This is a genomic window from Stenotrophomonas sp. NPDC047960 (genome assembly GCF_043204395.1).
Taxonomy (GTDB): Bacteria; Pseudomonadota; Gammaproteobacteria; order Xanthomonadales; family Xanthomonadaceae; genus Stenotrophomonas.
On the sequence record NZ_JBIDBX010000006.1, the window covers coordinates 115,344 to 171,147 of the forward strand.

51 protein-coding genes (2 of these 51 only partly in view) are annotated in these 55,804 nt (G+C 67.7%); 35 read left to right on the forward strand and 16 right to left on the reverse strand.

Translation table 11 applies throughout. The features are described 5' to 3' along the window. From ACGFZ3_RS14130 to ACGFZ3_RS14165, 8 genes are all read left to right on the forward strand, one after another. On the forward strand, positions 1 to 268 hold the 3' end of the coding sequence (locus tag ACGFZ3_RS14130; RefSeq protein ID WP_392922303.1) for a DUF3261 domain-containing protein. The gene continues 284 nt to the left of window position 1, outside the view; 268 of the gene's 552 nt are visible here — the last part of the coding sequence; its start codon lies beyond the left edge, outside the window; its stop codon occupies positions 266 to 268. Further along, complete coding sequence (locus tag ACGFZ3_RS14135) at positions 265 to 1,452, forward strand: beta-ketoacyl-[acyl-carrier-protein] synthase family protein (protein WP_392922306.1); 1,188 nt, start codon at positions 265 to 267, stop codon at positions 1,450 to 1,452. The genes ACGFZ3_RS14130 and ACGFZ3_RS14135 overlap by 4 nt, the downstream gene beginning before the upstream one ends. After that, on the forward strand, positions 1,449 to 1,910 hold the full coding sequence (locus tag ACGFZ3_RS14140) for a hypothetical protein (protein ID WP_392922308.1): 462 nt from the start codon (positions 1,449 to 1,451) through the stop codon (positions 1,908 to 1,910). Before ACGFZ3_RS14135 ends, ACGFZ3_RS14140 begins: the two co-directional genes overlap by 4 nt. Continuing rightward, entirely contained in the window at positions 1,907 to 2,638 is a 732-nt protein-coding gene (fabG, locus tag ACGFZ3_RS14145; RefSeq protein ID WP_392922311.1) for a 3-oxoacyl-ACP reductase FabG, read from the forward strand. Before ACGFZ3_RS14140 ends, fabG begins: the two co-directional genes overlap by 4 nt. Then, complete coding sequence (locus ACGFZ3_RS14150; protein ID WP_392922314.1) at positions 2,638 to 3,879, forward strand: beta-ketoacyl-ACP synthase; 1,242 nt, start codon at positions 2,638 to 2,640, stop codon at positions 3,877 to 3,879. Before fabG ends, ACGFZ3_RS14150 begins: the two co-directional genes overlap by 1 nt. A 45-nt stretch (positions 3,880 to 3,924) precedes the next feature. Then, complete coding sequence (locus ACGFZ3_RS14155; protein ID WP_392922316.1) at positions 3,925 to 4,362, forward strand: excinuclease ATPase subunit; 438 nt, start codon at positions 3,925 to 3,927, stop codon at positions 4,360 to 4,362. A 199-nt stretch (positions 4,363 to 4,561) separates the two neighbouring features. Beyond that, entirely contained in the window at positions 4,562 to 4,828 is a 267-nt protein-coding gene (locus ACGFZ3_RS14160) for a YcgL domain-containing protein (RefSeq protein ID WP_392922319.1), read from the forward strand. Further along, positions 4,821 to 8,162, forward strand: coding sequence for an ankyrin repeat domain-containing protein (locus tag ACGFZ3_RS14165; protein WP_392922322.1), 3,342 nt, complete (start codon positions 4,821 to 4,823; stop codon positions 8,160 to 8,162). Before ACGFZ3_RS14160 ends, ACGFZ3_RS14165 begins: the two co-directional genes overlap by 8 nt. A 52-nt stretch (positions 8,163 to 8,214) precedes the next feature. Here ACGFZ3_RS14165 and ACGFZ3_RS14170 read toward each other — a convergent pair whose 3' ends face one another. Next, positions 8,215 to 10,017, reverse strand: a complete 1,803-nt coding sequence (locus tag ACGFZ3_RS14170) for a monovalent cation:proton antiporter-2 (CPA2) family protein (RefSeq protein ID WP_392922325.1) — start codon at positions 10,015 to 10,017, stop codon at positions 8,215 to 8,217. Between the two features lie 293 nt (positions 10,018 to 10,310). On the opposite strand from ACGFZ3_RS14170, the gene mgtE reads away from it, so the two are divergent. The 3 genes from mgtE to ACGFZ3_RS14185 all read left to right on the forward strand — a co-directional run bounded on the left by mgtE (position 10,311) and on the right by ACGFZ3_RS14185 (position 15,609). Next, a complete protein-coding gene (gene mgtE / locus ACGFZ3_RS14175) occupies positions 10,311 to 11,681 on the forward strand; it encodes a magnesium transporter (protein ID WP_392922328.1) in 1,371 nt (456 codons plus the stop codon). Positions 11,682 to 11,812: 131 nt separating this feature from the next. Continuing rightward, a complete protein-coding gene (locus ACGFZ3_RS14180) occupies positions 11,813 to 14,539 on the forward strand; it encodes a bifunctional acetate--CoA ligase family protein/GNAT family N-acetyltransferase (RefSeq protein WP_392922331.1) in 2,727 nt (908 codons plus the stop codon). A gap of 371 nt (positions 14,540 to 14,910) precedes the next feature. Further along, on the forward strand, positions 14,911 to 15,609 hold the full coding sequence (locus ACGFZ3_RS14185) for an alpha/beta fold hydrolase (protein ID WP_392922333.1): 699 nt from the start codon (positions 14,911 to 14,913) through the stop codon (positions 15,607 to 15,609). 12 nt (positions 15,610 to 15,621) lie between these two features. Here the strand turns inward: ACGFZ3_RS14185 and dkgB are convergent, their stop codons facing one another. Beyond that, positions 15,622 to 16,425, reverse strand: coding sequence for a 2,5-didehydrogluconate reductase DkgB (gene dkgB, locus ACGFZ3_RS14190; RefSeq protein ID WP_392922336.1), 804 nt, complete (start codon positions 16,423 to 16,425; stop codon positions 15,622 to 15,624). Between the two features lie 68 nt (positions 16,426 to 16,493). Next, entirely contained in the window at positions 16,494 to 17,708 is a 1,215-nt protein-coding gene (locus ACGFZ3_RS14195) for an MFS transporter (RefSeq protein ID WP_392922339.1), read from the reverse strand. A gap of 106 nt (positions 17,709 to 17,814) precedes the next feature. Between ACGFZ3_RS14195 and ACGFZ3_RS14200 the strand changes: the two genes are divergently transcribed. The 3 genes from ACGFZ3_RS14200 (at position 17,815) to ACGFZ3_RS14210 (ending at position 20,169) form a co-directional block, all read left to right on the forward strand. Further along, the gene (locus tag ACGFZ3_RS14200; protein WP_392922342.1) at positions 17,815 to 18,717 is read left to right on the forward strand and encodes a LysR substrate-binding domain-containing protein; all 903 of its coding nucleotides are present in this window, start codon (positions 17,815 to 17,817) and stop codon (positions 18,715 to 18,717) included. Between the two features lie 101 nt (positions 18,718 to 18,818). Then, complete coding sequence (locus tag ACGFZ3_RS14205) at positions 18,819 to 19,271, forward strand: Rrf2 family transcriptional regulator (RefSeq protein WP_392922345.1); 453 nt, start codon at positions 18,819 to 18,821, stop codon at positions 19,269 to 19,271. After that, on the forward strand, positions 19,261 to 20,169 hold the full coding sequence (locus tag ACGFZ3_RS14210) for an NAD(P)/FAD-dependent oxidoreductase (RefSeq protein ID WP_392922348.1): 909 nt from the start codon (positions 19,261 to 19,263) through the stop codon (positions 20,167 to 20,169). Before ACGFZ3_RS14205 ends, ACGFZ3_RS14210 begins: the two co-directional genes overlap by 11 nt. A gap of 51 nt (positions 20,170 to 20,220) precedes the next feature. Here the strand turns inward: ACGFZ3_RS14210 and ACGFZ3_RS14215 are convergent, their stop codons facing one another. Beyond that, positions 20,221 to 21,174, reverse strand: a complete 954-nt coding sequence (locus ACGFZ3_RS14215; RefSeq protein ID WP_392922351.1) for an aldo/keto reductase — start codon at positions 21,172 to 21,174, stop codon at positions 20,221 to 20,223. A gap of 173 nt (positions 21,175 to 21,347) precedes the next feature. On the opposite strand from ACGFZ3_RS14215, the gene ACGFZ3_RS14220 reads away from it, so the two are divergent. Together ACGFZ3_RS14220 and ACGFZ3_RS14225 are read left to right on the forward strand one after the other, a co-directional pair. Further along, positions 21,348 to 22,199, forward strand: a complete 852-nt coding sequence (locus ACGFZ3_RS14220) for a class I SAM-dependent methyltransferase (protein ID WP_392922354.1) — start codon at positions 21,348 to 21,350, stop codon at positions 22,197 to 22,199. Positions 22,200 to 22,300: 101 nt separating this feature from the next. Then, a complete protein-coding gene (locus ACGFZ3_RS14225) occupies positions 22,301 to 22,837 on the forward strand; it encodes a pseudouridine synthase (RefSeq protein WP_392922357.1) in 537 nt (178 codons plus the stop codon). Between the two features lie 60 nt (positions 22,838 to 22,897). Here ACGFZ3_RS14225 and ACGFZ3_RS14230 read toward each other — a convergent pair whose 3' ends face one another. Then, entirely contained in the window at positions 22,898 to 23,287 is a 390-nt protein-coding gene (locus ACGFZ3_RS14230) for a hypothetical protein (protein ID WP_392922360.1), read from the reverse strand. Between the two features lie 143 nt (positions 23,288 to 23,430). Further along, entirely contained in the window at positions 23,431 to 25,935 is a 2,505-nt protein-coding gene (hrpB, locus tag ACGFZ3_RS14235; RefSeq protein ID WP_392922362.1) for an ATP-dependent helicase HrpB, read from the reverse strand. Positions 25,936 to 26,016: 81 nt separating this feature from the next. On the opposite strand from hrpB, the gene ACGFZ3_RS14240 reads away from it, so the two are divergent. Continuing rightward, positions 26,017 to 26,832, forward strand: coding sequence for a TatD family hydrolase (locus tag ACGFZ3_RS14240; RefSeq protein ID WP_392922364.1), 816 nt, complete (start codon positions 26,017 to 26,019; stop codon positions 26,830 to 26,832). A gap of 133 nt (positions 26,833 to 26,965) precedes the next feature. Here ACGFZ3_RS14240 and ACGFZ3_RS14245 read toward each other — a convergent pair whose 3' ends face one another. From ACGFZ3_RS14245 to ACGFZ3_RS14260, 4 genes are all read right to left on the reverse strand, one after another. Then, a complete protein-coding gene (locus tag ACGFZ3_RS14245; protein ID WP_392922367.1) occupies positions 26,966 to 27,862 on the reverse strand; it encodes an epimerase in 897 nt (298 codons plus the stop codon). Positions 27,863 to 27,864: 2 nt separating this feature from the next. Then, on the reverse strand, positions 27,865 to 28,803 hold the full coding sequence (gene panE / locus ACGFZ3_RS14250; RefSeq protein ID WP_392922370.1) for a 2-dehydropantoate 2-reductase: 939 nt from the start codon (positions 28,801 to 28,803) through the stop codon (positions 27,865 to 27,867). Between the two features lie 253 nt (positions 28,804 to 29,056). Next, the gene (locus ACGFZ3_RS14255; RefSeq protein WP_068854422.1) at positions 29,057 to 29,857 is read right to left on the reverse strand and encodes an ABC transporter permease; all 801 of its coding nucleotides are present in this window, start codon (positions 29,855 to 29,857) and stop codon (positions 29,057 to 29,059) included. Next, positions 29,854 to 30,813, reverse strand: a complete 960-nt coding sequence (locus tag ACGFZ3_RS14260) for an ABC transporter ATP-binding protein (protein WP_392922374.1) — start codon at positions 30,811 to 30,813, stop codon at positions 29,854 to 29,856. Before ACGFZ3_RS14260 ends, ACGFZ3_RS14255 begins: the two co-directional genes overlap by 4 nt. A 105-nt stretch (positions 30,814 to 30,918) precedes the next feature. On the opposite strand from ACGFZ3_RS14260, the gene ACGFZ3_RS14265 reads away from it, so the two are divergent. The 5 genes from ACGFZ3_RS14265 to ACGFZ3_RS14285 all read left to right on the forward strand — a co-directional run bounded on the left by ACGFZ3_RS14265 (position 30,919) and on the right by ACGFZ3_RS14285 (position 34,759). Further along, positions 30,919 to 31,668 (forward strand): ferredoxin--NADP reductase, encoded by a 750-nt coding sequence (locus ACGFZ3_RS14265; RefSeq protein ID WP_392922378.1) that lies wholly within the window; start codon positions 30,919 to 30,921, stop codon positions 31,666 to 31,668. A gap of 82 nt (positions 31,669 to 31,750) precedes the next feature. Then, positions 31,751 to 32,944 carry an AAA family ATPase gene (locus ACGFZ3_RS14270; RefSeq protein ID WP_392922381.1) on the forward strand — a complete coding sequence of 398 codons (1,194 nt, stop codon included), beginning with the start codon at positions 31,751 to 31,753 and terminating at the stop codon, positions 32,942 to 32,944. A gap of 187 nt (positions 32,945 to 33,131) precedes the next feature. After that, on the forward strand, positions 33,132 to 33,536 hold the full coding sequence (locus ACGFZ3_RS14275) for a hypothetical protein (RefSeq protein WP_392922384.1): 405 nt from the start codon (positions 33,132 to 33,134) through the stop codon (positions 33,534 to 33,536). A gap of 642 nt (positions 33,537 to 34,178) precedes the next feature. Further along, on the forward strand, positions 34,179 to 34,532 hold the full coding sequence (locus tag ACGFZ3_RS14280; protein ID WP_392922387.1) for a SymE family type I addiction module toxin: 354 nt from the start codon (positions 34,179 to 34,181) through the stop codon (positions 34,530 to 34,532). Then, on the forward strand, positions 34,529 to 34,759 hold the full coding sequence (locus ACGFZ3_RS14285; protein WP_392922389.1) for a hypothetical protein: 231 nt from the start codon (positions 34,529 to 34,531) through the stop codon (positions 34,757 to 34,759). The genes ACGFZ3_RS14280 and ACGFZ3_RS14285 overlap by 4 nt, the downstream gene beginning before the upstream one ends. 19 nt (positions 34,760 to 34,778) lie before the next feature. Here ACGFZ3_RS14285 and ACGFZ3_RS14290 read toward each other — a convergent pair whose 3' ends face one another. Next, on the reverse strand, positions 34,779 to 36,227 hold the full coding sequence (locus tag ACGFZ3_RS14290; protein ID WP_392922392.1) for a serine hydrolase domain-containing protein: 1,449 nt from the start codon (positions 36,225 to 36,227) through the stop codon (positions 34,779 to 34,781). 130 nt (positions 36,228 to 36,357) lie between these two features. Here ACGFZ3_RS14290 and ACGFZ3_RS14295 point away from each other — a divergent pair, with 130 nt between their 5' ends. From ACGFZ3_RS14295 to ACGFZ3_RS14305, 3 genes are read left to right on the forward strand one after another with little or no spacing between them, the layout of a single operon-like run. Beyond that, positions 36,358 to 37,869 (forward strand): alpha/beta hydrolase, encoded by a 1,512-nt coding sequence (locus tag ACGFZ3_RS14295; RefSeq protein ID WP_392922394.1) that lies wholly within the window; start codon positions 36,358 to 36,360, stop codon positions 37,867 to 37,869. Then, complete coding sequence (locus ACGFZ3_RS14300; RefSeq protein ID WP_392922397.1) at positions 37,866 to 38,612, forward strand: ATP-binding cassette domain-containing protein; 747 nt, start codon at positions 37,866 to 37,868, stop codon at positions 38,610 to 38,612. Before ACGFZ3_RS14295 ends, ACGFZ3_RS14300 begins: the two co-directional genes overlap by 4 nt. After that, positions 38,609 to 39,793, forward strand: a complete 1,185-nt coding sequence (locus tag ACGFZ3_RS14305; protein WP_392922400.1) for an ABC transporter permease — start codon at positions 38,609 to 38,611, stop codon at positions 39,791 to 39,793. The genes ACGFZ3_RS14300 and ACGFZ3_RS14305 overlap by 4 nt, the downstream gene beginning before the upstream one ends. Before the next feature lie 163 nt (positions 39,794 to 39,956). Here the strand turns inward: ACGFZ3_RS14305 and ACGFZ3_RS14310 are convergent, their stop codons facing one another. After that, positions 39,957 to 40,973, reverse strand: a complete 1,017-nt coding sequence (locus ACGFZ3_RS14310) for an energy transducer TonB (RefSeq protein ID WP_392922403.1) — start codon at positions 40,971 to 40,973, stop codon at positions 39,957 to 39,959. Between the two features lie 157 nt (positions 40,974 to 41,130). Beyond that, positions 41,131 to 41,766: a TIGR00645 family protein gene (locus ACGFZ3_RS14315; protein WP_392922405.1), complete on the reverse strand. Its 636-nt coding sequence runs from the start codon at positions 41,764 to 41,766 to the stop codon at positions 41,131 to 41,133. Between the two features lie 107 nt (positions 41,767 to 41,873). Here ACGFZ3_RS14315 and ACGFZ3_RS14320 point away from each other — a divergent pair, with 107 nt between their 5' ends. The 3 genes from ACGFZ3_RS14320 (at position 41,874) to ACGFZ3_RS14330 (ending at position 46,813) form a co-directional block, all read left to right on the forward strand. Further along, a complete protein-coding gene (locus tag ACGFZ3_RS14320; RefSeq protein ID WP_392922407.1) occupies positions 41,874 to 42,563 on the forward strand; it encodes a glutathione S-transferase N-terminal domain-containing protein in 690 nt (229 codons plus the stop codon). A 110-nt stretch (positions 42,564 to 42,673) separates the two neighbouring features. Beyond that, on the forward strand, positions 42,674 to 44,902 hold the full coding sequence (locus tag ACGFZ3_RS14325) for a DPP IV N-terminal domain-containing protein (RefSeq protein ID WP_392922409.1): 2,229 nt from the start codon (positions 42,674 to 42,676) through the stop codon (positions 44,900 to 44,902). A gap of 105 nt (positions 44,903 to 45,007) precedes the next feature. Next, positions 45,008 to 46,813 carry a DUF885 domain-containing protein gene (locus ACGFZ3_RS14330; protein WP_392922412.1) on the forward strand — a complete coding sequence of 602 codons (1,806 nt, stop codon included), beginning with the start codon at positions 45,008 to 45,010 and terminating at the stop codon, positions 46,811 to 46,813. 114 nt (positions 46,814 to 46,927) lie between these two features. Here the strand turns inward: ACGFZ3_RS14330 and ACGFZ3_RS14335 are convergent, their stop codons facing one another. Next, positions 46,928 to 47,386 (reverse strand): hypothetical protein, encoded by a 459-nt coding sequence (locus ACGFZ3_RS14335; RefSeq protein WP_392922415.1) that lies wholly within the window; start codon positions 47,384 to 47,386, stop codon positions 46,928 to 46,930. Positions 47,387 to 47,585: 199 nt separating this feature from the next. On the opposite strand from ACGFZ3_RS14335, the gene ACGFZ3_RS14340 reads away from it, so the two are divergent. The 4 genes from ACGFZ3_RS14340 to ACGFZ3_RS14355 are packed head-to-tail and all read left to right on the forward strand — an operon-like array spanning position 47,586 to position 50,129. Continuing rightward, positions 47,586 to 47,834: a hypothetical protein gene (locus ACGFZ3_RS14340; RefSeq protein ID WP_392922418.1), complete on the forward strand. Its 249-nt coding sequence runs from the start codon at positions 47,586 to 47,588 to the stop codon at positions 47,832 to 47,834. Positions 47,835 to 47,894: 60 nt separating this feature from the next. Beyond that, a complete protein-coding gene (locus tag ACGFZ3_RS14345) occupies positions 47,895 to 48,812 on the forward strand; it encodes a bestrophin family protein (protein ID WP_392922421.1) in 918 nt (305 codons plus the stop codon). A 23-nt stretch (positions 48,813 to 48,835) separates the two neighbouring features. Next, on the forward strand, positions 48,836 to 49,825 hold the full coding sequence (hemB, locus tag ACGFZ3_RS14350) for a porphobilinogen synthase (RefSeq protein WP_392922423.1): 990 nt from the start codon (positions 48,836 to 48,838) through the stop codon (positions 49,823 to 49,825). 34 nt (positions 49,826 to 49,859) lie between these two features. Beyond that, complete coding sequence (locus ACGFZ3_RS14355; protein WP_392922426.1) at positions 49,860 to 50,129, forward strand: gas vesicle protein GvpG; 270 nt, start codon at positions 49,860 to 49,862, stop codon at positions 50,127 to 50,129. 134 nt (positions 50,130 to 50,263) lie between these two features. On the opposite strand, the gene ACGFZ3_RS14360 is transcribed toward ACGFZ3_RS14355, so the two are convergent. Beyond that, positions 50,264 to 51,130 carry a TolB family protein gene (locus ACGFZ3_RS14360; RefSeq protein ID WP_392922429.1) on the reverse strand — a complete coding sequence of 289 codons (867 nt, stop codon included), beginning with the start codon at positions 51,128 to 51,130 and terminating at the stop codon, positions 50,264 to 50,266. 54 nt (positions 51,131 to 51,184) lie between these two features. Here ACGFZ3_RS14360 and aroE point away from each other — a divergent pair, with 54 nt between their 5' ends. From aroE to dinG, 3 genes are all read left to right on the forward strand, one after another. After that, positions 51,185 to 52,027, forward strand: a complete 843-nt coding sequence (aroE, locus tag ACGFZ3_RS14365; protein ID WP_392922432.1) for a shikimate dehydrogenase — start codon at positions 51,185 to 51,187, stop codon at positions 52,025 to 52,027. Positions 52,028 to 52,029: 2 nt separating this feature from the next. Next, a complete protein-coding gene (locus tag ACGFZ3_RS14370; RefSeq protein WP_392922906.1) occupies positions 52,030 to 52,374 on the forward strand; it encodes a hypothetical protein in 345 nt (114 codons plus the stop codon). Positions 52,375 to 52,481: 107 nt separating this feature from the next. Next, on the forward strand, positions 52,482 to 54,584 hold the full coding sequence (gene dinG, locus ACGFZ3_RS14375) for an ATP-dependent DNA helicase DinG (protein WP_392922435.1): 2,103 nt from the start codon (positions 52,482 to 52,484) through the stop codon (positions 54,582 to 54,584). A 40-nt stretch (positions 54,585 to 54,624) separates the two neighbouring features. On the opposite strand, the gene ilvD is transcribed toward dinG, so the two are convergent. Continuing rightward, a protein-coding gene (gene ilvD, locus ACGFZ3_RS14380; protein WP_392922438.1) for a dihydroxy-acid dehydratase crosses the window boundary here: on the reverse strand, positions 54,625 to 55,804 show its 3' portion. The gene runs 653 nt beyond the window's last position; the window shows 1,180 of its 1,833 coding nt (coding positions 654-1,833); the start codon falls outside the window, past its right edge — the gene reads right to left on this strand; its stop codon occupies positions 54,625 to 54,627.

Below are 55,804 nucleotides of genomic sequence, written 5' to 3' on the forward strand. Positions count from 1 at the left end.
CCGCGCCCCGTGGCTGCCGCCGCAGGTGCGGGGCGAACGCGTGCTGGATGACCTTCAGTTCGCGCTGTGGCCGGCCGCTGCCATCCGGGCGAAGCTGCCGTCGGGCTGGCGCCTGGTCGAGGCCGACGGTGGCCGTCGCCTGGAGCAGGGTGGCAAGCCGTGGCTGCTGCTGGAACCGCTGGACGACGGCCGCCTGCGACTGCGCAACCTGGCCGAAGGCTATGAACTGGTGATCGAATCGTTGGACATGGGGCAGGTACCACAGTGAGCAGTACCGCGGTGTATCTCAATGAGCTGGGCGTGGTCTGCGCACTGGGCAGCGGGCGCGCGCAGGTGCGCGACAGGCTGTTCGACGACCAGCCCGGCGGCCTGCGCGACAACGACACCATGATCGCCGGACGCACCCTGGCGCTGGGCGAGGTGAGCGGGCCGCTGCCGGACCTGTCGGCGTTGCCGGTGGCGCTGCGCGGGCGCAACAACGCCCTGCTGGAAGCCGCGCTGCTGCAGATCCGCCCGGCGGTGGACGCGGCGATCGCGCGCCATGGCGCCGAGCGCGTCGCAGTGATCATCGGCACCAGTACGTCGGGCATCGGCGAATCCGAGGGCGCGTTGCGGCTGCAGGCCGCCGAAGGCCGCTGGCCGGAGGATTTCGATTATGCGCAGCAGGAAATGGGCACGTCCGCCCGCTTCGTGCGCGAGCGGATCGGCAGCCACGGCCCGGCCTGGACCATTTCCACCGCGTGCTCGTCCAGCGCCAAGGCGCTGATGTCGGCGGCACGGCTGCTCCGTTCGGGGGTGGTCGACGCGGTAGTAGCCGGTGGTGCCGATTCGCTGTGCCGCTTCACGGTGGCCGGCTTCTGCGCGCTCGAGTCGGTTTCCGCCGCGCGCTGCAACCCGTTCTCGCGTCATCGCAACGGCATCAACATCGGCGAAGGCGCCGCGTTGTTCCTGATGACCCGCGAGCCGGGTCCGGTCCGGCTGTCCGGCTGGGGCGAATCCTCCGACGCACACCACATGTCAGCGCCGGACCCGCAGGCGCGCGGCGCCATCGAGGCCATGCAGCAGGCGCTGGACCGCGCCGGCCTGGCCCCCGACCAGATCGATTACGTGAACCTGCACGGCACCGCTACCGGCCACAACGATGCGATGGAAAGCCTGGCGGTGGCCAGCGTGCTGGGCACGCGGGTGCCGGCCAGCTCGACCAAGCCGTTGACCGGCCACACCCTGGGTGCCTCGGGCGCCATCGAAGCGGCGCTGTGCTGGATGACCCTGGCCGACAATCCCGACCAGCGCCTGCCCACGCACTGGTGGGACGGGCAGGCTGACGAGACGCTGCCCGCGCTGGCCCTGGTGGCGCCCGCCACGCACGCAGCGCAGCCGCTGCAGCACGTGCTCAGCCATTCGTTCGCCTTCGGTGGCAGCAACGCCGTGCTTGCGCTGGCGCGGGCATGAACATGCAGCTGCCGACCGATATCGAAAGCGTGTTGCCGCATCGCGACAGCATGCGGCTGATCGACCGGGTGGTCGATTGGCAGCCCGAATCCATCGTGGTGGAAGTGGATGTTCCTGGCCACGGCCTGTTCAACCGCCCCGGCGGCGTGCCCGCCTGGGTGGGCGTGGAGTACATGGCGCAGGCGATTGCAGCCTGGGCCGGCTGCCGCGCACGCGCAGAAGGGCGCGAGCCCTCGATCGGTTTCCTGCTGGGCACGCGGCGCTATACCGCCTACCAGCCGGCCTTCACCCCGGGCAGCTGCCTGCGGGTAGAGGCACACTGCGAGCTGATGGGCGAAAATGGGCTTGGCATGTTCGCCTGCCGGATCCTGGCAGGTGAGGTTGAGTTGGCGGTCGCCAACGTATCGGTGTTCGAACCACGCGATGCGATGGCTTATCTGGAGAGTGGAGAGGCATGACAGGGAATATGACCGTGCTGGTGACCGGCGCCAGCCGGGGCATCGGCCGCGCCGTGGCGCTGCGGATCGCGCGCGATGGCTTCGACGTGGTGGTGCATTGCCGCAGCCGGATGGACGAAGCGCAGGCGGTGGTCGCCGACATCCAGGCGCTCGGCCGCCAGGCCCGGGTGCTGATGTTCGACGTGTCCGACCGCGAGGCCGCGCGCACTGCGCTGGAGGCCGATGTCGAGGCGCATGGCGCCTACTACGGCGTGGTCTGCAACGCCGGCATCGCCCGTGACGGCGCCTTCCCGGCGATGCCGGCCGAGGATTGGGACGCGGTGGTGCACACCAACCTGGACAGCTTCTACAACGTGCTGCACCCGCTGGTGATGCCGATGGTGCGGCGGCGCAAGCCGGGCCGCATCGTCACCCTGTCGTCGGTGTCCGGGCTGGTCGGCAACCGCGGCCAGACCAATTACAGCGCGGCCAAGGCCGGCATCATCGGCGCCACCAAGGCGCTGGCGCTGGAACTGGCCAGCCGCGCGATCACCGTGAACTGCGTGGCACCCGGCCTGATCGAGACGGAGATGGTCAACCAGGAAGTGCTCGACCACGCGCTCAAACTCATTCCCGCCGGGCGCATGGGCCAGCCGGACGAGGTCGCGCACGCGGTCTCGTTCCTGCTCTCCGAGTCGGCCGGCTACATCACCCGCCAGGTGATCTCGGTCAACGGAGGCATGGTCTGATGAGCCGCCCCGATCGTCGCGTCGTAGTGACCGGCGCCGCCGCCATCAGCCCGCTGGGGCATGACTGGCCGAGCATCCGCGCGCGCCTGCACGCGCGGGAAAACGCAGTGCGTTACATCCCCGGCTGGGAAATCTTCGACGGCCTCAATACCCGCCTGGCCGCACCGGCCGAAGACTACGAGCTGCCCTCGCACTACAACCGCAAGACCACCCGCAGCATGGGCAAGGTGGCGGTGATGTCCGTGCGCGCCACCGAACTGGCGCTGGAAGCGGCCGGCCTGCTGGGCCACCCGGTGCTGCGCAGCGGCCTGGCCGGCGTGGCCTACGGCTCGTCCTCGGGCAGCCACGAAGCCACGGCCGAATTCGGCCGCATGCTCCACGAACACACCACCGACGGCATCAGCGCCACCACCTACCTGAAGATGATGAGCCACACCTCGCCGGTGAACATCGGGGTGTTCTTCGGCTTGTCCGGTCGGGTCTACACCACCTCCAGCGCCTGCACCTCGGGCAGTCAGGGCGTGGGGTCAGGCTATGAGGCGATCCGCAGCGGCAAGCAGACGGTGATGGTCACCGGCGGTGCCGAACAGCTCGACGCCACTGCGGCAGCGGTGTTCGACACCCTGTTCGCCACCAGCGTGCGCAACGACGCGCCCAAGACCACCCCCAGCCCGTTCGACGCCCACCGCGACGGCCTGGTGCTGGGCGAGGGCGCCGGCACGCTGATCCTGGAAGACCTCGAACACGCGCAGGCGCGCGGTGCCACCATCCTGGCCGAAGTGGTCGGCTACGGCACCAACAGCGATGGCCAGCACGTTACCCAGCCAACCGCCGACACCATGGCCCAGGCCATGCGCCTGGCGCTGGAAGACGCCGGGCTGGAACCGCAGCAGATCGGCTACGTCAACGCGCACGGTACCGCCACTGAACATGGCGATATCGCCGAAACCCAGGCAACCGCCCAGGTGTTCGGCCCGGGCATGCCGATCAGCTCGCTGAAAAGCTATGTGGGTCACATGCTCGGCGCCTGCGGCGCCTTCGAAGCATGGGTGACCATCGAAATGATGCGTGAAGGCTGGTTCGCCCCGACCCTGAACCTGCACGAGGTCGACCCGCGCTGCGGCGCGCTCGACTTCATCCGTGGCGAGGGCCGCCAGATGCAGCCTGAGTACGTGATGAGCAACAATTTCGCCTTCGGCGGCATCAACACCTCGTTGATCTTCCGCCGCTGGCAGGACTGATTTTCCCTCGAGCAACACCCGCCTTACCAACAAGGAGATGTTTGAATGCGTCGTTTTGCCCTGATTGCCGCCACCGCTCTGCTTGCCGTCGCCAGCACCGCCAATGCCCGTGAAACCCGTGTCGAGCTGCCGCTGCACGCGCTGATCAACTCACCGGAAGCCAAGGCCGCCGGTATCGACGGCAGTGTCCGCTTCTTCCTGGCGGGCGAAAAGGTCAACGTCCAGCAGCGCCTCGGCGAAGACGTCACCAACAAGAAGACCAACGCCGCCAACAAGAGCGACGTCGTCGCCTGCAACTGGGTGGCCCTGTCGGCGCTGAAGGCGCTGCAGGACGGCGCCAAGTCGCGCGGTGCCAACGCCGTGGTCGATGTGGTGAGTTACTACAAGAAGAACGAGTTCAAGAGCACCACCAACTTCGAATGCTACGCGGGCGCCATCCTGGCCGGCGTTGCGCTGAAGGGCACGTACGCCAAGGTGAAATAACGCTGCGCGTTATTTCACCGGGGGGGCGGTCGCCGTGCACTCCACGGCGACCGCCGTACCTGAACACCGCCGCGACATTGATGAACCTGAATCTGCCGCGCGCCGGCAAACCGACGCCGCAGCCCCATCCCGGCTTTCGTAGTTGCCTGCTTTACTCCACAATCGGCGTATCTATTCCCAGGGCCAAGCCCCGCGGGCAATGCAAGCCTACGTCTACAAAAGCCAACGCAAGCAGGACACATACGTCTACCTCGCCGCCCGCGATGCCTTCGATGCCATCCCCGATGCGCTGAAGGCCACACTGGCGCCGTTCGCATTCGTGCTGGAAGTCGCCCTGACCCCCGGACGTCGCCTCGCCCTGGCTGACGCCGATCATGTGCGCGCCAACCTCAAAGAGCGCGGTTTCCATCTGCAGATGCCACCGCCGCCGGTCGCGCCTGTAAAGGTGCCGCGCCGCAATGACTGAGATTCCGCGCACCCGCGCTGCCGCCATCGCCTTCATCACGGGCGGCCTGCTGTCGCTGGCCGCAGTGCTGGGCGGGGTGCCGGCCGCGCTGGGTGCCGCACTGGCGCAGCCGGCGTTCGCGCTGGGCGTGTCGTGGTGGCGGCGCAGCCGCGCCGTGCCGGCGTTGCCCCGGTTGGGCCGGCAGGACCTGCCGGCGCTGCTCGCGCTGTGGTCAGTAGGCCCGGTCCTGCTGGCGCTGCTGGTGGCCTGGCCGCTGGCCGCGCTGCACGACAGCGGCAGCCTGGCCGCCGTACTCGGCCTGAGCGTGGCGGTCAGTGCCGCGCTGCTCGGCGTCTGGCGCACCTGGCCGTTGTGGAATGAGATCGAACGCAGCGACGGCAGTCTGGCGCGCCACTGGCGAGCGCTGGCCGGCCGCGATCTGAGCGCCTGGCGCGGTCTGGTCGTGGCCGCGCTGGTGGTGGCGATCTGCGCGCTGGTGGTGACGTCGGCCTGGCCGGGACTGGTGCCCGACGGCATGCGCTGGCCATACGCGCTGGCGGTGCTGCTCGGTTCGCCGCTGGCCCACCTGGCCCTGCAGCGGATCGCGCCGGCCGACGCGCTGGGCAGCCGCAGCGTGCCTGACCTGGACAGCGATACGTTTGCTGCCGCCGCACACCGCGACGATCCGACCTCACCGCTGGAACCGCTGGCCCAGCACGAACGCCTGCCCGCGCTGTACGAGGCCGCGCGCAGTGGCCGGGTCGACCGTGCCCTGCAGCTGCTGGCCGCCGGGGCGGACCCGCAGGGCCTGCCCGACCCGACCTGGCGCGACCAGCGCAGCCTGGTCGTACTGGCCGCGGTACTGCCCGACCTGCGCCTGCTGCGCGAGCTGATTGCCCGTGGCGTGGGCGTCAACACCCCGCACAAGGGCATGACCCCGCTGCTGGCGGCTACCCGCGACAGCTGGCACGGCCGCCCGGAAGCGGTGATGACCCTGCTGGCCAACGGGGCCGATTCGCGCGCGGTCGACAGCGATGGCAACACCCCGCTGCACCATGCCGCGCGCAGTTCCGACCCGGGCGTGGCCGCGCTGCTGCGCGACGCTGCGGCCGAAGTGGACGCGCTGAACAATGACGGCTGGTCGCCGTTGGCGGTGGCCTGCCAGGTCGGCAACTGGCGGCTGGCGCGGTTCCTGCTCGAGCGCGGTGCGCGCACCGAACCGGCCGATGGCACGCCTGTGCTGCTGGCCGCGGCCGGCACCGAAGAAGACGATCCGGCCGGTGTGCAGTTGCTGCTCAAGCACAAGGCGCGCGCCGATGCGCGCGACCGCCAGCGCCGCAGCGCCCTGCACGAAGCGGCCTTGGCGGGCCACGTGGACATCATCGATGTGCTGCTGGCTGCGGGGGCCAACCTCGAATCGCGCGATGCCCTGTCGCGCACGCCGTGGCTGGAAGCGGCGCGCGGTGGCCGCGCCGGCGTGGTCGAACACCTGCTGCCGCACAAGCCCGACCTGCACGCCGTCGATGTCGAAGGCCGCAACGCAGTACTGCTGGCGTGCATGGCCGACAACGTCTCGCCGATGCTGGTTCGCCGCCTGCTCGACCTGGGCATTGCTGCCGATGTCCCCGATCCGCAGGGCCGGCGCGCCGTGGATATCGCGGCCGCCGCCGGGCGCTGGGCGATCGTATCGCTGCTGGACCGCAACTACCCGCTGCCCACGGCAGTGAGCGATGGTCTGGCCAGCGCAGGCGAGGACGACAGTGGCGAAGGCAGCCCGGCCTTGCCGGACCGCCCGCCGCTGGACCTGCTGCGCGAAGCGCTGGGCTTCGGCAACGTGGATGGCATGGCCTCGCTGGCACGGCTGTGCAGCCCGGATGAACTGGGTGGCCTGCTGCACGACGGCGAACTGGCCCTGGACCCGCACGCGGTGGAATGGCTGCTGGCGCATGGCGCCGCGCCGGAAGTACTCGATGCCTGCGGCGATACTCCGATGTTCGCCCTGCTTGCGCGCGGCATCGACGCGGTGCCCGCACTGCAGGTGCTGCTGCGCCGGGGCCTGTCGCCGGCGGGTGCCGGCGGCCTGGCCCGCCTGCTCAGCGCCTGCGCCCAGCACGACCAGGCCGCGCGCGGGCTGGAACAGCTTGCATTGGAACTGCTGGAGCGCGGTGCCGATCCCTTCGCGCCGTCACCCGCTGGCGATCCGCCACTGTCGCTGGCCGTGCGCCTGGGCTGGCTGCGCCTGCAGCAGGCCCTGCTCACCCTTGGAGTGGACCGTGAAGCGCGCGACAGCCACGGCATGACCGCGCTGCACCTGGCAACCGCGCTGGCCCGCGAAGGCTCGTTGAAACTGCTGGTGCAGCAGGGCGCTTCGCCCGAAGCCCGCGCTGCCGACGGCCAGACTCCGCTGGGCGTGGCGCTGTCCATCGGCCGCCGCGACCTCGCCGATTGGCTGGATTGGCGTGTGTGGCAGTTGCCACGCCGTGCGCTGCGCGCCGCCGACCTTCCCGCTGCCGCGATGGCCGGCGATGCCGACGCCGTGCGCCGCCTGAACGACCTCGGCTTTGCCGTCGACGTGGTGGATGCGCAGGGCTGCACCGCGCTGCTGCGTGCCGCCGGTGGCGGTCACCTGGCGGTGGTCGATCTGCTGCTGGCGCGTGGCGCCAATCCGCAGCACGCCGCCGCCAGCGGTGCCACGCCCTTGTCGGCAGCGGTGAGCATGCGCCAGATCGACATCGTGTCGGCGTTGCTGGATGCAGGTGCAGAGCTGGAATACAAGCTGCCCGGGGGTGTGACCGTGCTGATGCTCGCGTCGGCACTGGGCCTGCCGGATATCGCCGCGCGCCTGCTGACCGCCGGTGCGGATGTGCATGCCAGCGATGCGCAGCAGCTGGGGCCGCTGCATTGTGCGGCCCTGTACGGATTTGGTGCGCGGGATCGCTCGCGCCTGCTGGCACTGCTTGACACCCTCCTGCTGGCCGGTGCCGAGCCGGACCAGGCCGCGGCCGGTTCGGTGACGCCGCTGCTGTTGCTGCTGGGCGCACGCGCCGAGCCGGGTACCGCCTGCGATGAGCAGATCGTGCTGGCCGCCGTCGAACGGCTGCTGGACGAAGATGTGTCGCTGGATGCACGCGATCCGCGTGGCTTCGGCCCGTTGCACCTGGCGGCCCTGCACGGGTTGCCGCTGCTGGTGCAGCGGCTGCTGCGTGCAGGCGCGGATCCGGACGTGCGTGATGCGCTGAACCGCAGCCCGCGCGAGATCGCGGTGATGCGCGGCTTCATCGACGTGGCCGGCGAATTCGAACCGCGCGTGCCAGGCGTTTCGTCGATGGCGCGGTTCCTGCGGGATAACGGTTGATTCCGGGGCGCACGACCAACGGTCGTGCGCTACCGCCGGAGTTGCTGCCGGGTCAATCGCGGTGTTCGGCGTCCGCCTTTCGGTCACTGCCGGCATCGGCTTCGAACAGGTGCATGAGGTCTGCCCTGGCGTCGCGCGAGGTCTGGATCACAGCCGCTTCGTCGTCGTAGACCAGGTACTGGTCACGCAACAGTTTTTCGTCGTGCTCGCGGAAACGCTGGACGTGCGCGCGCGCCGTATCGGGGGGAATGCCCAGGACGGTCAGTACCCGCTCGCTGAGGTCCAGGCTGGTGCCGAACACCTCGCGGAACGGCTCGGCCGACATGTCCATCAAGCGCCACGCATGCTGGCGGTTGCGTGCCCGGGCCAGCACCACCGCATTCGGGTACATGCGCCGGATCAGCCGCGTAGCACGCATGTTGACTTCCGGGTCGTCCAGCGTGATCACGAACACACGCACGTTCTCGCCACCGGCGGCACGAAGCATCTCGGGCCGCGTCGGGTCGCCGTAGTACAGCTTGTTACCGAAGCGGCGCAGGTCCGATACGGTGTCCGGGTTTGATTCAAGCGCCACGAACGGGATCTTCTGCGCCGTCAGCAGGCGTGCCACCACCTGGCCGAAGCGACCCATGCCGGCAATCATCACGGTGATCCCGTCGCCGTCGTTCTCGACCTTGTCAGCGGGCGGCGTGTCGCTGGCTGGCGAATGCTCGCTGCCCAGCAGGCGCAGCAATGCGATCATCAGCAGCGGTGTCAGTCCCATCGACAGCCCCACGATCGCCACCAGCCGGTCGTGGTTGGCACTGCCCAGCAGGCTCACGCGTTGTGCTTCGTTGAACACCACGAACGCGAACTCGCCGCCCAGCCACAGTACGCTGCCCAGCATCAGCGCATGCCGCGTACTCAGGCGCGCGACCTTGCCGATCCCGAACAGCAGGCTGAACTTCACCACCAGCAGCGCCACCACGCCAATGGCGATCAGCGCCGGCTCGGCCACCACGCGGTCCAGATCGATGCCCATGCCCACCGCGATGAAGAACAGCCCGAGCAGCAGGCCCTTGAACGGTTCGATCTGCGATTCCAGCTCGTGCCGGAACTCCGAATCAGAGAGCAGCACCCCGGCCAGGAACGCACCCAGGCTGGGGCTGAGCCCGGCTTCCTGCATGAACCACGCCGTGCCCAGCACCACCAGCAGCGCCATGGCCGTGAACACTTCCGGGCTGCGCGTGCGCGCGATGATGTTGAACAGCCGGCGCAGCACCGGCCGCCCGCACAGGATCACCACCGCCAGCGCGCCCAGCGCGATCGCCACGTCATCCCACTGCAGGGTCTGGTTCTTGGCCCCGCCCAGCAGCGGAATGGCGGCCAGCAGCGGAATGGCGATCAGGTCCTGGAACAGCAGGATGGCAAAGCCGAGCCGCCCGTAATCGCTGTTGATGCCCTTGTGTTCGGACAGCAGCTGCAGGCCCACGGCCGTGGACGACAGCGCCAACGCGATGCCCACAATCAGCGCCGCCTTCCACTGGAAGTGGTCCAGCATCAGCAGGCTGCCCAGCACCAGCGCGCTCAGCGCCACCTGCGCGGTGCCCGCGCCGAACACCGACCGCCGCATCACCTTCAGGCGCGTGGGCGACAGCTCCAGGCCGATCACGAACAGCAGCATCACCACGCCGATCTCGGCCGCGCCGAGGATCCGGTCCGCATCCTGCACGAAGCCCAGCCCATCCGGGCCCAGTACCACGCCGGCGGCAAGGTAGCCCAGCACCGCGCCCAGCCCGAGCTTCTTGAACACCGGTACCGCGATCACCGCAGCCAGCAGCAGCACCAGGGCCAGTTCCAGCGCACCGCTATGCATGGGGAATCCTGCGTGTCGAAGCGTCGGCCCGTCGCCGGCGCCTCATTATGCGGCCGCGGGCGGAGAAGGGGTTGACCCCGCCTGCCTACGGGTCCAGACTCCGCCGGCGCCGTTCCGGTAGCGTCCGACCGCTGGTCGGGCGGCCAACAGCGCAAACACCCATCCGGAGTCCCCAACCCATGTCCAGCGACAGTAGAAGTCGACCTTGCTCGACGCCAGCGATGGTCACCGCCTGACACGGGACGGTTCGCCAGCGTTGGCGTCGCGCGATCGCGATCCACAAGGCGAACCCCATGAACCAGAAAGACCTCCTGCGCCCGGTGGCGGATGCCGCCGCCCTGAGCGCACCCCTGCAGGATTTCAACACCGCCGACGCGGTGGAATACCTCAACACCCTCGACCTGGCGCGCGCCGCCGATACCCTGGCCGCGTTGCCGTTGCCGCGCGCGGTGAAAATGCTCGAACAGCCCGAGCTTGCCCGCAGCGGCGACCTGGTCGCCGCACTGCCAGTGGCCAAGGCCGCCGCGCTGCTGGGCCTGATGGCCGACGACCGTGCCACCGACATCGTCCATGAGCTGGACGAGGACGAACGCGCGCGCCTGATCCCGCTGCTCAGCGCCGATTCGCGCCAGGCCATCCAGCAGCTGCTCAGCTACCCGGCCCACACCGCCGGCGCGCTGATGACCACCGAATTCGTCAGCGTGCCCGCTGACTGGACCGTGGGCCGCACCCTGCAGCACATCCGTGAAGTCGAGCGCACGCGCGAAACCGTATACGCCATCTACGTGCTGGACCCGGTGACCCAGGCCCTGCGCCAGGTGGTCACCATGCGCCGATTGATCACCGGCCTGCCGGATGAGCCAATCCTGGAGGTGGCCCAGGTCAACCCGCCGGTGACCGTCGATGCCATGCTCGACCAGGAAGAAGTCGCCCAGCTGATCCGCCGCCACGACCTGCTGGCCATTCCCGTCGTCGATGCGCGCCAGCAGGTGCTGGGCATCGTCACCGTGGATGACATCCTGGATGCACTGATCGAAGAATCCACCGAAGACGCGCACAAATTCGGCGGCATGGAAGCGCTGGAGAAGCCGTACATGCAGATTGGCTTTTTCGAGATGCTGCGCAAGCGCGCCGGCTGGTTGAGCGTGCTTTTCCTCGGCGAAATGCTCACCGCCAGCGCCATGCAGCATTACGAGGACGAACTGGCCCGCGCCGTGGTGCTCACCTTGTTCATCCCGCTGATCATGAGCTCGGGTGGCAATTCCGGTTCGCAGGCCACTTCGCTGCTGATCCGCAGCCTGGCGCTGCGCGAACTGCGCCTGCGCGACTGGTGGAAGGTCGCCCTGCGCGAAGTGCCCACCGGCATCACCCTGGGCGCCATCCTCGGCGTGCTGGCGATGATCCGCATCGTGTCCTGGCAGCTGCTTGGTCTGCACGACTACGGCGAGCACTGGCAGCTGCTCGCGCTCACCATCGGCGCAGCGCTGGTCGGCATCGTCACCTTCGGCTCGCTGTCCGGCTCGATGCTGCCGTTCATCCTCAAGCGCCTGGGCTTTGACCCGGCCAGCGCCTCGGCCCCGTTCGTGGCCACCCTGGTCGACGTCACCGGGCTGGTGATCTACTTCAGCATCGCCGCGATGATCCTGGGCGGCACGCTGCTGTAACCGCAGGATGTCGCCACGCCGCCCGCGGCGTGGCGATGCGAGGGGGGTAACCGATCCTTGCGCCAGATCATCCCAACGGGACCGCTTGCCGTGTACCGTGTCACCACGTGTCCCGGTGACTGTTCGACCCCATGAGCACCTACCACCTGCAATCCGTATTCCGCCCGCAGTCGGTGGCCGTCGTCGGCGGCAGCCCGCGCGAGCGCTCCGCCGGCCGCGCGGTCATGCGCAACCTGCGCGCCACCGGTTTTCCCGGCAAGGTCGCCTGGATCAATCCGCGCTACGGCGAAATCGACGGCATCAGCACGGTCAAACGGCTGAAGGATCTCGACTGGGTGCCCGAACTCGTCGTCATCACCGCTCCGGCCAGCATCGTGCCGCAGGTGGTGGCCACCGCCGCCGAGCGGGGCGTGGGCGCCGTCATCATCCTCACCGCCAACCTCGGCCACGGCCCGGGCTCGCTCAGCGAACAGGTCGAAGCCGCCGCACGGCCCAAGGGCCTGCGTATCCTCGGCCCGCATTGCCTGGGCGTGATCGCCCCGCACGCGCGGCTCAACGCCAGCATCGCCGCGCACTTCCCGCAGGCCGGCGACCTCGCGCTGATTTCCGAATCCAGCGCGATTGCGGCCGCGCTGGTCGAATGGGGCGTGGCGCGCTCGGTCGGCTTCTCTGCGGTGGTCTCGCTGGGCGACGCGCTCGACGTCGACTTCGGCGACCTGCTGGACTACTTCGCCACCGATTACCGCACCCGCGCCATCCTGCTCTACGTCGAACACATCGGGGATGCGCGCAAGTTCATGTCCGCCGCGCGTGCGGCCGCGCGCGCCAAGCCGGTGGTGGTGGTCAAATCCGGCCGCCACATCCGCATCGAGCCCGATGGCGATACCCATGTACAGGCGCTGGCCAGCTCCGACGCGGTGTACGGCGCCGCGTTCAACCGCGCCGGGCTGCTGCGGGTGGGCGCGCTGGACGAACTGTTCACCGCCGCCGAAACACTCGGCCGCCTTGGCACCTTCCCCGGTCGCCGGCTGGCCATCCTCAGCAACGGCGGCGGGGTAGGGCGGCTGGCCGTGGATCAGCTGCTGGCCCTGCGCGGCAGCTTGGCCGAACTCTCGCCCGGCACCATCGCCGAACTGGACGCCGTTCTGCCCGAAGGCTGGTCGCGCAGCAACCCGGTCGACATCGTGGTCGACGCCGATGGCGAGCGCTACGCTGCCGCCATCGATGCGCTGATGTCCGACACCGCCAACGATGCGGTGCTGGTGGTGAACGTGCCCACCGCGTTCACCTCATCGGCAGACGCCGCGCAGGCACTCACCCGTACCCTCGGCCTGCGCCCGCGCCACCATCGCGACAAGCCGGTGTTCGCGGTGTGGCTGGGCAATGACGACCGTGCCACCGCCACGCTCAATGCCGCACGGGTGCCGACCTATCCCACCGAAGCCGAGGCGGTGCGCGGCTTCCAGCACCTGGTGCGCTACCGCGACGCGCAGGCAGCGCTGATGGAGACCCCGCCCAGCCTGCCGCAGGATTTCGTGGTGGATACCGCCACCGCGCGCGCCATTGTCGAGGCCGCGCTTGCCGCCGGCCAGCAGTGGCTGGACCCCATCGCCACCCACCAGCTGCTCTCGGCCTACGGCATTCCCTCCGCGCCGGTAATGCAGGCGCGCGATCCGCATGAAGCCATGGATCTTGCCCAGCCGCTGCTGGAGCAGGGCACTACCGTGGCGGTGAAGGTGTTCTCAGCCGACATCCCGCACAAGTCCGATGTCGATGGCGTGCGGCTCAACCTGGGCAGCCTGCAGGCGGTGCAGGCCGCGGCCAGCTCCATTCTCGCCCGTGCCCACCAGATGCGCCCGAACGCGCGCATCGACGGCGTGCTGGTGCAGCCCACCATCGTGCGGCCCAAGGCGCGCGAACTGATCGCCGGTATCGCCGACGACCCGACCTTCGGCCCGGTGGTGGTGTTCGGCCGGGGTGGCACCGCCGTGGAAGTGATCGACGACAAGGCGCTGGCGCTGCCGCCGCTGGACCTGCGCCTGGCCCATGAACTGATCGGCCGCACCCGCGTGTCGCGTATCCTCAAGGCTTACCGCGACGTGCCGGCCGCCGACGAGCGCGCCGTGGCGCTGATCCTGGTCAAGCTGGCGCAGCTGGCGGCCGACATTCCTGAAGTGCGCACGCTGGACATCAATCCGTTGCTGGCCGACCGCGAGGGCGTGATGGCGCTCGACGCGCGCGTGGCCATCGCGCCGTCGCGCAAGCTGCACAAGGGCCGCGGCCACCCGCGCTTTGCGGTGTTCCCGTATCCCAAGGAGTGGGAGCGCACCATTACCCTCTCTGACGGTGCCCCTGCCTTCGTACGCCCGGTGCGCCCGGAAGACGACGCGCTGTTCCGCGCCTTCTTCGCCCGCGTCACCGACGACGACCTGCGCCTGCGCTTCTTCCAGTCGGTGAAGCATTTCAGCCATGAATTCATCGCGCGCCTGACCCAGCTCGACTACGCCCGTTCCATCGCGCTGGTGGCGATCGACCCGCGCAGCGGCGACATGCTCGGCGCGGTGCGCCTGCATGCGGATGCGGATTACGATCGTGGCGAGTACGGCATCCTGATCCGTTCCGACCTCAAGGGCCATGGCATCGGCTGGCGCCTGATGACCATCATGATCGAGTACGCCCAGTGGCTGGGCCTCAACATCGTTGAAGGCCAGGTACTGCGCGAGAACAGCACCATGCTGGCGATGTGCCAGAGCCTGGGCTTCAAGACGAAACTCGACCCCGACGACCCCACGGTGATGGTGGTGACCCTGCCGGTACAGGACGCCAACGTATCCCTGCCGCCCGAGGGCGCCGGGTAGGGTCGGTTCCCGAACGACCGCCGATACCCGTGCAACATCCGGTAACGCATGACCTCCAACGAAGGCGCCTCTCCGGCACAGGTCATGCGTCACCCTGCCGATCACGCCCAACGGCAGTCGTTCGGGAACCGACCCTACCGAGCGGCACTCCACGGCATTTAACCATCACCGCCGACTCCGCGCCCGTTACTCTGCCGGCCGGCCGGTTGCCTGCATCAGGAACAATGCCGAGTGCTCACGGGTCCCGACGGGTACTGGGTCACGCCAACGCTCCAGGTCACTGTTTCATGGTTCTGTGCCGATCAGGAGCCTGCAACACACTGGGCCACACACGACACTCCATGGCCACCCGGATCGCGGACAATAGCGGCATGACCGATCGTGTACCGCTGTTGCTGCTGCCCGGCCTGCTCAACGACGCCGAGCTCTGGCGCGCGCAGATTGCCGCCCTGTCCGACATCGCCGACTGCACGGTGGGCGACCAGACCCGGGGCGAAACCCTGCAGGCGGTGGTTGAGGACGTTTTGGCCCAGGCGCCGGAACGCTTTTCCCTGGCGGGCTTCTCGCTCGGTGGCTTCGTCGCCCAGCAGATCCTGCGCGTGGCCCCGGAGCGGGTACTGCGGCTGGCGCTGATCGACACCTCGATCCACGCAGACTCGCCCGAGCGCGCCGCCCAGCGCCAGTCGCAGCGTTCCAGCGTGCGCCTGCCCGGCACCTTCCATGGCTTCGGCGACAAGCTGATGCGCAGCTACATCGATGCCTCGCGGCTGGACGACTACGTGCTGGTCCAGCGCGTGCGCGACATGACCGCGCGCCTGGGCGCAGAGGTGTTCCTGCGCCAGAGCGCGTTGGACCGCAGCGACGGCCGCGACGTACTGGCTGGCTACCGCGATCCGCTGCTGATCCTGTGCGGCGCCAACGACCGCATCACCCCGCTGGCAATCAGCGAGGAGATGCATGCCCTCGTACCCGGCTCAACCCTGGTGGTGCTGCCCGATTGCGGCCACCTCGCGCCCATGGAAAAGCCGGAAGAGGTCAGCGCCGCGATGCGCGATTGGCTGTTGGCCTGACCTGCGGCACACTCAATCCCACGCCGGCGCGATGCCTTCCGGGTTCGCCAGGCGCTGACCGCGATCCAACGTGGCGATCTGGGCCATGTCCTCATCGCTCAACGTCAGGTCCGCCGCCAACAGGTTGCTGGCCAGGTTCTCACGACGGGTCGACGACGGAATGACCGCAAAGCCCTGCTGCAGCGCCCAGGCCAGCGCGACCTGCGCCGGGGTGGCAGCGTGGCGTTCGGCAATGGCCTGGATCACGGGGTCTTTCAACACTTCGCCATAGGCCAGGCTCATGTACGCCGTTACATGGATGCCCTGCTCGCGCAGGAACGCAACCAACGTCCGGTTCTGCAGGTACGGATGCACCTCGATCTGGTTGGTCGCGATCGCATCGGCGCCCAGGATCGCAATCGCCTGGCGGGTCAGGTCAATGGTGAAGTTGGAGATACCGATCTGCCGCGTCAGCCCGTCGGCCTTGGCCTGCGCCAGCGCGCCCAGGTATTCCTTCATCGACACCGCATCGTTCGGCGACGGCCAATGGATCAGGGTCAGGTCCACATGGTCGGTGCGCAGCTTGCGCAGGCTCTCGCGCAGGCTGTCCAGCAGCGCATCGTGCTGGAAGCTGGCAATCCAGACCTTGGTGGTCAGGAACAGGTCCTCACGCGCCACGCCAGACTCGGCGATGGCCTGCCCGACCTCGGCTTCGTTGCCGTAGATCTGCGCCGTATCGATGGCGCGGTAGCCCACGTCCAGTGCGTTGCGGACCGAATCGATGACGGTCTGGTCCTTCAGGCGGAACGTGCCGAGGCCAAATGCGGGAATGCTCATGAAAAACTCCTTCAGCGGGGGAAGTGCAGGCTACGCCGTGCACCGTTAAACGAATCAAATGAGAAGGCTCAATGGGCGGCGGCAACCACGCCTTCGGCGCGGTCCTCGATCCCGTCACGCCGGTCCAGCCGCCCGCTCAGCACGGTCAGCCCCAGCGCACCCAGCACCACCAGTGCGCCCAGCCAAGGCGTGTGCATCAGGCCCAGGTGATCCACCACCAGCCCGCCCAGCGAAGCACCCATTGCGATGCCCACGTTGAACGCGGCGATGTTCAGGCCAGAGGCCACGTCCGCCGCCTGCGGCGCGAACCGCTGCGCCTGCTTCACCACGTACACCTGCAGCCCCGGCACGTTGCCGAATGCCACCGCGCCCAGCGCAAGCACCGTCAGCAGCACCAGCCAGGTGTTGTGCGCGGTGAAGGTCAGCGCGAACAGCACCAACGCCAGCAGCCCGAAGATCAGCTTCAGCGCCGGGATCGGGCCACGGCGGTCGGCCAGGCGGCCACCCCACAGGTTGCCGATGGCCACCGATACGCCGTACACCAGCAGCACGCCGCTCACCGCATTCGGCGAGAAACCGGTGACGTCCTGCAGGATCGACGCGAGATAGGTAAAAGACAGGAACGTACCGCCATAGCCCAGCGCAGTGATGGCATACACCAGCAGCAGCCGCGGCTGTGCCAGCACGGCCAGCTGCTGGCCGAACGTGGCCGGTTCGCTGCGCTGCAGGTTGCGCGGCACGAACAGCAGGCTGCCGATCAGCGCGATGACGCCCAGCGCCGCCACTGCCAGGAAGGTAGCGCGCCAGCCCAGGTGCTGGCCGATGAACGTACCCAGCGGCACCCCGGTCACCAGGGCCACGGTCAGCCCGGTGAACATGATCGCGATCGCGCTGGCCGCCTTCTCCTTCGGCACCACCGAGGTGGCGATGATCGAGCCGATCGAGAAGAACACGCCGTGCGCCAGCCCGGTCAACACCCGGGCCACGATCAGTGAGCCGTAACTGGGTGCCATCCAGGCAATCACATTGCCCACGGTGAACAGCACCATCAGCGCTACCAACAGGGTCTTGCGTGGCACCCGGCCGGTGAGTGCGGTCAGCACCGGCGCGCCGACCGCAACGCCCAGCGCGTACAGCGAGACCAGCAGGCCCGCCGAGGGTAGGGACACGCCGAGATCGGCGGCAATGGTCGGGATCAGCCCGACGATGACGAATTCAGTGGTGCCGATGGCGTACGCACCCAGCGTAAGCGCCAACAGGGCCAAGGGGATGCCACGGGACATGAGGGTTACCGGTGGGAGAAGAAGGTGCGCAGTCTGCGCGTCCCACTCTTGCTGAAAAACCGGTCTTCACGCCAATGACTCTTGCTTCATGGTCAATAATGCGTCCATGAAGACCACCCTCGATGAAATGCAGGCGTTCATCGCCGTGATCGACAGCGGTTCGATCACTGCCGCCGCCGATGCTCTGGGCCAGACCACCTCCGGGGTCAGCCGGGCCCTGGGCCGGCTGGAGGAAAAACTGGGCACCACGCTGCTGACCCGCACCACCCGGCGGCTGCAGCTCACCGAGGAGGGCGATGCCTTCCTGGCCCAGGCCCGCGCCATCGTGGCCTCGGTGGAAGCGGCCGAAGAGCAGATGACCGCGCGCCGCCAACGCCCTGCCGGGCGCCTGCGCGTGGATGCGGCCACCCCGTTCGTGCTGCATGTGATCGCCCCGCTGGTGGCCGGCTTCCGCACGCGCTACCCGGATGTGCAGCTGGAGCTCAACAGCAGCGAGCGCTACATCGACCTGCTCGAGCGCCGTACCGACGTAGCCATCCGCATCGGCCCGCTGGCCGACTCCACCCTGCACGCGCGCCCGCTCGCGCACAGCCGGCTGCGGGTGCTGGCCAGCCCGGCCTACCTGGCCGAGCACGGCACCCCGAAAACAGTGGAGGACCTCGACGGCCACGCGTTGCTCGGCTTCAACGAGCCCGATTCGCTCAACCACTGGCCGCTGCCCGGGCGCACCGACGCGCTGCTGCACATTCGCCCAGCGGTGGCGGTGTCCAGCGGCGAAACCCTGCGCCGGCTGGCGCTGGAGGGGGCGGGCGTGGTCTGCCTGTCCGATTTCATGACCCACCGCGACCGCGATGCGGGCACGCTGGTGCAGGTGCTGCCGGCGCTGACCGTGGAAGTACGCCAGCCCATCCACGCCGTGTACTACCGCAACACCGCCGTATCGGCGCGGATCAGCAGCTTCCTGGATTACCTGGCGGACGCCATGACGGGACAGGCCTTCCTCCGGTAACGCCGGCCGTTCATCGGCCATCTGAACGGTAAGACGCGTACGTGGGCGGCCAACGGCCGGCGCTACCCGTCGGCGGAAAAATATGTAACTATAGTTGTTACATGAAATCGAACAATCAGTTCTCCGACGCGCTCCACATCATGGCCCACCTGGTCGGCCAGGACGGACCGCGCACCTCCGAACAGCTCGCTACCTGCCTGCCGACCCACCCGGTGGTGATCCGCCGCCTGCTCGCCGCGTTGCAGAAGGGCGGGCTGGTCCACACCGCGCGCGGCCATGGTGGCGGCAGCCAGCTGGCGCGCGACCCGGGCACCATCACCCTGCACGACGTCTATCTCGCCATCGGCTCGCCGGCGCTGTTGCATACCGGCGCGCGCGAAACCGGGCGTGGCTGCCCGGTGCAGCAGGTGGTGAATGCCGCGTTGGACGAGAGCTACCAACAGGCGCAGGCGCTGCTCGAACAGCGCCTGCGCGCCACCACCCTGGCCACATTGGGCGACGCCTTCGCCCAGCACCTGGCCCTGCACGCAACAGGAGTTGCCCATGACCTTTGATGCCGTGATCGTCGGCGGCAGTTTCGCCGGCCTGTCCGCCGCGATGATGCTGGCGCGTGCGCGCCGCAGCGTGCTGGTAATCGACAGCGGGCTGCCGCGCAACCGCTACTCCAGCCACTCGCACGGCGTGCTGGGCCTGGATGGCATCTCCGGCACCGACCTGCTGCGCCAGGCCAAGGCACAGCTGCTCGATTACCCCAGCGTGCGCTGGGCCAATGACACCGTCACCAACGCGCAGCCGACCGTGGATGGTTTTGCGGTCACCACGGCGGCCGGTGAGACCTGGGCGGCGCGCAAGCTGTTGCTGGCCACCGGCATCCGCGATGTGCTGCCCGAACTTCCCGGCCTGGCCGAGCGATGGGGCCACAGTGTGCTGCACTGCCCGTACTGCCACGGCTACGAAGTGGGCGGTGGTGCGATCGGGCTGCTGGGTGGGCATCCCATGTCGCCGATCATGGCCGGGCTGATCGCCGACTGGGGCCAGGTCACCTTCTTCACGCAGGGCATGGCGCTGGACGACGAGCAGCTGGGCACGCTGCAGCGGCGCGGCGTGCAGATCGAAACGGAAACGGTCGTGGCACTGGAAGGCGACGCACCGCAGTTGAGTGGTGCACTGCTGGCCGACGGTCGCCACATCGACCTGCGCGCGTTGTTTGTCAGTGCGCGCCAGGAGATGGGCTCGGCGCTGGTGGAGCAGCTCGGCTGTGAGTTGGAGGAAAGCCCGGTGGGCGTGCTGGTGCGGGTGGATGCGCAGAAGCAGACCAGCGTTCCCGGCGTCTACGCCGCAGGCGATGCAACCTTGATGGGCAACATCACCCTGGCCAGCGCGGAAGGCGTGCGCGCCGGGGTCAGCCTGCATCACGCGCTGGTCGCCGAGGATGGAGCTGCCCCGGGGTGATACGGAAACGGCCACCCTGAGGTGGCCGTTCCTTGAGGCGTCCGCGTCGAATCAGGCGGCGCTGGCGCTTTCCAGCTGTGCGATGTCTTCGGCGGTCAGACCTACCTGCGCGGCAGCCAGCACGTCGCGCAGCTGTTCCACGCTCGTGGCGCTGACGATCGGCGCGGTGATGCCCGGGCGGGCGATCAACCACGCAATGGCGACCTGTGCCGGGGTCGCGTTGTACGTGCCGGCCACGTCATCCAGCGCCTGCAGGATACGCAGGCCACGCGGATTGACGTACTTGGCCACCACGTTGCTGCCACGCGAGCTGCTCTTGGCCGCATCGTCGGCACTGCGGTACTTGCCGCTGAGGAAGCCGCTGGCCAGCGAGTAATAGCTGATCACACCCAGCCCATGCTCGCGCGCCACCGCCTCCAGCCCGCTTTCGTAGCCGGCACGGTCATACAGGTTGTACTCCGGCTGCAGCGTCTCGTAGCGGGGCAGCTTGTAGTCCGCCGATACCTTCAATGCGGCCTGCAGACGCTCGGCGCTGTAGTTGGAGGCGCCAATCGCACGCACCTTGCCCTGTTCGATCAACCGGCCGAACGCGGCCAGCGTGGTTTCCAGCGGCGTGGACTCGTCATCCTCGTGCGCCTGGTACAGATCAATGACATCGGTCTGCAGGCGGCGAAGCGAATCCTCCACCGCCGCACTGATGTTGTCGGCGGAGAGGCCCGGGTGCTCGGCCCACTTGGCCACCTTGGTGGCCAGCACCACCTTGTCGCGCTTGCCGCTGCGCTGGAACCAGCGGCCCAGGATCGTTTCCGATTCGCCGCCCTTGTTCCCGGGCACCCAGGCCGAATACACATCGGCGGTATCGACCAGGCTGAAGCCGGCATCGACGAACGCATCGAGCAGGGCGAACGAGGTCTTCTCGTCCGCGCCCCAGCCGAACACGTTGCCGCCGAACGCGATGGGAAGCACTTTCAGGCCGGAACGGCCGAGTTCGCGCGGTGCAGCCATGGGCAATCCTCCAATCAAAATCCAATGTCACAGCATAAGTGCCTGTCCATGACACCGCTGCGGCACCGGCCACAAAACAGTGTTCCGCTTCGCTGCACTGCACTAACGTTTTGTGAACACCTTTGACATCGCGGCTGCTAGTCTCGCCGCATCCCGCCACCGTAGGTGATCCGATGAAAGCCCGTTCGCTCAGCTGTGCCTGCCTGTTCACCGTCTCCACGCTGCTGCTTGCCGCCCCCGCCATGGCGATCAAGCCGGCCGGCCCCAACGCCCAGCCCGCCATTACCGCCGCCGTCCAGGCTGCCGTCGACGGCAAGGGCCGCACACCGGACAACGTGAAGCGCGATGCCTACCGCCACCCGGCGCAGACGCTGTCGTTCTTCGGCGTGGAACCGGGCAAGACCGTGGTGGAAATCACTCCCGGTGGTGGCTGGTACTCGGAGATCCTCGCCCCGCTGCTGCGTGACAAAGGCACCTACGTGGCCGCCGTGGTCGACCCGATGGCCGTGGCCGAAGGCAAGGGCCGCGATTACCAGCAGCGCGGCAAAGACGGGCTGGAAAAGAAGTTCGCCGCCGCCCCGGCCCTGTATGGCAAGGCAAAGGTCGTGGGTTACGACCCGAACGCACCGAAGTTCGGCGCGGACAACTCCGCCGATGTGGTGCTGACCTTCCGCAACGTGCACAACTGGCGCAGCGCCAACCAGGCCGAAGGCATGTTCAAGGGCTTTTACAACGTGCTCAAGCCCGGCGGCGTGCTCGGCGTGGTCGAACACCGCGCCAAGGCCGACGTACCGGCCGACGACAAGAGCGGCTACGTCGGGCAGGCCCAGGTCATCGCCATGGCTGAAGCGGCCGGCTTCAAGCTGGCCGGCAGCAGCGAGATCAACGCCAACCCGCGCGATACCAAGGACCACCCGAACGGCGTGTGGACCCTGCCGCCGGTGAACAACCACGACGCCGCCGACGATGCCAAGTACAAGGCCATCGGTGAAAGCGACCGCATGACCCTCCGCTTCGTGAAGTAACCCGGTCGCCACACACCGGTAGGTACCGACCGTTGGTCGGTACCACGGCGCCCGAAGCCGTGTAATGGGACAATGACACCTCGTCACCCACGTCCCGCCCCATGCTCATCGCCTTCAACAAGCCCTTCAACGTCCTGTGCCAGTTCACCGACAGCAGCCAGCCGCCGCGCGCGACGCTGGCCGGCTTTGGCCTGCCGCCTGACGTATACGCGGCGGGGCGGCTGGATTACGACAGCGAAGGCCTGCTGCTGCTCACCGACGACGGCAGGCTGGCGCACCGGCTGACCGACCCGCGCCACAAGGAAGACAAGACCTACTGGGTGCAGGTGGAAGGCGCGCCGACCGACGAGCAGGTGCAGGCATTGCGCAGGGGTGTGCAGTTGAACGAAGGCCCGACGCTGCCCGCGCGCGTGGAACATCTGGAAGCGCCGACGCTGTGGGAACGCACGCCGCCGGTACGGTTCCGCAAGACCGTGCCCGATGCCTGGCTGGCCATCACCCTGCGCGAAGGGCGCAACCGCCAGGTGCGGCGGATGACGGCGGCGGTGGGCCTGCCCACGCTGCGGCTGGTGCGCGTGGCGATGGGTGCGCACAGCCTGGAGACGCTTCAGCCCGGCCAGTGGCGTCGGATCGATTGATCCAAATAAAAAACCGCCGGACATGCCGGCGGTTTTTCCAACTGCAACCTGCCTGATGGATCAGGCGTCGCTGCCGATATCGCTGTGCTCATCCACCACCGTGGTGTTGCGGCGGTTGCGCGCGCTGATGCGCTCGGCCTGCCCATTCACCACCTGGCCGTTGGCCAGCTTCTTCTTCTGCTGCTTGCGGTACAGCGCATAGCCGAGCAGACCAACGCCCACGGCGGCAACGGCGATGGTCGCGGCCGGGTTGCGACGAACCGCCTTGGCGGCCACGCGGCTGCCGGTCTTCACCGCGCCGAGTGCGGCACCGGTCTTGATCCAATCGGTGGCTTGCGGCCCAAAGTGGCGCAGGTTGCTGCCGGCGTGCTTCAGGCCGTCTCCGGCGCTGCTTGCCAGGTCCAGTGCACGCTCAAGGGCGCGGTCGGTAATCACGGTCAGTCTGCTCATGGGGGATCCTTTGCCTCGATTCGGAATCCAGTGTCGCGCGGGGGCCGTGTAGGGCGTGTTATCCGCCAGCCACGGTCCGGTCACGACGATAACCAATCCGCAGGATCCATTCAGCTGGGCCGGCGGCGCACGGTCAGCCGGCGTTACGTCCCGCGCGGCTTGGCGCGATGGGTGGCGCTGGCCGTCCACGGATCATCCGGCCACGGATGCCGCGGGTAGCGCCCCTTCATCTCCTTTTTGACTTCGGCATAGGTGTTGGCCCAGAAGTTGCGCAGGTCCTGGGTGACCTGCAGTGGCCGACCGCCCGGCGACAGCAGGTGCAGCGTGAGCGGCACACGGCCATCGGCGATGCGTGGCGTATCGGCCAGCCCGAACAGTTCCTGCAGCTTCACCGCCAGCACCGGTGGCTGCGGCGTGCTGCTATCGGCCTCCAGCGCATACGTGATCGGCCGCTCCATGCCCGACGGGACGGCGATGCGCACCGGCGCATGCCGGTCGATCAGCTGGCGCTGTGCCCACGGCATGGGTGACTTCAGCGCCTCGCCGAGGCTGGATTCATCCAGGGCGTCCAGCCGCGTCCTGCCATTGAACGCCGGCGTCAGCCATGTCGTGAGCGTCTCCATCAGCGCCGCATCCGATACATCCGGCAGTTCCAGCTCCGGCATCCACGCCCGCAGCGAGAGGGCTCGCGCCTGCCACTGGCGCAGGCCGTCGGTCCACGGCAATGCCTCCAGTCCCAGCTCGCGCACCGCCTCGGTCAGCGCCTGTGCGGCCTGGGCCGGATCCACCCGCCCGGCCGAGCGGCTGTCCAGCACGATGCGGTCAAATCGGCTTTCGCGGCGTGCCACCAGCGCCCGCTTGTCCGCGTCCCAGCGCACCACGTCCTGCTGCTGGAAACGCTGCGGGAAATCCTGGCGCAGGCGGTTCTCATCCACCGGCGCGGCACGTTGCAGCAGCGCATCGCGGGCCTCGTAGCGCAGTTCCACCGCCACCAGCCACGGCTCACCCCGCAGGTCGCTGGGGTCGAACAGCCGCGCGCTGCGCCCATTGGCCAGGAGGTAACGCAACGGGTCGGTGGGATGACGCGCGGCGACCCGGTCCGGGAAGGCGTGCGCCAGCAGGTCGCCCAGTTGGTGCGCCTCCACCGACGACGGCGGCGCGGTATCGCAGCGCAGGCGTCGCCGCCACTGCTTGCTGGCCGCATCGATGGCCGCCAGCGCGCCGCGATTGGCATCCAGCGGCACGCGCCCCTGGCGGAACGCCGCCAGCGCCCGCCAGCGCGCGGCCAGTGCATCGCCGCCGTGGCGCAGCGGGTCGCGTGCTTCCACCAGCGCGGCCAGGTCGCAGGCCAGCGCCTGTTCCGTCGCGTTGTGGGCTGCCAGCAGCATCGCCGCAAGCCGCGGGTGTGTGCCCAGCGTAAGCATGCGCCGGCCCAGCGCAGTGAGTACCCCGGTGTCGCTCAACGCGCCCAGCCGCTGCAGCAGCTCGCGCGCGGCAGCCATCGCGCCCACCGGCGGCGCATCCACGAAGCGCAGGTCCTCGCTGCCCCACGCCGCCAGCTCCAGCGCCAGCGCGGCCAGCTCAACCTGCGCGATCTCGGGACGGCGCTGGGCCTCCAGCCGCTGCGACTGCGGCCACAGCCGCCACGCCCAGCCCTCGGCCACGCGCCCCGCACGGCCGGCGCGCTGGTCGGCCGAGGCCTGCGCGATGCTCACCACGTCCAGCCGTGAAAAGCCGCTGTTGGGGTCATAGCGCGGCTCGCGCGCCAGCCCCGCGTCCACCACCACGCGCACGCCGGGCAGGGTCACCGAGGATTCGGCCACGTTGGTGGCCAGCACCACCCGGCGCTGGCCCTGCGGATCGGGCTGCAGCACGCGTGACTGTTGCTCTACCGGCAGCTCGCCGTGCAGCGGCAGCACCTGGATATCGGCGGGCAGCGCCTGCTCCAGCGCCGCCTGCGTACGCGAGATCTCGCGTTGGCCGGGCAGGAACACCAGCACGTCGCCCGGGTGCTCGGCCAAGGCCTGCTCAACCGCGCGCCGTGCCTGCGCTTCCAGCGATTCGTCGCGGCGGGCCGGGAAATGGCTCACCGCGACCGGGAAGCTGCGCCCGGCGCTGCTCAAGCGCGGCGCCTCCAGGAACTGCGCCAGCCGCTCGCCATCCAGCGTGGCCGACATCACCACGATGCGCAGGTCCTCGCGCAGCTGCGCCTGCACATCCAGCGCCAGTGCCAGCCCCAGATCGGCGGCCAGGTGGCGCTCATGGAACTCATCGAACAGCAGCGCGCCCACGCCTTCCAGCATCGGGTCGTCCTGCAGCATCCGGGTCAGGATGCCCTCGGTGACCACCTCCACCCGGGTGCGCGCCGACACCTTGTTCTCGAAGCGGATGCGGTAGCCAACTGTCCCGCCGACCTCTTCACCCAGCTGCCGTGCCATGAACTGCGCAGCGCTGCGCGCGGCCACCCGGCGCGGTTCCAGCATGATGATCTTGCGGCCTTCCAGCCACGGCGCGTCAAGCAGCGCCAGCGGCACCTGGGTGGTCTTGCCCGCGCCCGGGGGCGCTTCCAGCACCAGGCGCGGGTGCGTGGCCAGCTGCGCGGCGATCTGCGGCAGCAGCTCGGAAATCGGAAAACTCGGCGTACTCATGGCGCAAGGATACGGGCCGGCGGCGGGGGCCGCACAGGCGGCACGCTACAATGGCGCGATTCATTGCCCTGTAGCTGCCCCATGCAACTGATCGATATCGGCGCCAACCTCACCCACGATTCGTTCGACCGTGACCGCGATGCCGTGCTGGCCCGCGCCCGCGACGCGGGCGTGGTGCAGATGGTGCTGACCGGCGCCAGCCGCGAGCATTCGCCGATGGCCCTCGAGCTGGCGCGCCAGCACCCGGGCTTCCTGTATGCCACCGCCGGCGTGCACCCGCACCACGCGGTGGAATACACCGACGAATGCGACGCTGAAATGCGCGCGCTGCACGCCCACGCCGAAGTGGTGGCGGTGGGCGAGTGCGGCCTGGACTATTTCCGCGATTTCGCCCCGCGCCCGGCCCAGCACCGCGCCTTCGAGCGCCAGCTGCAGCTGGCCAGTGACGTGCGCGCCGCCGATGGCCAGCGCAAGCCGCTGTTCCTGCACCAGCGCGACGCGCATGCTGATTTCATGGCGCAGATGAAGAACTTCGACGGCCGCATCGGCGCTGCGGTGGTGCATTGCTTCACCGGCGAGCGCCAGGAGCTGTTCGATTACCTGGACCAGGACTGGTACATCGGCATCACCGGCTGGCTGTGCGACGAGCGCCGTGGCGCGCACCTGCGCGAGCTGGTGAAGCACATCCCGGCCGAGCGGCTGATGATTGAAACCGACGCGCCGTACCTGCTGCCGCGCAGTTTGAAGCCGATGCCGAAGGACCGGCGTAATGAGCCCATGTTCCTCGCGCATATCGTCGAGGAACTGGCGCGGGATCGCGACGAGGATGTCGAAGTGACCGCAGCGAATGCGACCGCAGCGACGCGCACGTTCTTCCGCCTGCCGGACGCGCGCTGACCCGCGCCTGTCGCTGCGTTGGTAGGGTCGCATCCCGATCGACTGCCGATACCAATGGGCAGGCCGTCGAAGGCATGACCCAAGGCGAAGGCGCCTCGCCGGAGCGGTCAATGCGTCAAAGCACCGATCACCGCTATCGGCGGTTGTTTGGGAACCAACCCTGCCGGATGGCGTCCTGCAGCCCTTCGCGGTATGTCGCGAATGTTGGCTTCCAGCCCAGCGCCTCGCGCGTGCCCCGGCTGTCGATGCGCTTGTTGCTCGCATAGAACCGCCTTAACGCCGGGCCTACCGATGGGTCATCCCACGCCACCGCTGGCGGCATCGCAAACCCACCCAGCTTCGCCGCGAACGCCAACACGTCCTGCGGCGCCGCCGGCTCATCATCGGCAGGCAGATACAACGCCTCACCCGGGCGATCCATCGCCGCGACAACCACCGCCGCCAGATCCTCCACATGCAGCCGGTTGAACTTCAACCCCGGCCTCACCACATGCCGCGCCCGGCCTTCCGCCAACTGCACGAGCGCATTGCGCCCGCGACCGTAGATCCCCGGCAAGCGGAACACCGCAGACGCCACGCCTTTCCCGCGAGCAAATTCGCGCCACTGCGCCTCGGCCAGCAACCGCCGCCGCGCCGTGTCATCCACCGCATCGGCTACCGACGTCTCGTCGATCCAGCCACCCTCGCGGTCGGCATACACCGCCGTTGAAGAGAGATAGCCCACCCAGCCAAGTGCCGGGCTCTCCTGCAACTCCGCAGCCACCAGCCGCAATGCGGGATCGCCGCCTTCATCAGGCGGCACCGTACAGATCACGGCCTCCGCGCTGCGGATAGCCTCACGCAGCGCATCATCAATGGGCTGCCCAGCCACCAAGCAGTGGCGGACAACACCATCATCAGGCGCCGCATCCGGCTCCCGCACCGTGCCGCTGCAGGCCACACCCCGCGCCCGCAACAGCGCCGCCACATGCCGCCCGCTGTACCCAAGCCCCAACACCAGAACCCCCGTCGGTGCATTGCCGGCGACCATGCTCAGCCCGCGCGCTGGCGCTGGTAAGCCTGCAGGTGTGCATACGCCACCGCCAGCAGCGGCGCCGCCTGGCCGGCCGCGCGTGCCCGCACCCGCATGTCGCCCACGATCTGCTCGGCTTCCACCTGCTGGCCGGCCTCCAGATCGCGCAGCATCGACGCCTTCAGCGCCGAGCCTGCCTGCGTGGTCGCGGCCAGTGCCACGGCCTGCGCCTTCTCCGGAATCGGTTCACCCGCCGCCTCGGCCACCGCCAGGCATTCGGCATACAGCCCGCACACGATCTCCGCACCATCATCCGTGGTCACGATCGTGCCCACATCCGCCCGCATCAGGCAGGTTGCCGCCGCCAAGGTGGTCAGGAACGTGTACTTCACCCACTGCTCCTGCCCAATGGCATCGCTGGCCACATGGTCCACCCCGGCCTGCACGCACGCCGCCGCCAGGGCCAGTACCCGCGCACTGCTGCCCGGCGTATCACGCTCGCCAAAGGTCAGCTTCGCCGCAGGGGCCAGGTGCAGTACCGCGCCATCGTCGGCCTTGGTCGCACTGATGAAGCACAGCCCGCCCAGCACCGCATCGCGGCCGAAGCGTGCATCCAGTGCCGCGTAGTGGCGCAGCCCGTTGAGGATCGGCAGCACCGTCGTACGCGACGACACCGCCGGTGCAATCGCCTCGATGGAGCTGTCCAGGTCGTAGGCCTTGCAGCTCAGGATCACCAGATCGAAGGGCTGCTCTGCAGCAAGCGCAGGCAGCGCATCAGCAGTGACGTGGGCGACCGGGAAGGTCGCATCACCCAACGGGCTGCGGATGACGAGCCCTTCGCTGTCCAGCTGTGCTGCGCGGGCAGGGCGCACCAGGAAGGTTACGTCGACCCCAGCCTGGGCCAGACGACCGCCGAAATAACCGCCAGTGCCACCGGCGCCCAGTACAAGAATGCGCATTACCTTTCTCCATTAATCCTGAGGGCCGGCCAACGGCCGGCGCTACCGGTAACGTCGCGGTGCGCTTCTGCCTTTCGCTCCGTCACCGACCAAATGTCGAAGGTGGGGCGGGGTGGGTTTGCGGGGGTGTGAGCCGCATGGATGCGGCGACCAAGCCCCCAAGGATGGGTTCACGGCGTCCCCCGCAAACCCACACCGCTCCGCCAAACCGTCAGGAATCACAGAGCCGACGCCTTTGCCTTTGACGTTAGCCTCAGCTCCGCATACCCACGCCACGCTTGAGCAGCCACAGCGCCAGCGCCGTCAGCACCACCACGAAACCGATCATCAGTGCGTAGGCCACCCACAGCGGCACATCGCTCGTACCCAGCAGGCCATAGCGGAACGCGTTCACCATGTAGAAGATCGGGTTCGCATGCGTGGCCGCTTCGGCCCATGTCGGCAGCAGCTTCACCGAATAGAACACGCCGCCCAGGTAGGTCAACGGGGTCAGGATGAAGGTCGGCACGATCGCCACGTCATCGAACTTCTTGGCGTACACCGCATTGATGAAGCCCGCCAGCGAGAAGATCGTCGCGCCCAGCAGCACCGTGGTCAGCGTCACCAGCGGGTGCGGAATGCGTACCGGCGTGAAGAACATCGCGATGAGCAGCACGATCACGCCCACCATCAGCCCGCGCAGCACCGCACCGGCCACGTACCCCCACAGGATCACCCAGTTCGGCATCGGGCTCACCAGCAGCTCTTCCACGTGGCGCCCGAACTTGGCCCCGAAGAACGACGAACTGATGTTGCCGTAGCTGTTCTGGATCACGCTCATCATCACCAGGCCCGGCACGATGAACTGCATGTAGCTGTAGCCGCCCATCTCGCCCACGCGCGAACCGATCAGCCCGCCGAAGATCAGGAAGTACAGCGTCATCGTGATCGCCGGCGGCACCAGCGTCTGGCCCCAGATACGCAGAATGCGCGCCACTTCGCGGCGCACGATCGTCATCAGCGCAATCCGGTTGCGCTGGCCGTCGGTCAGGACCGGGGTCGGGGTGCTGCTCATGCCGCGTTCTCCTGGTTGCCGGTGAGGCGCACGAACAGCTCCTCCAGGCGGTTGCTCTTGGTCCGCATCGACCGCACCCGGATGCCCGACGCGTTCAGCGCCGCGAACACCCGGTTCAGATCCATCGCGCGCGGCATGTCCACGTCCAGCGTGTGCCCGTCGATGGCCACCATCGTGGTGCCCTCGATCACCGGCAGCTGCGCCGGCAGCTCACCGTCGATATCGAACAGGAAGCCTTCCACGTCCAGCTTGGCCAGCAGCTCGCGCATCGGCCCCTGCGTCACGATCTGGCCGTGGTTGATGATGGCCAGGTTGCGGCACAGGTGCTCGGCCTCTTCCAGGTAATGCGTGGTGAGGATGATCGTGGTGCCGGCCGCGTTGATCTCCTTGAGCACCCGCCACATGTCGCGGCGGATCTCGATATCCACGCCCGCGGTGGGCTCATCCAGGATCAGCAGGCGCGGGCGGGTCATCATCGCCCGGGCGATCATCAGCCGGCGCTTCATGCCGCCCGACAGCGTGCGGCTCATCACCTGCGCCTTTTCCCACAGGTGGGCGCGCTTGAGCTCCTCCTCGGCCATCTTCTCGGCCTCGGCGCGGGCCACGCCATAGAAGCCGGCGTAGTTGACCAGGATGTCGAAGGGTTTCTCGAACAGGTTGAAGTTGATTTCCTGCGGGACCAGGCCGATCAGGCGCATGGTGGCGCTGCGGCTGCGCACCAGGTCGCTGCCGAAGACCTCCACCTGGCCCTCACTGAGGTTCACCAGCGAGCTGATGATGCCGATCAGGGTGGACTTGCCGGCCCCGTTCGGGCCCAGCAGCGCGAAGAAGTCGCCCGGGGCAACATCCAGCGAAACCCCTTTCAGGGCCTGGGTGCCGTTGTCATAGGTCTTGCGCAGGTCGCGCACCCGCAGGGCGGGGGCGGTACTGGTCGCGGGAGTATTCTGGGATGCCAAGCTCTTGCCTTCGCGCCCATGGGACGGCGCTGGATAGGGGCGGGGGAGCGGCTATTATAGAAGGCCTCAGGGGTTTGCCCCGGCTACACACTGTTTCCCAAATTCGTGCCTGTTCAATTCCCCCTCAAGCTGATCGACCGGCGCATGCTGGCCCCCACCGTCGGCCACTACCAGTTCCTGCGTGATGACGGCCAACCGCTGGATTTCCAGCCCGGGCAGTTCATCCAGGTCCATTTCGAGTACGCCGACGGCACCGCCACCAAGCGCAGCTATTCCCTGGCCACGATCCACGACCACGCCCTGGGACCGGGCGAAGCCGTTGATATTGCAGTCAGCTTTGTGCCCGGCGGCGCCGCCACGGCCCTGTTCGAGGGCCTGGACCTGGGCGGCCACGTGACCGCCAGCGGCCCGTTCGGCCGGTTCTGCCTGATGCCGGGCGACCACAACGCCCGCTACCTGCTCATCGCCACCGGCACCGGGGTCACCCCGTACCGCTCCATGCTGCCGCTGCTGGCCACCGCCATGGCCGAACGCGGGGTGGAAGTGGTGCTGCTCCAAGGCGCCCGCAGCCCCGAAGAGCTGCTCTACAGCGAGGACTTCTACGCCTTCGCCGCGGCCCACCCGGGCTTCCGCTACGTGCCGTGCCTGTCCCGCGAGCTGCCCGAGAACCCGCACCCGGACGTCCGCCACGGCTACGTGCAGCAGCACCTGGCCGAATTCGCCCCGAACCCGGCCACCGACATCGCCTACCTGTGCGGCAACCCGGACATGGTGGATGCGACCTTCGAGGCATTGAAGGAAGCGGGCCTGCCGACGCCGCAGGTGCGGCGGGAGAAGTACGTCAGCAGCAAGTGACGGAAGCCGTACTTCCAACAAATTGGCTGTTCTGGCGGTCGCAAATGCGGCACTCTTCTCCAACGCAACCGGGTGGCGATCCATGCTGAAGTCATTGAAATTCGAGGGGTTGGGCCCGTCCGACGCATTCGGGCCGGTCGAATTCGCATCGCGCCTGAATTTCATTACCGGTGACAACGGCCTCGGGAAAAGCTTCCTGCTGGACATCGCATGGTGGACCCTGACGCGGACGTGGGCCCGGAACTCCCAGGCCGCCCCTCGGCGAGGCGCCGAGCGCAGCAGCATCGACTACGCGTATACCAAGGCGACGCCGGGCGCTTACTCGGAAACGAGCATCTTCAACCGTGAAGGCCAGTTCTGGCCGGTCAAGCCCGGTCGCCCGCCCATTCCGGGTGTGGTGATCTATGCGGGCGTGGACGGGAGCTTTTCGGTTTGGGACCCGGCGCGCAACTACTGGACCGCAAAGGAAGACGCGGCCAACCGGGAGCGCCTGCGCGCATTCGATTTCTCGCCTGACCAAGTCTGGAACGGGCTCGTCGCCAGCGGTACGCGATACTGCAATGGCCTCATTCACGACTGGGTGCTGTGGCAGAAGGGTCGGGACCCGGCCTTTGGCGATCTGGTCAAGGTCCTCGACGCTCTGTCCCCGGCACCTGACGAACGTCTGGAGCCAGGCGATCCGGTCCGTATCGGGCTGGATGTCACGGACTATCCGTCATTGCGCATGCCTTACGGTCAGGACGTGCCGCTCATCCATGCGTCGGCTGGCATGCGCCGCATCACGGCCTTGGCGTACCTCATGGTCTGGACGTGGCGCGAGCATCTGCTGGCCAGTGAACAGATCGGGAAGGCACCGGCGAAAGAGATCGTGTTTCTGGTCGATGAGATCGAATGCCATCTTCATCCACAGTGGCAGCGCCGCATCGTGCCGGCCTTGCTGAATGTCATGCAGGCGCTCACCGGCAAGCAGATTCCGGTGCAGTTGATTGTAGCTACGCATTCGCCACTGATCCTGGCGTCCGCCGAGCCCGCCTTCGACGTTGACCAGGATGCTGTTTTCACCATCGCACTGCGAGACGGCCAAGCCGTCGTCGAGCAGGAGGTGTGGGCCAAGCAGGGTGACGTGGTGAATTGGCTGGTGTCCCATCCAGTGGGCGCCAATGGCCTGGACTCCAAGGAGAGCATCCATAAAGCATTGACCGACGCGTTGCCAGGGGGAGATCACTTCTGGCCGCGATGGATAGTCTGGACCGAGAGCCGCGATCGCGTCGGCTGAGTGTGGGGGGAGATCCGTGATTCCTGTTCCAAACCCGATTCCCGAACCGAACGATTTTGACAGCAGGTGCCGCATACGCGGTAAGGCTTGGCTTGGCGCCAACCCGATCAAGCGGCCGAAGGACTATTGGTCTACATTCCGACACGCACTGGCGTCAGGCTTCACGGACCGGTGCGGATACTGTGCGATGTGGATATCCAGTGGCACGGTGGACCACTTTGTCAGTTGCAATGAAGATCGCCAGCAGGCATACGAGTGGTCGAACTACCGTTACGTTGAAGGCTGGTTCAACAGCAGCAAGAGCAAGCGCCTGTCTTCCCTGTTGCTGGACCCCTTCGAAATCCAGGACGGATGGTTCGAGCTCGACCTTCCCTCGCTCCAGCTGCGCCTCACTGACAAGGTGCCACACGCGGCACTGGCCAGAGCGCAGTACACGTTGATCAACCTGCCGCTGCGGGATGACGAGCGCGTCCTCAGGCAACGCAGGGCATGGCTGGAGGCGTACGAGCAGGGCGCTCCGCTGCACATCATTGAGGAAAAGGCCCCGCTGATTGCTGCGGCCATCCGGCGCCAGAACTGGCCCCAGAGGTAGTCGGGTTACACCCAATCTCTGGCAGCGCAGACCCACTGCCAGCACCTCCATCAGTGCATGGACCTCGAGTTCGGGGGCATTTCCATAGACCGTGTGAATGCATCGACCAGTACACGTTGAATGCGGACGTCAGCCTTGCTGCGTAAGCCTTTGACCAGCGTGCTGGGAGGTTCATCACCTTCACGGCCGCGTCAATGACGTCAAAAAGTGCTTTGGATTATGGGTGTTTATCGGTGAAATCATAATTATGATTTCTCTCATAAAGAGTCATAAGTCTGTTCAACGGCTCGATCTCTTTCCTGGAGGATGAACGATGAATAATTACTGCTGATTTCTGCTTGTTCATTGGCTGCGACTGTTGATCATGGCGCTTTCAGTGCCATAAGCGTCATAGAGAAGGTTCTGCCTACCGAAGTCCGGAAATCAAGAGGCACAAACAATTTCCCATCGCTGGCAGCGGCGCGCATGGTGTGTTCCGGAGCGTAGAAACTCCAAAACCTGGAAAATGTCAGCGTTGTGTCGGGAGGGTGGCTAATACAACACCCTCTGGGGAATACGCCCGCCGATTTCCAGGTTTCACGGTTTCTAACCTCCCGACTCCCTCGCCATCCCGGCGAGGGATCTTCCTGCGGGAGGCACACCATGAAAAGGCAGCGACCCAACGACAGCTACAACGACTACCCTTACCAATCCGCGATTGCCCGGCGCGCACGCGAACGCCGTATGCAATCCGCGCCGTGCACGCCACCCGCGCACTTCCACGAAGAGCTGAAAGTTCCCTACCTCAAGATCCGCGGCCAGTGGCTGCGCCAGATGGGCTTCAACGTGGGCCGCAAGCTGCAGATCGAAGCCTGCGCGGGCGTCATCACCATCAAGCTGCTGGGCACGCCAGCAGTGGAAGACCCACGGGTGCCCAGGTTCGTGGAGCGCACGATCTTCCACGGAGAGGTCAACTCTGACCTGGGGCAGTTCCTTCCGGAGGACGTCATCCCATGAAGAAGCAGGTCTACTTACGGGTGAAGGTGGACCCCGGTCTGCGCCGCGCCTTCCAACTCTCCGCGTGGCGCAGCGAACGATCGCCTGCCTACGTGCTCCGGTCATTGATCCAGAACTGCGTGTCCTTGGATCGGAACCTCAATGGCCTTGATATCGAGGTCTGGGGCGATTCCTTCCCGCTGGAAAATGAAGCGGCGAACGCGCCGAATCGCCCGCGCCAGCGGTGAAGCGACGGCAACGGCACTTCTATTCAGATCGCGTTGCCATGTAAGTGTTCGCACCACGCACCAATGCAAACCCGGTTACGGGCCCGTCTCCGGAACGTTGCACGTTCAGCAGCATATTCTGGTCGGTCATGAAAAAGGCCGTGCTGGACTGTGCATGCAGTTCAAGTCGCTGCGCGCCGAACAGCGCACTCTGCAGATACAGCCGTTCGCCCTCGGCGATGAGCAATGCCGGCTTCCCCAGTAACTGGTAGGTGCCGGCGATCTGCTGGTTGTTCCTTGCATCGCCAGCAACAGCCACCTTCTCAATGACCTTGAACTCCGGCCAGCCGTATTCGGCTGAGAGGCTGGCCAGGATCTCGCTGATCAGCGCGGCGCCGTTGTCGCTGTTGGTCATGATCACCGCGCCCTGGCCGCTGTGCGTGTAGCCATACAGCTGCGCGCGGAAGCCGGTGGTGCCACCGCTGTGGGCAAAGCTGGTGCGGTCGCCCAGGTCTTCCACATACAGCCCCAGCCCGTACTCGCCCAGCCCGCGTGTGAGCATCGTCTGTGCGGTGTCGTGCGACAGCACCTTGCCCGATGCGCCATCCGCAGCGCGCTGCACTTCAAGCACCACCTGCGCCAGGTCGGTGGGGGTGGTCCACAGGCCCGCCGCAGCCGACTCGGGGTAGCGATGCCAGCCGCCAGCCACCGGCGTGCCGTCCGACGCATGCCCTGTCGCAACCCTGGTGCGCTGTGCCGGGGTAAGCGTCACATCGAAGGTGCTGTGCTTCATCCCCAATGGCCCGAGCACGGCCTGCTGCATGTAGCGGTCGAAGGGCTGGCCGGCGGTTTCGGCCATCAGCAGCTGCACCACGCTGTAGCCGCCGCCCGAATAGCGCCAGAGGCTGCCGGGCTGCACATCTACCCGTACCGGCGCGGAGTTGGCCGGCGGGACGCCATCCAGCACCTGCAACAGGGAGGGCAGCGGCCGGTCCTGCGGGTAGCCGTCGTACCCATGCACCGTCAGGCCGGCGCTGTGGTTGAGCAGCATGCGCAGGGTGACCGGCGTGGCACGGGTGAAGTCGTTGTCCGGAATCTTCCATGCCGCGAGCTGGTCGTTGGCGGGGGCATCCAGCGAGAGCTTGCCCTGCTGGACCAGCTGCAACGCGCCTATGGCGCTGACCGACTTGCTGATGGAAGCGGCCTGGAACAGGGTCTCCGGGGTGATGGCCGTACCGTAGGCGCGAGCCCATTGGACCTTGCCGTGGTCGATGAGCGCGATGCTGACCGCCGGCACCTTATGAAAGGCCATGCGCTCGCGCAGATCCATTTTCTGGCCGGCGACGCCCTTGATCACCACTGGCGCGGAGAGACCAGTCTCGACACGGGCGATACGGACCTCTTCTGCGGCGGGCTTGGCGTGGCCCACAAGCGCGGGCAGGGCACACAGCACGGCGGCCGCGCGCAACAACATCAACCTGGGTGTCATCGGCAGCTCAATGCGATCCATGGCATGAGCCCCGAACAGTAGCAAAGTGCCACGCGCAGGTCTTCGGTCACATCCAGCCCGCCCACTCGTCATGGCATGCTGAGACCCTTCAATCCAGGATGCGATCGAAATGCGACTTTCCTGCCGTCCCCTGGCCACCAGTGCGGCGTTGCTGCTGCTGGCGGCCTGCCAGGCCACTCCGGAGGCACCCCCGGAAGCGGCTGAGCGCCAGTACGGAACACTGACGTTCAAGCCCTGCACGCTCACCAGCGCCCAGGCCAGCAACAACGTGGAAGCCGAGTGCGCCACGCTGCAGGTGCCCGAGAACCCCGATGCGCCCGAGGGGCGCAAGATCGGGCTCAACATCGCACTGTTGGATACCGCCAACGAAGGCGAGGGCAAGCAGGACCCGGTGTTCTTCCTGGCCGGCGGGCCGGGCCAATCGGCCACGCAGGTGGCGGCCATCATCAACCAGTCGCTGCGCGACGTGCGCAAGAAGCGCGACATCATCCTGGTGGACCAGCGCGGCACCGGCAAATCCAACCCGCTCAGCTGCGTGGATGCCGAGGGCAAGGAGCTTTCGTTCGACGAGAACGCCGCGGCCACGCCCGAGGTGATCGCCGAGTTCGCCACCCGCTGCGCCGCCGCACTGGCCGACCGTGCCGACACCCGCTTCTACACCACCACCCAGGCCATTGGTGACCTGGACGCGGTGCGTGCCGCGCTGGGCGTGGACAGGATCAACCTGGTCGGCGGTTCCTACGGTACCCGCGTGGCCCAGCAGTACGCCGCGCGCTTCCCGCAGCACACCCGTGCGGTGGTGATCGACGGGGTGGCGCCGAATGACCTGGCGGTGGGCGGCGATTTCGCCAACACCTTCGAATCGGCGATCGAACTGCAGTCCGCCCAGTGCCGTAAGGACGCGGCCTGCGCCAAGCGCTTCCCGGTCGATACCCGCACCCAGTTGCGCAACGTGATGACCACGCTGGCCAAGGCCCCGGTGGAGGTGGAATACCGTGACCCGGGCACCGCCGCGGTACGCCGCGACCCGGTCAGTGCCAACACCGTGACCAGCCTGGCCTTCATGTTCTCGTACATGCCGGAACTGTCCTCGCTGCTGCCGGTGGTGCTGGACGAAGCCGCGCAGGGCCGTTACGCGCCGCTGATGTCGCTCAACAGCCTCGCCACCCGCAACATGGCCGGGCAGATGAACCAGGGCATGCAGTGGTCGGTGATCTGCGCCGAAGACGCCGACCGCTACCAGGAAGCCCCGGCTGGCGACCGCCTGCTCGGCCCGGAAGTGGCGCGCATGTTCTTCGCCGCCTGCCCGGTGTGGAACGTGGGCACGCGCCCGAAGGACTTCACCGCGCCGTTGAGCACTGATGTGCCGGTGCTGCTGCTGTCGGGCGAGTTCGATCCGGTCACTCCGCCGCGTTACGCAGAACAGGTGCTCAAGCACCTGCCCAACGGCCGCCACATCGTGGCCAACGGCCAGGGCCATGGCACGCTCGGCGCCGGCTGCATGCCGCGCCTGCTGGCGCAGTTCATGGACAAGGCCGACGCCAAGGCACTCGACGCCTCCTGCCTGGATACCCTCACCGCGGTGCCGGCCTTCACCTCGTTCAACGGATGGGAACCATGATCGTCGCCGAGAACCTGCATAAAGCCTTCAAGACCAAGACCGGGCTGATCAAGGCGGTGGACAACGTCGGCTTCCAGGCCGAGGACGGCCGCATCACGGGCCTGCTTGGGCCCAACGGCGCCGGCAAGACCACCACCATGCGCATGCTCTACACCCTGATGACGCCGGACCAGGGCCGCGTGCTGGTGGATGGCCTGGACGTGGCCACCCACCCGGTGGAGGTCCGTCGCCGCCTGGGCGTGCTGCCCGACGCACGTGGGGTGTACAAGCGGCTGACCGCGCGCGAGAACATCGCCTACTTCGGCGAGCTGCACGGCATGAGCGCGGCGCACATCCGCGAGCGCACCAAGGTGCTCTCCAAGGCGCTGGACATGGAAGACATCCTGGACCGCCAGACCGACGGCTTCTCCCAGGGGCAGCGCACCAAGACCGCCATTGCGCGCGCGCTGGTGCACGACCCACGCAACGTGATCCTGGACGAGCCCACCAACGGCCTGGACGTGATGACCACCCGTGCGCTGCGCGGGTTCCTGCGTGAGCTGCGCGACGAAGGGCGCTGCGTGATCTTCTCCAGCCACATCATGCAGGAGGTGGCCGCGCTGTGCGACACGATCGTGATCATCGCCAAGGGCACGGTGATGGCCGCCGGCACTGCCGATGAACTGCGCGCGCTGACCGGCGAAGCGAACCTGGAAGATGCCTTCGTAAAGGCAATCGGCAATGAAGAAGGACTGCACGCATGAGCGCGTTTGCCACGTTGTTGACCGTCATGCGCAAGGAACTGCGCGACCTCTCGCGGGACCGCCGGACGCTGGCGCTCACCCTGCTGCTCGGGCCACTGCTGTACCCGGTGCTGATCCTGGGCATGGGCAAGCTGGCCGAAACCCGGTTCAAGACCCAGATCGACACCCCGCTGGACATTCCCACCATCGGCCGTGAGCACGCCCCCAACCTGGTGCGCTTCCTGGCCTCGCAGGGACTCAACGCGGTGGACCCGCCGAAGGACCTGACCGCAGAGATCCGTGACCAGAAGATCGACATCGCGCTGCGTATCAGCCCCGAGTTCGGCAAGGACTGGGCCGAGGGCCGGCCGGCACTGGTAGAGATCGTGCAGGACAGCACCCGCCGCGATGCGGACATTCCCACCGCGCGCCTGAAGGCGGCGCTCAACGGCTACAGCCAGCAGGTGGGCGCGCTGCGCTTGCTGGCGCGCGGTATTGATGCGCAGGTGGCACGCCCGCTGGACGTGGCCACCCAGGACCTGGCCACGGCCGAGGCCAAGCGCGGTGTGATGCTGTCGCTGCTGTTGCCGATCCTGCTCACCATCACCTCCTTCCTGGGCGGTGCCTACCTGGTGATGGACACCACCGCGGGTGAGCGCGAGCGGCAATCGCTGGAGCCGTTGCTGGCCACCCCGGCCAAGCGCAGCGCGATCGTCAGCGGCAAGATCGCCGCGGCCTGCGTGGTGGGGGTGGTGTCGCTGCTGCTTACGTTGACGGCTTTCAAGCTCAGCGCGCAGCTGTCCACCGGCGCGGCGGCGCGGCAGCTCAACATGGGGCTGCTGTCGATGCTGCAGATGCTGTTCGTGATGATGCCGATCCTGTTCATCGGTACGTCGCTGCTCACCTTCCTCTCGGCGGCGGCCAAGAGCATGAAGGAGGCGCAGAGCCACATGACCTGGCTGATGCTGCTGCCGATGCTGCCCGGCTATGCATTGATGGTGTACCCGGTGAAGAACGAGCTGTGGCAGCTGGCGGTGCCGTTCCTGGCGCAGAACCAGATGCTGCTGAAGATCATCCGCCACGAAGCGATCAGCGCGCAGATGTGGGCGGTATACCTGGTGGCAGGGTTCGGCCTGGCCGCACTGCTGTGGTTCGCGGCTGTACGCCGTTACCACCAGGAGCGCCTCGCGATCTCCGGTTGATTTCCGGGCTGCTGCGTACCGACCAACGGTCGGTACCTACCGCCACGGCAGCCGGCCGGTACCGACCGTCCCGGCAGCCGGTAGGTATCGACCGTTGGTCGATACGGCGCCCACAAAAAACCCCGGATCGCTCCGGGGCTTTTTTTTGCCCACCAACCGTGGATCAACCGCCCGGCGCGAACGACAGCGTGCGGCGGGTGGTGACCGGGGCGCTGACCGGTTCGAATTTCCAGCGCTTGACCGCGTTGAGCGCTTCGCGGTCGAACACGCGGGCCGGGGTGGCGCGCAGCACCCGCGAGCTGGTGACCGAACCGTCCGTACCCACGGTGATTTCCACCAGTACCTCGCCCGAGGTACCGGCGCGCAGCGCGTCGGTCGGGTAGCGCGGGGCCGGGGTGCTGATCGGGCGCAGGGCGGCGGCAGCGGCCGGTGCGGCCGCAGGCTGCCGGGCAGCGGCGGCCTGGGCGGCCGCTGCAGCCTGCTGGCGCTGTTCGGCTTCGCGGCGGGCCGCAGCCTGGCGCTCGGTGTCCTGGCGCTCGCTTTCGCGGCGGGCCGCATCCTGCTGCGCGGCGATCTGCTTGGCCGCTTCGGCTTCGGAGGCCTGCTGCTGGCGTTGCTGGTCGGCCAGCAGCTTGACCTTGTTCTCAGCGTCCTTCTTGACCTTGTCGGTCTCTTCCTGGGTGCGCTTGAGCGCGGTCTGCATGCCGTTGGTGATGCCCGACTTCAGGCGCGGCAGCGCCGGTGCGGTGGCGTCCACCTTTTCGATCAGCGCCACCAGGCGCTGGCCTTCGGTGAAGTCCTCGCGGGTCAGGCTCTGCTCGGCGGCAATCAGCGTGTACGGCAGCAGGTCGGTCAGCGCGCTCTTGATCGAGGCGTCATCCGGGGTCTTCTCGCGCAGCGCCAGGTAGTACTCCATGGCGTTGTCGCCGGCCGGGGCGTACATGCGGTTTTCGCGCAGGGCCTTGCTGGCCAGGTCGCGCAGCTCTTCGGTCCCCATCGACTGGACCTTGGCCGAAACCGCCGGTGCCGGCGGCGCGGCGGCGGGCGCGGCGGCCGTGGCCGCCGGTGCGGTCGGCGTGGCCGGAGCCGTTTCGTCCTTGCCCGAGCAGGCGGCCAGGGCCACCACCAGGGTCAGCGGCACCAGCAGGCGCGCCTTGGCGTTCGTGTTGACGTGCGACATCCAACTCCCCTTTGAAGAACGACGATACGTAAGGCCTGATGCGGTCAGGCCGACCGAAGCCCCGGTACGTTTCCCAGCGTCCGGCGCGGTGCAGCAGGTGCCCAATCTAGCATCCCCGCGCCCTGCTTTGCAGGGCCGGGGCAGGCAGGGCAGGCGCTTAGTGCGCCAGCGACTTGCTCGGGGTGTGGGCCATCAGCTTGTCGGTGTAGGCAATGCCGATCGCCGACAGGATGAATGCGGCGTGGATGATGGTCTGCCACATCACGCCGCTGCCGGTCATGGTGGAGCACTTGAACGAGGCTTCGACGGCCGGGCCGTACTTGGCCACGGCATCCAGCACCGCGGTGACGTAAGCGGGGCTGTTGCACGCCGGCAGCCCGTCCAGGTTGCCGGCACCGATGAAGGTCTTGAGCAGGTGGATGGAGGAAATGCCGATGATGGACAGCGCCAGCTTCACCTTCAGCACGCTGGCGTTGACGTGGCTCAGCCACTCCGGCTGGTCGGGGTGGTTTTCCAGGCGCAGGCGCGAAACGAAGGTCTCGTAGCCACCCACGATCACCATCACCAGCAGGTTGGAGATCATCACCACGTCGATCAGGCCCAGCACCAGCAGCATGATTTCCTGCTCGCCCATGCTGTTGGCCTTGTGGACCAGGTGCCACAGCTCCTTGCCGAACAGGAACACGTAGACGCACTGCGCCAGGATCAGGCCCAGGTACAGCGGCAGCTGCAGCCAGCGCGAGGCGAAGATCAGGGACGACAGGGGGCTGATGGGCTTTTCGGTCGAGCTCATGCTGGAATGCTGCGTTGCGGGGGACGCCGCAGAGTAGCGGGCCTTCATGACCCTGCCAAGCCAACTGACGCACTAGACTCGGCATTCCTGAACCGCTGGGCCCCGTCATGATCGATCTGTATTACTGGCCAACCCCGAACGGCCACAAAGTCACCCTGCTGCTGGAAGAGCTGGGCCTGCCGTACGCCATCAAGCCGGTGAACATCGGCAGCGGTGACCAGTTCAAGCCCGAATTCCTCGCGATCTCCCCCAACAACAAGATGCCGGCGCTGGTGGACCACCAGCCCACCGACGGGGGCGCGCCGCAGAGCGTGTTCGAATCCGGGGCGATCCTGCTGTACCTGGCCGAGAAGACCGGGAAGTTCCTGCCGGCCGATACCCGCGGCCGGGTGGCGGTGCTGGAATGGCTGTTCTGGCAGATGGCCGGGCTGGGCCCGATGAGCGGCCAGATGGGCCATTTCAATGTATATGCACCCGAGCAGATTCCGTATGCCATCGAGCGTTACGGCAACGAAGTGCGCCGCCTGCATGGGGTGATGGACAAGCGCCTGGCCAGCAGCGCGTACCTGGGCGGCGACGACTACAGCATCGCCGACATGGCCAGCTACCCGTGGATCGGCGCGTACGACAAGCTGCCGGTCGACTTCGCCGCGTTCCCGAACCTGAAGCGCTGGCACGACGCCATTGCCGCGCGCCCGGCGACCCAGCGGGCCTATGCGCTCAAGCATCAGGTCAACCCGGATGCCGGCAAGCCGCTGAGCGACGAAGAGCGCAAGCACCTGTTCGGCCAGCGGTGATCGCCGGGGCGGGCACCTCCCCGGGCACCCGCCTCCCGGTTTTGGTTAGGATGGTCCGCTCCCAACCGCCCCGCCGGAACGGGAACGCCCAGCCGCCGCCGGAAGATTCCATGCGCCACTTTGTTGCCTCGCTCGCCCTCATGCTCGCCTCGACCACCGCCGTCCACGCCGAAAAGCTCACCCTGGATGCCATCACCGGGCCGCTTCCGCTGTCCGGCCCGACCCTGATGAAGCCCAAGGTGGCCCCGGATGGCTCGCGCGTGAGCTTCCTGCGCGGCAAGGAGGCCGACCGCAACCAGTTGGACCTGTGGGCGTACGACATCGCCAGCGGCCAGACCCGCCTGCTGGTGGATTCCAAGGTCGTGCTGCCCGGCGATGAAACCCTGAGCGATGCCGAAAAGGCCCGCCGTGAGCGCCAGCGCATTGCCGCCATGACCGGCATCGTCGATTACCAGTGGTCGCCGGACGCGCGCACGCTGCTGTTCCCGCTGGGGGGCGAACTCTACCTGTACGACCTGGACAAGCAGGGCAAGGCCGCCGTGCGCCAGCTCACCCACGGTGAGGGCTTCGCCACCGATGCCAAGCTGTCGCCGAAGGGCGGCTTCGTCAGCTTCGTGCGCGACCGCAACCTGTGGGTGATCGACCTGGCCAGCGGCCGCCAGCTGCAGCTCACCCGCGATGGCAGCGGGACCATCGGCAATGGCGTGGCCGAATTCGTCGCCGACGAGGAAATGGACCGCCACACCGGGTACTGGTGGGCACCGGACGACTCGGCCATCGCGTTTGCGCGCATCGACGAATCGCCGGTGCCGGTGCAGAAGCGCTACGAGATGTATGCCGACCGCACCGAGATGATTGAACAGCGCTACCCGGCCGCCGGCGACCACAACGTCACCGTCAAGCTGGGCGTGATCGCCCCGCGGGCCGATGCCGCGCCGCGCTGGGTCGACCTTGGCTCCAATCCCGACATCTACCTGGCCCGCGTCGATTGGCGCGACCCGCAGCACCTCACCTTCCAGCGCCAGTCGCGCGACCAGAAGACCCTGGAACTGATCCAGGCCGACCTGGAAAGCGGCAAGCAGCGCACCCTGGTCACCGAAACATCGCCAACGTGGGTGCCGCTGCACAACAGCCTGCATTTCCTCAAGCAGGGCGGCTTCCTGTGGTCGTCCGAACGCAGCGGGTTCCAGCACCTGTACCGCGTGTCCGATGACGGCAAGACGGTGACCGCGTTGACCAGCGGCAACTGGCCGGTGGACGAACTGCTGGCCGTGGACGAAGACGCCGGCAAGGTCTACTTCCGCGCCGGGGTGGATTCCCCGCGCGAAAGCCAGCTCTACGCTGTTCCGCTGCAGGGTGGGGCGCTGCAGCGCCTGTCCAGTGAACCGGGCATGCACAGCGCCAGCTTCGCGAAGAATGCCAGCGTGTACGTGGACAGCTGGTCCAACACCACGACCCCGCCGCAGATCGCCCTGCACCGCGCCAATGGTGAAAAGATCGCCACGCTGGTGGAAAACAACCTGGCCGATCCCAGCCATCCGTACGCACGCTACCTGGACGCGCAGCGCCCGGTCACCTTCGGCACGCTCACCGCTGCCGATGGCCGCACCCCGCTGCATTACAGCCTGATCACCCCGGCCGGTTTCGATCCGGCCAAGCGCTACCCGGTGGTGGTGTACGTGTATGGCGGCCCGGCCAGCCAGACCGTCACCGACAGCTGGCCCGGTCGTGGCGACCACCTGTTCAACCAGTACCTGGCCCAGCAGGGCTATGTGGTGTTTTCACTCGATAACCGCGGCACGCCGCGCCGCGGCCGCGATTTTGGCGGTGCGCTGTACGGCGTGCAGGGCACGGTGGAAGTGGCCGACCAGCTCAAGGGCGTGGCATGGCTCAAGCAGCAGCCGTGGGTCGACCCGGCGCGCATCGGTGTGCAGGGCTGGTCCAACGGCGGTTACATGACCCTGATGCTGCTGGCCAAGGCGTCGGACCAGTACGCCTGCGGCGTGGCCGGCGCGCCGGTCACCGACTGGGGCCTGTACGACACCCATTACACCGAGCGCTACATGGACCTGCCGGCACGCAACGCCAAGGGCTATGAAGAGGCGCGCGTGCTGGCGCATATCGACGGCCTGCGTTCGCGCCTGCTGCTGATCCACGGCATGGCCGACGACAACGTGCTGTTCACCAACTCCACCGCGCTGATGAGCGCGCTGCAGAAACGTGGCCAGCCGTTCGAACTGATGACCTACCCGGGTGCCAAGCATGGCCTGTCCGGCAGCAACGCATTGCACCGTTACCGCCTGGCCGAGGACTTCCTGGGTCGCTGCCTGAAGCCGTAACGGGTCGGCCGGGTCATGGCTGGGGGGGCAGCCATGACCTCCGGCCGATTGCCGCTGCCCCCCTGAGTGCGTAGGGTCGCAGGCAACCGCTCACTGGAGTCCTGCATGAAGCCGCTTGCCCTTGCCGTCGCGTTGGCCCTTTCCGTCCCCGCCGCGCTCAGTGCGCCGCCGGCCTTCGCTGCCGTTCCTGCCGCCACCAAGGCCCCGGCCAGTGTGGCCTGGGTGACCCGCAGCAACGAACTGGCGCAGATCCTGCTCGACGCGCAGGGCCCGTTCCAGCCGGAAGAGACCGGCTTCTTCGGTGTGCCGGGCTACGACGACAAGGTGGCCGATTTCGGTCCGGACAACGCCAAGCGGTACCGCGCCGCGATGGCCAAGGCGCGCGACCAGCTCAAGGCCAAGCTGGCCACCGAGCGCGACCCGAACGTGCGCCAGGACCTGGCGATCATGATCGCCGCCGCCGGCGAGAACATCGAAGGCAGCGAACTCAATGAAAAGTACCTGCTGCCGTGGAGCGACACCCCGCAGACGGTGTTCAGCGGCATCAACCTGCTGCTGTCGGACCAGGTGCCGGCCGAGCGCCGCGCCAAGGCGCTGGACCGCCTGAAGGCCTACGCCGGCCTGGCCCCGGGCAGCACCGCCATCACCACACTGTCGCGCCAGCGCTATGAAGAGCGCCTGGCCGACAAGACCCTGCTGCAGCCGACGAAGATCGAGGTCGAGCAGTCGCTGGCCAACGTCGATACCTACATCACCGGCATTGAAAAGCTGTTCGACAAGTACAAGGTCGCCGGCGCCGACGAGGCGCTGAAGACCATCGCCACCCAGCTGCGCGAGTACCGCGACTGGACGAAGAGCGAAGTACTGCCCAAGGCACGTGCCGATGCGCGCCTGCCCGAGCCGCTCTACGCCTTCCAGCTCAAGCGCGTGGGCATCGACATCGACCCCAAGCTGCTGATGCAGCGGGCGCAGCTGGAGTTCATGGAAACCCGCTCGGCGATGCGCCAGCTGGCGCCGCTGGTGGTCAAGGCCAAGGGCCTGAAGGTGGCCGACCCGACCGACCCGGTGGCGGTAATCCGCGCGCTGAAGGGCGACAAGATCGCCGACGACCAGCTCGAGCACCACTACCGTGGCGTGATCGATGCGATCGACCCGATCATCCGCGCCCAGAAGATCGTGGACGTGCCGCAGCGCCCGATGCAGATGCGGCTGGGCTCGGCCGCTGAAAGCGCGGCCTCGCCGGCTCCGCACTTCCTGCCGGCGCCGCTGGTGGGCAACACCGGCCAGCAGGGCACCTTCGTGCTGCCGCTGGGCAACCCGGCCGCCGGCGACAAGGCCGCGCAGTACGACGACTTCAACTTCGGCTCGGCCGCGTGGACGCTGAGCGCGCACGAAGGCCGCCCGGGGCATGAGCTGCAGTTCACCGCGATGGTGGAGCGCGGCGTGTCGCTGGCGCGCACGATGTTCGCGTTCAATTCGGTCAACGTGGAAGGCTGGGCGCTGTATGCAGAAGCCGAAATGGTGCCGTACGAGCCCTTGGACGGGCAGCTGATCGCCCTGCAGTTCCGCCTGCTGCGTGCCGCGCGCGCGATGCTTGATCCGATGCTCAACCTGGGCCTGATCGATCGGGCCAAGGCTGAGCGCGTTCTGATCGACGAAGTGGGCCTGTCGCAGGCGATGGCCACCCAGGAACTGGACCGTTACATGGTGCGGTCGCCGGGCCAGGCGGGCAGCTACTTCTACGGCTACACCCGGATCCTGGAACTGCGCATGCAGACCGAGCTGGCCCTGGGCGACAAGTTCGACCGGCTGGCGTTCAACAACTTCCTGCTCGATCAGGGCCTGCTGCCGCCGGACCAGCTGGCCAAGGCGGTCAATGAGGTGTTCATCCCGCGGTACAAGGCGAAGTAATCACCTCCGCATGGGCCACGACCAACGGTCGTGGCCTACCCACCTAGTTCGTATGCACGCCCCGGCGGAACATGGGCGCTTTGGTAGGTCACGACCGTTGGTCGTGACCCGCTTTCACCGCGCCGGTTTAATGGTCTGCACCGGCAACCGCTCCGCCGGCGGCGGATTCGGAACCCAGATGGCCACCCCGGCCGCGCGCTTCTGCGTGGTCGGAATGCCGATGCCCACGCCGCCGCCACTGTGCGAGCCGTAGCTGCCGCCGCCCACCGACAGGCCGCCCCCCGAGCTGCTGGACTCCACGCCCATCAGGATCACCCCGTTGGCGCCGAGCGCGGCGGCTTCCTTCTTCAGCCGCATCACCGCCGCATCGGTCTGGCCCTGCGTGCCGAAGCCTGCGGCGCTGGTCGACTCCAGCTGGGCGATTTCAATCGAACCCGGCGGTGGTGTGGAGTAGATCTGTACCAGTGCCGGGTCGGTAGGCGCACGGGTCTGGCCCAGCATCACCCTGGAGGTGCTGGCGCAGCCGGTCACGGCCAGCAGCACACCGAGCAGCGGAAGGAGTCGAATGTTCATGGGTTCACCCTTGTTCGGCCTGGTCGGCCTGCGCCTGGATCATCCGGGCCGGCCACTGAATCGGCGCCAACCCCGTTCTGGCGAACGTTAACACCGCCGGGGTGAGCTTGCCGCATCCCGTTCTTGCCGCCGCCGTCACGCGCCACTGGCGCGGCTGTCGCTACGCTGCGGCCAGCATTTTCAGCGCGGGGAGCGGGGCATGGGACTGATCAGTTTGTTGTGGGGCGTAGTGGCCCTGTTGTGGATGGTCCTGGCCCTGATCCCGCTGCTGGGCTGGGGCAACTGGTTCCTGATCCCGTTTGCCGCGGTCGGTGCGGTCATCGGCGCGCTGGGCATCCTGTTCACCCACCCGACCAAACGGGGCCGCGCGTGGACCGGCCTGCTGCTCAACGCGGTCGTGGTGGTGGTGGGCATCGTGCGCCTGTCCATTGGCGGCGGGATCATCTGACTGCGACGCTCGGTCGCACCGGCCGGGATGTCGCGGGCAAGGGCGTAGAATGACCGCCCCATGATCATTCGTCCCCGCCCCCACGGCTGGCAGCTGCTGTACATCCTGCGCGGCTCCATCGTGCCTGCCATTGCGCCCAAGGTGGCCGCCATCTTCGTGCTGGCCGTCGCGGTGGCCACCTTCGCCGAACTGGCCCACCCGCCGGGCATCGAGCGTGTCTCGGTCGCGCCGTTCACCCTGTTGGGCCTGGTGCTGTCCATCTTCCTGAGCTTCCGCAACAACGCCTGCTTCGACCGCTGGTGGGAAGGGCGCAAGCTGTGGGGCCAGCTCATCTACGAATCGCGCAGCCTGGCGCGTCTGTGCAGCACGCTGCTGTCCGCACAGCAGCTGCGCGCAGACCGCATCTGCCGCCTGGCCATTGCCTTCGCGCATGCACTGGCCGCCCGCCTGCGCGGACAGGACGCCGCGCTGGCGGGGCTGCCCTGGGTAACCGAGGCCGACCGCGGGCGTTACGCGCAACGCCAGAACGTGCCGGACCAGCTGCTGGCGATGATCGCGGTGGAAACCACCGACGCGCTGCGCGCCGGTGAGATCGACAGCATCCTGTATGCCCAGTTCGAAACCCGCCTGCATGCGCTGTCCAGCATCCAGGCCGGCTGCGAACGCATCCTGCTGACCCCGTTGCCGTTTGCCTACACCCTGCTGCTGCACCGCTGCGCGTGGATGTTCTGCGTGCTGCTGCCGTTCGGCCTGGCCAGTTCGCTGGGCTGGGCCACCCCGGTGGTCTCGGCGGTGCTGGCCTATGCCTTCTTCGGCCTGGACCAGCTGGGCGAGGAAATGGAAGAGCCGTTCGGGCTGGAACCCAACGACCTGCCGCTGGATGCGATGGTCCGCACCATCGAAATCGACCTGCTCGACAGCCTGGGCGTGCGCCCGCTGCCGGACCCCCTGCAACCGCAGCGTTACCTGCTGCAGTAACCCGACACTGCCCGGAGCATTCCATGGCCCACCCCGACTATCGCCCCCGCCGCATGCGCCACGACGAGTTCTCGCGCCGGCTGATGCGCGAGAACACGCTGACCACCGACGACCTGATCTACCCGGTGTTCGTCCACGAGCTGGCCGGGCGCGCCCCGGTGGCGTCGATGCCGGGCGTGGAGCGGCTGTCGATCGAGGAGCTGCTGAAAGTGGCCGAGGAAGCCCTGGAACTGGGCATTCCGGTGATCGACCTGTTCCCGGTGATCGACCCGGCCGGCAAGAGCCTGGATGCGGCCGCCGCGTGGGACGAGAACGGGCTGGCGCAGCGGGCGATCCGCGCGTTGAAGTCGCGCTTCCCGGAACTGGGCGTGATGACCGATGTGGCGCTGGACCCGTACACCACCCACGGCCAGGACGGGATCATCGATGACAAGGGCTACGTGCTCAACGACATCACCGTGCAGGCGCTGGTCCGGCAGTCGCTGTCGCACGCCGAAGCGGGCGTGGACATCGTCTCGCCGTCGGACATGATGGACGGCCGCATCGGCGCCATTCGCCGCGCGCTGGATGCCCACAGCCACGTCAACGTGCGCATCATGGCCTATTCGGCCAAGTACGCGTCGGCGTTCTACGGCCCGTTCCGCGACGCGGTGGGCAGCTCGGCCAGCCTGGGCAAGGCCGACAAGAAGACCTACCAGATGGACCCGGCCAACGGCGACGAGGCCATGCGCGAAATCGCGCTGGACCTCGAAGAGGGCGCGGACATGGTGATGGTCAAGCCGGGCATGCCCTACCTGGATCTGGTGCGCCGGGTGAAGCAGCAGTTCGGCGTGCCGACGTTCGCGTACCAGGTCAGTGGCGAGTACGCGATGATGAAAGCCGCGTTCGCCAATGGCTGGCTGGACGAACGCGCCTGTGTGTTGGAATCACTGATCGGCTTCAAGCGGGCCGGTGCCGATGGCGTGCTGACCTATTTCGCGCCGCAGGTGGCTCGTTGGCTGCGCGAACGCTGACAATACGCATCGACACGCAGACAGGAGCAGGGTGATGCAGACGATGGGATGGGTGCAGTGGCTGACGTGGGGCACCGGCGTGCTGGTGTTCGCGGTGGTGATCGGCCTGGTCATCCGCGGCGTGCTGCGCGCCGCCCGCCGCGCGCCCGAGCAACCCTCGGCCGCCGCGCGGCTGGCGCGCGAAGCCAACCTGCCGGTAGCCGTGCAGGCGCAGCTGGCCGCGCTGAACCAGCGCAAGGACCACGGCGAGATCAGCGAAGCCGAGTACGAACAGCAGCGCGCCGCACTGCTGCGCGAGTTGTAGGGTCGGTTCCCAAACGACTGCCGATGAGGTTGATCGGCGCTGGGACGCATGACCTTCGCCGGAGACGCTTCTCCGTCACAGGTCATGCCCTACCGCGGTGACCAACATCATCGGCGGTCGATAGGGATGCGACCCTACCGGCAGCCAGCCACCGCGGGTGTGCGCAACCTGTACAGATCCAACCCGCCGGCCCTTGGCGACTTCGCCTGCCCGGCCACCACCATCTCGCTGGGCTTGGACGCATCCACCACCGGCGCGCCGGTCTGCCCGTCGGCGGTATTGAACGACAACCCCAGCGGTTCGGCCGGCTTGCGGTAGTCGCAGCCCACCACCCACACCTGCGAATGGCCGCCCGCCACCCGGGTCAGCGCCAGCGCCCCGCCATTGCCCAGCCAGTCGCCGCCCAGCTCATCGGCCGCACTGTTGAGCGGCGCCGGCAGCGGTGTCGCGGTGTTGAACCCGCGTCCCTGCGCGGTCGCCACGTAGAGATCGAACCCACCCTGGGTCCCTTTCCCATTTCGGCCAAACAGCAGCACCTGCCCATCCGGCCGCACCGCCGGGCGGCGCTCATCGGCGGCCGTGTTGACCGTTACCGGCATCGTCAGCACGGTGCCGAAGCTGCCGTCCTCGCGGATCATCACCCCGTACAGGTCGAACCCACCGCTCCCGCTGCCGCCGTTGGAGGCGAAGTACAGCCAGGCCCCGTCGTGGCTGAAGAACGGGTCCACGTCATCCCCGGCGGTGTTGAACGCCAGCGGCGCCGGGTCCTGCCAGCGCCCGTCGCGCAGGGTGGCCTGCCACAGGTCCCAGCCGCCGGTCCCGCCGGGCCGATCGCTGGCCCAGATGATGCGCTTGCCATCCGGCGCGATGGTCGCCTGCGCCTCGTTGGCCTTGGTCGACACCACCCCCATGCCTTCGATGCCGAACTCGGAAAGCGCCATCGCGCCCGGTGCGGAGAGTAAACTCAGGCTCAGCGCGAGCAGAGACAAGGGAGTGCGCATAGTCGCTTCCATTGGGGTTTGCGTTTCAATCCAGGCCCGGAGTTTAAGACACCCATGACCGCCCGTTACGCTGTATTCGGCCAGCCCATCGCCCACTCGCAGTCGCCGCACATCCATGCCGCGTTCGCCCGCCAGGAAGGCATCGCGCTGGATTACCGCGCCATTGAAGCGGCACCGGCCGACTTTCCGGCCGAGCTCGAGAGGTTTGCGGAGGAAGGTGGCGTCGGCGCCAACGTCACCGCGCCGCTGAAGGAAATCGCCTTCGGGCTGTGCAAGACCTTTACTTCCCGCGCGATGCTGGCCAGATCGGTCAACACGCTGCTGCGCAAAGGTGATGGCTGGCACGGCGACACCACCGATGGCGTGGGCCTGGTGCGCGACCTCACCGACCGCCACAGCCTGGACCTGCGCGGCCGCCGCGTGCTGCTGCTGGGTGCCGGTGGCTCGGCGCGCAGCGTGGCGCCGGCGCTGCTGGACGCCGGCATCCGTGAACTGGTGGTGGTCAACCGTACCCCGCAACGCGCCGATGAGCTGAGCGATGCGATCGGCGAGCCCGGCCGCGTGCTGACGCAGTACTGGGAACGCATGGACGAACTCGGCGACTTCGAGCTGATCGTCAACGCCACGTCCGCGGGCCGTGACCGCAATGAAGAGTTCAAGCTGCCGCTGTCACTGGTCAACAGCATGACCACCGCCGTGGACCTGAACTATGGCGAGGCCTCCTTCGCGTTCCTGGCCTGGGCCCGCGCCGCGCAGTGCCGCAACATGGTCGACGGCCTTGGCATGCTGGTCGAGCAGGCTGCCACCAGCTTCCAGCAGTGGCACGAAGTGCGCCCGGAAACCGATCCGGTCTACGCCGAGCTGCGCGCGAAGAACGCGCTGGCGGGTGACGCGTGAACATGGACCTGCTGCTCAGCCTGCTGGGCATGGCCGCGCTGCGCCTGCCAGTGCTGATCGCGCTGGCGGTGTCGCTGGTGTGGGTGGTGGATGCCCCGCGCGGCACCATCCGCAGTGTGGCGCTGTGGTCGTTGGCCCTGCTGCTGCTGGCCAGCCTGGCCGGGTTGGCGCTCAACATCGTGCCGACCTGGCTGGTCCAGCGCGGCGAGTACGGCAACGTGCAGATGCTGTCGTGGCTGCTGCGCGGCGGCCACTTCCTCATCGGCCTGGTGGAGGCGCTGGGCACGGTGCTGCTGGTGTGGGCGATGACCCGCGCGCTGCGCAACCGCACCGCCCCGGCCGCCTGAGCGGGCGACCCCGGTCACGGAACTGAACCGGCGCGGAAAAATCCGCGCCGGCCGCGGGCCCCGGGCATGAGAAAATACCCGCCTGATCCAGGCAGGACCTCCCCGGCGTGACCGAAAAAGTTGAAGCCCCGCGTGCGCTGAACGACGAGCTCAAGACCGTCATCCGCGATGCCTACGCCAAGCTGCAGGCCAATACCCCCGGCTTCAGCACGCGGCGTTCGCAGAGCCAGATGATCGGCGTGGTCTCGCGTGCGCTGTCGCAGAGCGGCGGGGTAGGGGTGGTCGAAGCGCCCACCGGCGTGGGCAAGAGCCTGGGCTACCTCACCGCCGGCGTGCCGATCGCGCTGGCCACGAAGAAGAAGCTGGTGATCAGCACCGGCACCGTGGCGCTGCAGTCGCAGCTGGTCGAGCGCGACATCCCGAACTTCCTCAAGGCCACCGGCCTGGAAGCCACCGTGGCGCTGGCCAAGGGCCGCACCCGTTACCTGTGCACGCGCAACGCCGCCGAAGCGCATGGCGATGGCGCGCAGGAAGGCATGTTCGAGGACGAGCAGCCGCTGTTCGACCGCCCGCTGGCGCCGATCGAAATGGACCTGGCGCAGAAGCTGAGCAGGGATTTCGTCGAAGGTCGCTGGAACGGCGACCTGGACAACGCGCCGGACACCATCAGCCCCTCGCTGCGCTCGCGCATCACCACCCCGGCCTCGGGCTGCGCGGGCCGCAAGTGCGCCTACTCGGCGCAGTGCGCGGTGCTGCGCGCACGCAACACCGTGCGCGATGCGCAGATCGTGGTGACCAACCATGCGTTGCTGCTGTCGGCCCTGTCCATTGGCGAAAGCGACAACGGCCAGCCGTTGATCGCACCGCCGTCGGACATGCTGCTGGTGCTCGACGAAGGCCACCATATCGGCAACGTGGCCATCGATCAGGGCGCGGCCAGCCTGGCCCTGGATGAAATGGCCAAGCGCACCGGCCGCCTGCAGATCCTGATCGCCGCCGCCTACCGCGCGGTGGACAAGGACAAGCTGGGCAACCTGCTGCCCAACGAAGCCATCGATGTGGCCGCGCGGGTCAGCAAGCAGCTGCGCGCGTTCCGCGATGTGATCGACCGCAGCTGGCAACCGGACCCGACCGCGCAGGAGCCGATGTGGCGCGCGCCGAACGGACGCCTGCCGGACATCTGGATGGCCGACATCGAAGCGCTGGCCGACGATACCCGCGCGCTGTTCAACTGGGCCCACGCCGCACTATCCCAGGTGGCCAAGGGCAAGCCTGACGATGCGGCGCGCGAGCGCCTGCAGCGCACGCTGGGCATGGCGCTGGAGATGATCGAACAGCAGCACAACCTGTGGACCGCCTGGCGCCGCGAAGACAAGGACGGCCAGCCGCCGTTCGCGCGCTGGGTCACCCTGTCGCGCGATGGCGACCTGATCCTGCACGGCTCGCCGGTGTCGGCCGCCAACGTGCTGCGCAAGCTGCTGTGGGATGAAGTGGATTCGGTGGTGATGACCTCGGCCACGCTCACCGGCGGTGGCGACTTCCAGGCGCTGGCGATCGACAACGGCATTCCCAGCGAAGCGGAGATGGTCTCGCTGGCCTCGCCGTTCGACCTGCCCAACCAGGCCGAGCTGATCGTGCCCAACTTCCCGGTCACCCCGGACGACCGCGAGCGGCACCCGAAGGAAGTGGCCAAGTACCTGGTCAAGGAACTGGACTGGAGCAAGGGCAGCATCGTGCTGTTCACCTCGCGCTGGAAGATGGAGAAGGTGGCCGAGCTGATGCCGGCAGCGCAGCGCAGGCAGGTGCTGGTGCAGGGCGAAACGGCCAAGCAGAAGATGATCGACGAGCACCTGCGGCGCACATCGGCGGGCGAGGGCTCGGTGCTGTTCGGGCTGAACTCGTTCGGCGAAGGCCTGGACCTGCCCGGCGAAGCCTGCACCACGGTGGTCATCACCCAGGTACCGTTCGCGGTGCCGACCGACCCGCAGACCTCCACCCTGAGCGAATGGTTCGAAAGTCGCGGGTTGAATGCCTTCAACCTGATCGCCATCCCGCACGCGTTGCGCACGCTGACCCAGTTCGCCGGCCGCCTGATCCGCACTTCCACCGACACCGGCCGCGTGATCATCCTCGACTCGCGCCTGATCAGTCGCCGCTACGGCAAGCGCATCATCGACGCGTTGCCGCCGTTCAAGCGGGTCATCGGCTGACGGGCACCCCGTGGGACACGCATGCGGTGTCGGCGCGGTCTCACACCTTGCTCAGATCCCGCACCGCGCCCTTGTCGGCACTGGTCGCCAACAACGCGTAGGCCTTGAGTGCCCCGGTCACCTTGCGCGGACGCGCCTCGCGGGGCTTCCACCCCGACGCGTCCTGCTCCGCACGGCGCGCCGCCAACGTAGCGGCATCCACCAGCACATCAATCCGCCGCGCCGGAATATCGATCCGGATCCGGTCGCCATCGCGCACCAATCCAATCGTACCGCCCGCTGCCGCTTCCGGTGACGCATGCCCGATCGACAGCCCGGACGTACCGCCCGAGAACCGTCCATCGGTCAGCAGCGCACACTGTTTGCCCAGCCCCTTCGATTTCAGGTAACTGGTCGGGTACAGCATTTCCTGCATGCCCGGCCCACCGCGCGGGCCCTCATAGCGGATCACCACCACATCGCCCGCGCCCACTTCATCGGCCAGGATGCCCTGCACGGCCGCGTCCTGGCTTTCGAACACCTTCGCAGTGCCCTCGAATACATGGATGGACTCATCCACGCCGGCGGTCTTCACCACGCAGCCATCCTCGGCCAGGTTGCCCCGCAGCACCGCCAGCCCACCTTCGGCCGAGTACGCGTGCGCCACATCGCGGATGCAGCCCTCGGCGCGATCCAGGTCCAGTGACGGCCAACGCGTGGCCTGGCTGAAAGCCACCTGGGTGGGAATGCCGGCCGGGCCGGCACTGAAGAATTCGTGCACCCCCGCATCGTCGGTCACCGCCACATCCCAGCGCGCAATCGCGTCGGCCAGGGTGCGGCTGTGCACGGTGGGTACCTCGGTATGCAGCAGTCCGCCGCGTGCCAGCGACCCGAGGATCGCGAACACGCCACCGGCGCGGTGCACGTCCTCCATGTGGTACCTGGGCGTGTTCGGCGCCACCTTGCACAGCTGCGGCACGCGTCGCGACAGCGCATCGATCGCATGCAGGTCGAAGTCCACTTCGGCTTCCTGCGCGGCGGCCAGCAGGTGCAGGATCGTGTTGGTGGAACCGCCCATGGCGATATCCAGCGTCATCGCGTTCTCGAACGCGGCATGGGTGGCGATGCCGCGCGGCAGCGCCGTGGCATCTTCGCCGCCATACCAGCGGTGGCACAGCTCCACCACCAGCCGGCCAGCACGGCGGAACAGCTGCTCGCGGTCGGCGTGGGTGGCCAGGGTC

Bases quoted from the DNA above. Each gene is read 5' to 3' on its own strand.
- ACGFZ3_RS14140 (WP_392922308.1), top strand. From the start codon at position 1,449: ATGAACATGCAGCTGCCGACCGATATCGAAAGCGTGTTGCCGCATCGC.
- fabG (WP_392922311.1), top strand. From the start codon at position 1,907: ATGACAGGGAATATGACCGTGCTGGTGACCGGCGCCAGCCGGGGCATC.
- ACGFZ3_RS14150 (WP_392922314.1), top strand. From the start codon at position 2,638: ATGAGCCGCCCCGATCGTCGCGTCGTAGTGACCGGCGCCGCCGCCATC.
- ACGFZ3_RS14155 (WP_392922316.1), top strand. From the start codon at position 3,925: ATGCGTCGTTTTGCCCTGATTGCCGCCACCGCTCTGCTTGCCGTCGCC.
- ACGFZ3_RS14160 (WP_392922319.1), top strand. From the start codon at position 4,562: ATGCAAGCCTACGTCTACAAAAGCCAACGCAAGCAGGACACATACGTC.
- ACGFZ3_RS14165 (WP_392922322.1), top strand. From the start codon at position 4,821: ATGACTGAGATTCCGCGCACCCGCGCTGCCGCCATCGCCTTCATCACG.
- ACGFZ3_RS14170 (WP_392922325.1), bottom strand. From the start codon at position 10,017: ATGCATAGCGGTGCGCTGGAACTGGCCCTGGTGCTGCTGCTGGCTGCG.
- mgtE (WP_392922328.1), top strand. From the start codon at position 10,311: ATGAACCAGAAAGACCTCCTGCGCCCGGTGGCGGATGCCGCCGCCCTG.
- ACGFZ3_RS14180 (WP_392922331.1), top strand. From the start codon at position 11,813: ATGAGCACCTACCACCTGCAATCCGTATTCCGCCCGCAGTCGGTGGCC.
- ACGFZ3_RS14185 (WP_392922333.1), top strand. From the start codon at position 14,911: ATGACCGATCGTGTACCGCTGTTGCTGCTGCCCGGCCTGCTCAACGAC.
- dkgB (WP_392922336.1), bottom strand. From the start codon at position 16,425: ATGAGCATTCCCGCATTTGGCCTCGGCACGTTCCGCCTGAAGGACCAG.
- ACGFZ3_RS14195 (WP_392922339.1), bottom strand. From the start codon at position 17,708: ATGTCCCGTGGCATCCCCTTGGCCCTGTTGGCGCTTACGCTGGGTGCG.
- ACGFZ3_RS14200 (WP_392922342.1), top strand. From the start codon at position 17,815: ATGAAGACCACCCTCGATGAAATGCAGGCGTTCATCGCCGTGATCGAC.
- ACGFZ3_RS14205 (WP_392922345.1), top strand. From the start codon at position 18,819: ATGAAATCGAACAATCAGTTCTCCGACGCGCTCCACATCATGGCCCAC.
- ACGFZ3_RS14210 (WP_392922348.1), top strand. From the start codon at position 19,261: ATGACCTTTGATGCCGTGATCGTCGGCGGCAGTTTCGCCGGCCTGTCC.
- ACGFZ3_RS14215 (WP_392922351.1), bottom strand. From the start codon at position 21,174: ATGGCTGCACCGCGCGAACTCGGCCGTTCCGGCCTGAAAGTGCTTCCC.
- ACGFZ3_RS14220 (WP_392922354.1), top strand. From the start codon at position 21,348: ATGAAAGCCCGTTCGCTCAGCTGTGCCTGCCTGTTCACCGTCTCCACG.
- ACGFZ3_RS14225 (WP_392922357.1), top strand. From the start codon at position 22,301: ATGCTCATCGCCTTCAACAAGCCCTTCAACGTCCTGTGCCAGTTCACC.
- ACGFZ3_RS14230 (WP_392922360.1), bottom strand. From the start codon at position 23,287: ATGAGCAGACTGACCGTGATTACCGACCGCGCCCTTGAGCGTGCACTG.
- hrpB (WP_392922362.1), bottom strand. From the start codon at position 25,935: ATGAGTACGCCGAGTTTTCCGATTTCCGAGCTGCTGCCGCAGATCGCC.
- ACGFZ3_RS14240 (WP_392922364.1), top strand. From the start codon at position 26,017: ATGCAACTGATCGATATCGGCGCCAACCTCACCCACGATTCGTTCGAC.
- ACGFZ3_RS14245 (WP_392922367.1), bottom strand. From the start codon at position 27,862: ATGGTCGCCGGCAATGCACCGACGGGGGTTCTGGTGTTGGGGCTTGGG.
- panE (WP_392922370.1), bottom strand. From the start codon at position 28,803: ATGCGCATTCTTGTACTGGGCGCCGGTGGCACTGGCGGTTATTTCGGC.
- ACGFZ3_RS14255 (WP_068854422.1), bottom strand. From the start codon at position 29,857: ATGAGCAGCACCCCGACCCCGGTCCTGACCGACGGCCAGCGCAACCGG.
- ACGFZ3_RS14270 (WP_392922381.1), top strand. From the start codon at position 31,751: ATGCTGAAGTCATTGAAATTCGAGGGGTTGGGCCCGTCCGACGCATTC.
- ACGFZ3_RS14275 (WP_392922384.1), top strand. From the start codon at position 33,132: ATGTGGATATCCAGTGGCACGGTGGACCACTTTGTCAGTTGCAATGAA.
- ACGFZ3_RS14280 (WP_392922387.1), top strand. From the start codon at position 34,179: ATGAAAAGGCAGCGACCCAACGACAGCTACAACGACTACCCTTACCAA.
- ACGFZ3_RS14285 (WP_392922389.1), top strand. From the start codon at position 34,529: ATGAAGAAGCAGGTCTACTTACGGGTGAAGGTGGACCCCGGTCTGCGC.
- ACGFZ3_RS14290 (WP_392922392.1), bottom strand. From the start codon at position 36,227: ATGACACCCAGGTTGATGTTGTTGCGCGCGGCCGCCGTGCTGTGTGCC.
- ACGFZ3_RS14295 (WP_392922394.1), top strand. From the start codon at position 36,358: ATGCGACTTTCCTGCCGTCCCCTGGCCACCAGTGCGGCGTTGCTGCTG.
- ACGFZ3_RS14300 (WP_392922397.1), top strand. From the start codon at position 37,866: ATGATCGTCGCCGAGAACCTGCATAAAGCCTTCAAGACCAAGACCGGG.
- ACGFZ3_RS14305 (WP_392922400.1), top strand. From the start codon at position 38,609: ATGAGCGCGTTTGCCACGTTGTTGACCGTCATGCGCAAGGAACTGCGC.
- ACGFZ3_RS14310 (WP_392922403.1), bottom strand. From the start codon at position 40,973: ATGTCGCACGTCAACACGAACGCCAAGGCGCGCCTGCTGGTGCCGCTG.
- ACGFZ3_RS14315 (WP_392922405.1), bottom strand. From the start codon at position 41,766: ATGAGCTCGACCGAAAAGCCCATCAGCCCCCTGTCGTCCCTGATCTTC.
- ACGFZ3_RS14320 (WP_392922407.1), top strand. From the start codon at position 41,874: ATGATCGATCTGTATTACTGGCCAACCCCGAACGGCCACAAAGTCACC.
- ACGFZ3_RS14325 (WP_392922409.1), top strand. From the start codon at position 42,674: ATGCGCCACTTTGTTGCCTCGCTCGCCCTCATGCTCGCCTCGACCACC.
- ACGFZ3_RS14330 (WP_392922412.1), top strand. From the start codon at position 45,008: ATGAAGCCGCTTGCCCTTGCCGTCGCGTTGGCCCTTTCCGTCCCCGCC.
- ACGFZ3_RS14335 (WP_392922415.1), bottom strand. From the start codon at position 47,386: ATGAACATTCGACTCCTTCCGCTGCTCGGTGTGCTGCTGGCCGTGACC.
- ACGFZ3_RS14340 (WP_392922418.1), top strand. From the start codon at position 47,586: ATGGGACTGATCAGTTTGTTGTGGGGCGTAGTGGCCCTGTTGTGGATG.
- ACGFZ3_RS14345 (WP_392922421.1), top strand. From the start codon at position 47,895: ATGATCATTCGTCCCCGCCCCCACGGCTGGCAGCTGCTGTACATCCTG.
- hemB (WP_392922423.1), top strand. From the start codon at position 48,836: ATGGCCCACCCCGACTATCGCCCCCGCCGCATGCGCCACGACGAGTTC.
- ACGFZ3_RS14355 (WP_392922426.1), top strand. From the start codon at position 49,860: ATGCAGACGATGGGATGGGTGCAGTGGCTGACGTGGGGCACCGGCGTG.
- ACGFZ3_RS14360 (WP_392922429.1), bottom strand. From the start codon at position 51,130: ATGCGCACTCCCTTGTCTCTGCTCGCGCTGAGCCTGAGTTTACTCTCC.
- aroE (WP_392922432.1), top strand. From the start codon at position 51,185: ATGACCGCCCGTTACGCTGTATTCGGCCAGCCCATCGCCCACTCGCAG.
- ACGFZ3_RS14370 (WP_392922906.1), top strand. From the start codon at position 52,030: ATGGACCTGCTGCTCAGCCTGCTGGGCATGGCCGCGCTGCGCCTGCCA.